The organism is Pseudomonas sp. DE0157 (assembly GCF_007678615.1).
GTDB lineage: Bacteria > Pseudomonadota > Gammaproteobacteria > Pseudomonadales > Pseudomonadaceae > Aquipseudomonas > Aquipseudomonas parafulva_B.
The window spans coordinates 115,170-172,029 of sequence record NZ_VEJN01000009.1; the positions used below are offsets into that span (position 1 = coordinate 115,170).

Below are 56,860 nucleotides of genomic sequence, written 5' to 3' on the forward strand. Positions count from 1 at the left end.
TCAGGCGCTCGGCACCTGGCCAGAAGCTCTGCGCGACGAAGCCACGCACCCGCAGCAGCGTGCCCAGGGCGATCAACAGGATGATCGGAAGCAGGGTGGTCAACAGCACATGCAGCATGGAGACAGATCCGTGGCCGGGTACGTTGCACAGACTACCGGCCGGACACCCGCTTGGCCATGCCCGTCCCACCGGCCTGGCTAACGCCTTTCAACGCCGTCCACGCCCATATGCCTGGCTGATCCGGTCGATGACCATGGCCAGTGCCACGATGGCCAGCCCTGCCTCGACGCCCTGGCCGACGTTCAGCGTCTGGATGCCTGCCAGTACATCTTCACCCAGCCCTCGCGCCCCAATCATCGACGCGACCACGACCATCGACAGGGCCATCATCACCGACTGATTGAGCCCGGCCATGATGCTGGGCAGCGCCAGGGGCAGGGCGATGCGCCTGAGTCGCTGAGCGCGGGTCGCGCCGAGGCCTTGGGCAGCCTTGAGCAACGATGGGTCTATCTGGCTCAACCCAAGCTCGGTGAGCCGCACCAAAGGGGGCAGGGCATAGATCAAGGTCGCGAAAACCGCAGGCACCTTGCCCAGGCCGAAGAGCATCAACACGGGAATCAGGTAGACGAAGGCGGGTAGGGTCTGCATCACGTCGAGCACCGGCATTACCAGGCGTCTTGCCAACGGCCGAGCTGCCAGCACGACGCCCAACGGTATGCCCACCAGCACGCACAGCCCGGTACTGACCAGCACCAGCGCCAGGGTTTGCAGCAGTTTGTCCCACAACCCCAGCATGCCGATGAGTGCCAGCAGCCCTACCAGAACACAACTTCGCAGCAGGCTTCGGCAAGCATGCCAGGCCAGCGCACCGACCACCGCCAGCAGTAGCCACCAGGGCATAAACCTCAATAGGTTTTCCAGGCCAACGAGCACGTGCAGCAACTGGTCGGAGACGCTGCGCAGGTGATCCCCATAGTGGAGTACCAACCAGTCGACCATGCGGTTGACCTGGTCGGCGAAGGAAAACTGCAAAGCCTGGGGAAAACCATTGCTCACAGACCGCCCTCGACCTTGGTGGCCACGTGCTCGGGAAGCCAAGCCTTCCACACTTGCGGGTGCTGGCGCATGAACGCCAAGGCGGCGTCACGGGGAGGGGTCCGTTTTTCGCTCATTTGCGCCAGTGCCTGGTTGAGCGGGTCGATAGGCAGGTCCACCCGCTCGAACACCTGGACCAAGTCCGGGTATTGCTCACGAAAGGCTTTGGACACGCCAACCGAAAGTTTGGCTGGCAGCGAACTGCTGCCTGTTGGAGCTGGGTTGGCAGGGTCGGTCAACGTCGCCCAGGCCTGGGCATCGAATGCAGGTTCCTGTAGCCGCACGAGCTTGTAGCGGCCCATGAGCGGCGTAGGGTTCCAGTAGTAGAAAAGCACGGGTTGGCCCCGGCGAATAGCCGACCCGATCTCGGCATCCATTGCGGCCCCCGACCCTGTGCGCAAGTTCGTGTACAGTTCGTCGAGGCCATAGGCCTTGAGCTTCTGGCTGTTCACGGTTTCGGACGTCCAACCACTGGGGCTGTTAAGGAAACGGCCTTTGTCGGGTGATTCGGGGTCGCGGAACACCGGGGCGTAGCGCTTTAGATCTTCGACGCTGTGCAACTCAGGTGCCAAGGGCTTGAGGTTACGCGACGCATCGCCTTCGATGACATACGCCGGTACCCACCAGCCTTCTTCGGCATGCTTGACCGTGTCGCCCAGTGCAAACACCTGGCCTGCCTGCTCGGCCTTGACCCAGGCAGGGCTGCGGCCCGCCCACTCTTCGGCGATTACCTGCAAGTCGTTACGGGCCAGGGCGACTTCCAGGCTGACCGTGCTCCCAGGCAGTGTTTCGGTGGCGTAGCCGTAGCCACGCTCGACGATCACGCGCAGGAGTTCGGTGGTGAAGGCACCGCTTTCCCAGGTAAGGGCGCCAAAGCGAATGGGCGATTTCTGATCGGCAGCGCCAGCGCTGTCGGCAGTGGCCAGACCCAGGGCGAACAGCACCCCGAACAGCAGCGATGAACCTCGTTTCATGCCTAACCTCGTCGTCTACAGCCCTTCGGGGATGGGGCAAGTGTAGACGACGCGGCGCAGGCGGCAGACTCAGACGCGGAACTGGTCCATCAATGCCTGCTGCTGGTTGGCCAAGGCATTGAGCGACTGACTGACCCTCGCCGATTCGTTGGCCTGGCCGGACAGCGACTCGGTGACATCGCGAATGGTTGCCACGTTGCTGTTGATTTCTTCAGCCACCGCGCTTTGTTCCTCGGCTGCCGAGGCGATCTGCAGGTTCATGTCGGTGATGACCGTCACCGCCTGGCCAATGCGCTGCAAGGCGGTCACGGCCTGGCCCACCTGCTGCACGCCGCTTTGGGCCTGACGATGGCTGTTGTCCATTGCGCCCACCACTTGGCGGGTACCGTCCTGCAAGGCTTCGATGACCTGGCGGGTTTCTTCGACCGATTCCTGGGTGCGTTGGGCCAGGTTGCGGACTTCGTCGGCGACCACCGCAAAGCCGCGCCCGGCCTCACCGGCTCGGGCTGCTTCGATGGCGGCGTTGAGCGCCAGCAAGTTGGTCTGCTCGGCAATCGAGCGGATGACCTCCAGTACGGAGCCAATTTTCTCGCTGTTCTGCGACAGGCCCTGGACCTCGGCCATGGCCGTGCTCATGTCAGCGGCCAGTGAGTCGATGCTGTGGGTGGTGCGATCGATCACCGCCAACCCTTCGCGGGTGGCCTGGTCGGCGTCGCGGGCCGCCTGCGCGGCTTGCGCAGCGCTTCGGGCGACGTCCTGGGCGGTCGCGCTCATCTCATGGGAGGCGGTGGCTACCTGGTCCACCTGGCGGTATTGCTGTTCCATGCCGGCGCTGGTCTGGGTAGCGATGGCCGATGACTGATCGGCCGTTGAGCGGGCGGCCTGTACCGACTGTTTTACCTCGGCGATGGTGGGCTGCAGTTTGTCCAGGAAACGGTTGAACCAGCCCGCCAGTTCGCCCAGTTCATCCTGCTTGTCGTAGGTCAAACGGCGGGTCAGGTCACCTTCGCCACTGGCGATGTCCTTGAGCATGGCCGCCACGCCCAGGATCGGGCGGGTAACGCCACGGGCCATCAGCCACACCATCAGCAGGCCGAAGATGGCTGCTGCCAGGCCAAGGCCCAGTTCGAGGAGGGTACCGCTGGTGTTGAGGGCGTCCAGCTCCTGTTTCAGTGCCTCGGCAGGCCCGGTCAGGGCGTTTTCAGGGACGTCCAGCAACACCCCCCATGGCTTGGCGTCCGGAATCGGACGGAAGGCCGCGAGCACTTTCAGGCGCTGGCGATCATTGATGATGGTCATTTTGCCGTCGGCCATCTTGGCCACCAGCTCTGCACCCTTGGTCGTGTCGATCTGGTCGAAGCGCTGGGAGAGCTTGCTGGCATCTAGACTGTAACCTGCCAGCAAGCCCACCGGGCTCAGAATGCCCACGGTGGTGCGGCCTTCATAAAGGCTGCGGCTGGCCTGTTCGCTCAGTGCCTGCAAGCTGTTGAGGTTGATGTCCACCGACAGCGTGGCGATCGCCTTGCCGTCCACCACCAGCGGGAAGACGATGCTGGTCATCAGCACCTGCTGGCCATCGATGGCATAGAAGTAGGGTTCGACCACGCAGACCTTGCCCGACGTGCGCGGGCATACCCACCAGGTATTGGCAGGTTGGCCGCTAGGCCCGATGGAAGTGTCGGCCATGTCGCGCTCGGGCAGAGCCATTGAGGTCAGCTGGCCCACGTGCGGTTGCGACCAGTACAGGGCGAAGCGGCCGGTTTCGTTGCTGCCAAGCTGTGCCTGGCCGGCGAACAGGCTGTCCTTGCTGTCCAGCGCATTGGGTTCGAACACCAGTGACAGGCCCAGCAGATCGGGGTTGGCCTGAAGCGCGGCACGCACCTGCCGGGTCATGTCCTCGCGCAGGTCGAACGCATCGAGAAAGCGCTTTTCGGCCTGTTCGCGCAGGAACAGTACCTGCCTGGCAAAGCCCGCGCCGTACTGGTAGGCATCCATGAATTGGCGGCGGATGTTCAGGGCCTGCACCTCGCCCTGGGATTCGATGCGCGACTGGGCCGATTCGGTCAGCATCTGCATGCTGCTGGCCTTGACCAGGTCCGAGCTGTGGTCCATCCGGTACAGGGACAACCCGATGAGCAGGGTGACGATGCCGGCCAGGCACAGGCCGGCCAGCAATGTGATTTTCCATTGGATGGAAAGGTGTCGCAGAGGCATGGGTCGGATCCCTTTTTATGACAGGTAAGGGTTAGGGCACGGGCGAGGCGATTTCCAGCCCCAGGTGGGTATCGGCGCCTACAGACTTTTCTTTATTCAAACATTCAATTTAATCCGCCCGGTTGCGGGCAAACCGCCGCTGCGTGGCAGTTTTGACATCTGCCGTGCACTGCGTCAGAGTGCGCGCTTTTTTGTCCCCAGTGAGGTAAGCCCCCCATGAATGCAGTGATTGCCGCGGTTGGCATCATGCTGATACTGAGCCTGTCCCGCGTACATGTGGTCATTGCCCTGATCGTCGGTGCCCTGGCAGGTGGGCTGGTCGGCGGTCTGGGCGTGCAAGGCACGCTTGAGGCCTTCAATGGCGGGCTCGGCGGGGGTGCTACCGTGGCGCTGTCCTACGCGTTGCTGGGTGCCTTTGCCGTGGCCATCGCCAAATCCGGCCTGGCGCATGCCTTGGCCGACCGGGCTTTGGCCATGATCGACCGGCAAGGCCACGACCAGGGTGGCAGGGTGAAATGGTTGATGATCGGCTTGATGCTGGTGGTGGCCGTCTCGTCTCAGAATATTTTGCCCATTCACATCGCCTTCATTCCATTGCTGGTACCGCCGCTGCTCTATGTGCTAACCCGCCTGCGCATCGACCGGCGCCTGATCGCTTGCGTCATTACATTCGGCTTGATCACGCCCTACATTTTCCTGCCAGTGGGTTTCGGCAATATCTTCCTCAATCAGATTCTGCTGGCCAACGTAGCGCGTGCAGGGGTCGATATCACTGGGGTCAACGTCACCCACGCCATGGCCATTCCCGCCGTTGGCATGTTGGTAGGCCTGCTGTTGGCCGTGTTTGTCAGCTACCGGAAAAAACGCGACTACGATCTGGCGCGCATCGAGCAGGTCGAACAGGTGAGCGTGCGCTACAACCCGATGACACTGTTGGTGGCCGGCATTGCGATCGTTGCCGCGTTCGTCGTCCAGCTGCTGGTGGACTCGATGATCATCGGCGCAATGGTCGGCTTTCTGATCTTCTCGCTGTCGGGCATCGTTAAGTGGCGCGACACCGATGACCTGTTCACCGAAGGCATGAAGATGATGGCCATGATTGGTTTCATCATGATCACCGCCTCTGGCTTTGCAGACGTCATGAAAGCCACTGGTGATGTGCAAAGCCTGGTCGAAACGTCGGCGCATTGGATCAACCACAGCAAAGGGGTAGGGGCCTTGCTGATGCTGTTGGTGGGCCTGCTGGTCACCATGGGCATCGGCTCGTCGTTTTCTACCGTACCGATTCTGGCCGCGATTTTCGTACCGCTGTGCGTCCAGCTCGGCTTCGACCCTTTGGCGACCGTGTGTATCGTGGGTACGGCAGGCGCGTTGGGTGACGCAGGCTCGCCAGCCTCGGATTCCACCCTGGGCCCAACTTCCGGGCTCAATGTGGACGGGCAGCACCATCACATTTGGGACACGGTGGTGCCGACATTCATTCACTACAATCTGCCGCTGCTGGCCTTCGGGTGGCTGGCCGCGATGACGCTCTAGCAGCAGGCGGCTCAGCGCTTGGCGGGCGGCGGCGAGATACGGTTGAGCACCGTGCTGCCGTCGTTGCTGCGGGTCAGGTAGATCGGCAGCACCTTGGGCAGGTTGTTGACCAGCTGGCCTACCTCCCGGGTGTTGTAGATGCCGCTGATACGAATCTGACCGGTACCGGAATCGGCAAGCCTGAGCGGCTTGTCGAGGTAGCGGTTTATGGCCGGCAGTGCTTGTTCAAGGGTCAAGTTGTCGAGCACCAGTTTGCCGCTGCGCCAGGCCAGCGCGTCGGCAAAGTTGCTGTTTTCCAGCAGTTGAGGCTCGAAATCGCCCTTGCGGTAGATGGCCTGCATGCCAGGGCCAAGCCGATAGCCCGTCTTGCCCTCGCTGGAGACCAGCACCGATCCCTCGACCAGGGTCACTTTAACCGTGTCCTGGTATTTCCAGACATTGAAGCGGGTACCTGTCACGCGGGTCTGGCCATTGCCGGCGCGCACCACGAAGGGGTGGGTGCTGTCGTGGTGCACCGTGAAGAATGCCTCGCCATGCTTGAGTGTGACACGGCGCTGGTGCTTGAAGTTGAGGTAAGTCAGATCGGTATTCAGGTTGAGCTGCACCGTGCTGCCGTCGCTCAACTGCACGGTCTGCATGTGGTCCGTGGTCTCGAAATGCTGGTAGCGGTTGGGAACCCAGCCTTGCTCCCAGCCGATCCATCCCACCAACGGGAGTGCCGCCAATGCGATGACGGCTGCGTAAGCCTGGGCGCGCCATCTGCGACCGCTGCGCCTGACCGGGCCAGCGTGCCCGATCGCTTGAGCGGGCCGCGGCAGCAGGTCAGCCGTGTGCCAGATAGCCAGCATGGCTTGGTATTCCTCGGCATGACGCGGATCGGCTGCCAGCCACCGGCCAAACGCCTCACGCTCTGCAGTTGTGCAATCGCCTTCATGCAGGCGCATGCACCAGTGCGCAGCGGCATCGGCCATGCTGTCATCGATGTCGATAGTAGGGCGGTCTTGATTCATCGCGGCTCCGGGTTTTGCGCATTCTAACGTTCCACCGATGCGTCGAGGAACACACCAAGCCGCTAATCCCTTTCATTTCCCGGTCTTTACCGGCGAAAGCCTTCAGATTTTTCGCTTTTGAGAACGCTTCGCGCCATGACGCGAAGCCCTCGTGACGCGTACATAGCAAGCTAATTAAGTCTTTGACATTCACTGCCTAGGCAGTAATATTTGCACACACTTGTTCGAGCAATCATTCATGCCCCATTTCTCGCCTGACAATTTCGAGACGTGCGCCATCGGCATGTTGCTGGGCCGTGCGGCGCTTCTGAAGGACAGGATTCTCGACTGGCATCTGGAGTCCGAGGGCGTCACGGCTGCGCAGTTCAAGGTGTTGATCATCGTGACGCAGTACCAGGTCGATACACCCGCTGAGGTCTGCCGCTACCTGGGTCTGGACAGCGGATCGATGACGCGCATGCTCGATCGCCTGGAGCACAAGGATCTGCTTGTACGCACCCGATGCCCCACGGACCGCCGCGTGGTGCGCCTGGCGTTGACCGCCGATGGCCAGCGGCTGGCCGACCGTTTGCCCGAGATCGGCGCTGCCGCCATGAACGAGCTGTGTGGCGCACTGGCAGCCGATGAGCTCCAAGACCTGGAGCGTCTGCTGGCCAAGGTACTGCTTGGCGCTGGCGATCCGCTGACGATCCGTCGTTTCGGTGATCGTTGAACCCCGTTTCCTTTATTCCAAGGTATTGTCATGGACACTTCCTCAGACACCCCTGCACCTACCGAGGCACCTGCCTCCTCGCGCAAGCGCAAGCTCTGGCTGATTGGCCTGCTGGTGCTGCTGATCCTCGGCGGGTTGGGCACCTGGGCCTGGTACAGCCTGGTTGGGCGTTGGTACGAGAGCACCGATGACGCCTACGTCAACGGCAACGTGGTCGAAATCACGCCATTGGTGACCGGGACGGTCACCAGCATTGGCGCCGACGATGGCGACCTGGTACATGCCGGCCAGGTCTTGCTGCAGTTCGACCCGGCCGACAGCCAGGTGGCCCTGCAATCGGCTCAAGCCAACCTTGCGCGTACCGTAAGGCAGGTGCGTGGTCTGTACAGCAACGTCGATTCGCTCAAGGCACAGTTGCAGACGCGCCAAGCCGAACTGCGCAAGGCTCAGCAGGACTTCAACCGGCGCAAGGTGCTGGCCGAAAGCGGCGCCATCGCTGGCGAAGAGCTTTCCCATGCGCGCGATGACCTGAGTGTTGCCCAGGCGGCTGTCAACAGTGCCCGCCAGCAACTGAGTACCAGTGCTGCTTTGGTCGACGATACCGTGGTGGCTTCGCACCCGGAAGTCATGGCCGCGGCGGCCGATCTGCGGCAGGCCTACCTGGCCCATGCGCGCACCACGCTGGTCGCGCCGGTGACCGGCTACGTTGCCAAGCGCAGCGTGCAGCTCGGGCAGCGCCTGCAACCCGGTACTGCCACCATGGCAGTGATCCCGCTCGACCAGGTGTGGATCGACGCCAACTTCAAGGAAACCCAGTTGCGCCAGATGCGCATCGGCCAACCGGTGGAGATCACTGCCGACCTGTATGGCAGCGACGTCACCTACAGCGGCACGGTGGACAGCCTGGGTGCCGGCACCGGTAGCGCCTTCGCCTTGCTGCCTGCGCAGAACGCGACCGGCAACTGGATCAAGATCGTGCAGCGGGTGCCGGTGCGGATTCACCTGAACCCCGACCAGTTGAAGGACCATCCCTTGCGAATCGGCCTGTCCACGGTTGTGGATGTGGACCTGCACGACCAGAGTGGCCCGGCCCTGGCCCAGCAACCGCCGCAACAGGCGAGCTACACCACCGACGTCTACGATCGCCAGTTGGTCGAGGCGGACAAGCTGATCGAGCAACTGATCCGTGACAACAGCGCGTCTGGCAAGACGGCTCAGCGATGAGCAATAACGCCACTGCCCAGTTCACCCCGCCAAGCCTGCTGCTGACCACCATCGGCTTGTCGCTTGCCACGTTCATGCAGGTGCTGGACACCACCATTGCCAACGTGGCCTTGCCGACCATCTCGGGCAACCTGGGGGTCAGTTACGAGCAAGGGACATGGGTCATCACCTCGTTCGCCGTGAGCAATGCCATCGCCTTGCCGCTGACGGGCTGGTTGAGCCGGCGCTTTGGCGAAGTGAAGTTGTTCCTGTGGGCGACCTTGCTGTTCGTGCTGGCATCGTTCTTGTGTGGGATCGCCCAATCGATGCCGGAGCTTGTAGGCTTTCGGGTGTTGCAAGGGGTGGTAGCCGGTCCGTTGTATCCCATGACCCAGACCCTGCTGATTGCGGTCTACCCCCCTGCCAAGCGGGGTATGGCGCTTGCGCTACTGGCCATGGTAACGGTTGTGGCGCCTATTGCCGGGCCCATCCTGGGTGGGTGGATCACGGACAGTTACAGCTGGCCATGGATCTTCTTCATCAACGTGCCTATCGGCCTGTTCGCCGCTGCGGTGGTGCGCCAGCAGATGCGCGATCGTCCAGTGGTCACCAGCCGGCAGCCGATGGACTACATAGGGCTGCTGACCTTGATTGTTGGGGTAGGGGCGTTGCAGGTGGTGCTGGACAAAGGCAATGACCTGGACTGGTTCGAGTCTTCGTTCATCATCATCGGCACGCTGATCTCCGTCGTGTTTTTGGCCGTGTTCGTCATCTGGGAACTCACCGACCGGCACCCGGTGGTAAACCTGCGGTTGTTCGCCCACCGCAATTTCCGCGTGGGGACCATCGTCCTGGTGGGTGGCTATGCAGGGTTCTTCGGCATCAACTTGATCCTGCCGCAGTGGTTGCAGACACAGATGGGCTACACCGCCACCTGGGCGGGCCTGGCGGTGGCGCCTATCGGGATATTGCCGGTAATCATGTCACCATTCGTGGGCAAGTACGCGCATCGCTTCGATTTGCGGATTCTGGCAGGGCTAGCGTTCCTGGCCATCGGCAGCAGCTGCTACATGCGGGCGGGGTTCACCAGCCAGGTGGATTTCCAGCATGTGGCATTGGTGCAGTTGTTCATGGGGATTGGGGTTGCGCTGTTCTTCATGCCCACACTGAGCATCCTGTTGTCGGACCTGCCGCCCCAGCAGATAGCCGACGGATCAGGCTTGGCAACGTTCCTGCGCACATTGGGTGGGAGCTTCGCGGCTTCGTTGACGACGTGGATCTGGATTCGACGGGCTGACCAGCACCATGCCTACTTGAGTGAGCACATCAGTCAGTACGAGCCGGCGACGCGGCACACGCTTGAGCAGATGGGTGGGGCGAACCTGCACAACTATGCGCAGCTGGAGCAGGTGCTCAACGGGCAGGCTTACATGATGTCGACGGTGGACTACTTCATGTTGATGACGTGGGTGTTCGCAGGGTTGATTTTGTTGGTCTGGTTCGCGAAGCCGCCGTTTACGGCCAAGGCGGGGCCGGGGGGCGGGCATTGAGTTTGATTTGGGGTACGCGACCGGTGCCTTTGCTAAGTACTGGGGCTTGTGTAGCGGTCTTGCCGGGGCGCCGGACCGACCGCGATGGGCTGCGCAGCAGCCCCAAGTGAGTTTGATGGGGAACCGTGAATTTCGAGTCCTCGCTGCTGAACATCGCCGCATCAGCGCGGTAACCTTGGAAAGACGTTTGTGCATGCACGTCCCGATCAGGGGCAGATCTTCCTACCCCCACCCCTGGCTTGGCCATCGCGTCGAAGAGGCCCATGTGGCCATCCTCACGGTTGTCACTGGCATCCCTCATCTCATTACGTTGCGTTCGGGTTCGTTCCATGGCAATGGCTCTGTGTCGCCGCTCATCCGTGCAGTGGCGAATGGGTAATCAGGACAGTGTTCCATTTGCCATCTTCTATATTCTCAATTGCTGATGTCATCGCGCAGGGGGGGCCAAATTTTCGTAGGAAGTTTCGTTGTGAAACGCGCTTTCTATGGGTATTCTCGGACTTCGGTGCAGTATTTACCGACAACAAATCACTATCTTAGATAGGGTTTAGTCGATTAATTCACGAACTCACGCCTAACTGAAAGTTTGCTTGTTCAGCCCATCTTGGCGCGCTTAACTGGCAACCGCCTTTCATTTCCTCTATCGTCAAATCACCACCTCAACATCTCCGGCACCTCATGAACCCCGTCATCCTCATCACCGGTGCCAGCCGCGGCATAGGCGCTGCCACCGCCCTGCTCGCCGCCCGGCATGGCTACCATCTGTGCATCAACTACCGCAGCAACGATGAAGCTGCCGATGCCATCCTTAGCCAGGTCCGTACCTTGGGCGCAAAGGCTATCGCCGTGCGCGCCGACGTCAGCAGCGAAGCCGACATCATCGCGATGTTCCAACGTGTAGATGAAGATCTGGGGCCGATCTCGGCCCTGGTGAACAATGCCGCCACCATCGCTCCCCAAACCCGCCTCGAACATATGACCGAGGCGCGATTGCTCAGCATGATGAAGACCAACATCGTCGGCCCCATGCTCTGCGCCAAGCACGCTGTATTGCGCATGGCCGCACGTCACGGGGGGAATGGCGGGGGCATCGTCAACGTCTCATCCCTGGCCGCCCGCCTCGGGTCACCGAACGAGTACATTGATTACGCCGCCTCCAAAGGCGCGCTCGACACGTTCACGGTGGGCCTGGCCAAAGAGCTGGCTGCTGAAGGGGTAAGGGTCAACGGGGTCAGGCCCGGCTACATCCACACCGGCTTTCATGCGCTGTCGGGAGATCCGGATCGCGTCAGCAAACTCGAGCCTGGGTTGCCCATGGGCCGAGGCGGGCGGCCTGAGGAGGTGGCCGAGGCGATCCTCTGGCTGCTGTCTGACAAAGCTTCCTATTCGACAGGTACATTCATCGACCTGAGTGGCGGAAGATGACCAGCTGCTCGCATCATCAACTGCGCCTGTTCGAGTCGGCGGCGGCGCTCGCCAGCAGCAGGCCCACCTGTTCGACCAGCGCGGCCAATGCGAAGGGCTTGCACATCACCGCACCTCTGCGCGACATGGCGATGCCCTGTTGATCAGCGTAGCCAGTGATGTAGAGCAGGGCTGCCGAGTCGGGCAGGGCGGTTTCCAGCTGCTTGCCACTGACTCTCCCTGGCAAACCGATGTCGGTAATCAACAGCGATGGCTGCAGGCCGGCCCTTAACGCTTTCAAGGCCTGCGAGCCCTCGGTGAAGACGCGCACCTCCATCCCTTGATCAATGAGCAGTTCCTCTATCACCAGCCGCAATGTGTCTTCGTCCTCCACCAGCATGACCAGATGCTTGCCCTGCTGGGGAGGGCAGAAGGGCGTTGATACCTTGTCAATGCTCGCAGCGACCTGGCCTGTGTCCTTGGGTAGATAGAGGTCTACGCAGGTTCCTTGCCCCGGCGAGCTGGTGATCTTTACCTGCCCCTCGGATTGACGGATGAAACCGTAGACCATGGGGAGCCCCAGTCCCGATCCCTGGCCGAGCGGCTTGGTGGTGAAAAACGGTTCCATGGCACGTTCTGCCACATCGCTGCTCATTCCTACGCCATTGTCACTGACAGAAATCCTGACGTAATCGCCGACAGGCAAATGCAGTCGTTCGGCCAGTGAAGGGTATACCCGCACGTCACTGTTGCGAATGATCAGCGTGCCGCCTACCGGCATGGCGTCGCGTGCATTGATGCACAGGTTGAGCAATGCGTTTTCCAGCTGGGAAGGGTCTATCTGGACAAGCCAGTGCCCAGACTTGGTGAGGTCCTGGAACTCGATGCTGGCGTGCAACGAGCTTTTGATGAGATCGTGCATGCTGGTCACCAACTCATGGACGTCGACGGTCTGCGGGCTCAGTTTCTGTTGCCGAGCGAACGCCAGCAGTCGTTGCACCAGTGTGGCCGCTCGCTTCGTATCCTGCCTGGCCAACCCCATGAGCCTGGCAGCATCCGGATAGCGACCTTCGGTTTGTCGCTGAGCGGCAACCTCCAGCGCCCCCATTATGCTGCCGAGCAAATTGTTGAAGTCATGGGAGATACCGCCGGTCAGCTGTCCGATAGCCTCCATTTTCTGGGACTGCCTTAGGGTTTCTTCCACTTGCTCAAGGCGCTGTTGTTCAGCGACGCGCTCAGTGATGTCGTAGGCGAACATGAAACCACCCTGCACGACCTGCTCGGCATCGAGCAGCGGGTTGTAGCGCACCTCGTAGTGGCGGACATTTCCTTCCAGGCCAACGGCAACGGTGTCCACGAAAGATTCACCCGTCATGATCCTTGGCCACAGCCCGTTCAGTTGCTTGACGATGTCCGGCTGGTCGGCGATGAAGTCGGGGATGTACTCACCGACCTTGGGCACCAGGCCGCGCCAGCGTTTGAGGGTTTCCTGCGCGGTGCGGTTGATCGCCAGCAGCCTGAAGTTGCAATCGGCCGCGAATACGTTGGCAACGCTGTGATCGACCAGATTGCCCAGCAGCTTGCGACTGGCAAGCTCTCTGTCCACTTGCTGCGCCAGTTCCTGGTTGAGCGCCTGCAACTGATGGATGCCAGCGTTTTCGTCGGGCCTGCCGGTGAACAGAACCAGCAATATCCGCTCGCAGGCGGGCTCGAGGCGGCTAACTTTCAAGGTCAGCCACCGGTTCGAGACTGCCAGCCGCTGCTCGAAGTGCAGGGGCACACCCGTACGCGCCACCTCGGCGAAATGTGGGAGCCATTGGTCCACTTCGTCGGGGATGGTCTGCCTTGCGGTCAAACCTACCTCTTTAAAATGGAGGGTGTGGCGGGCACAAGCCGCGTTGTACATCAGGTAGCGATAGTCATTGAGTTGGCCGTGCTCATCCTCGAGCACTTGCAGGACGCACAGGCCTTCATCGATTTGCTCGACGACGGCGTCATAGGCAGCAGCTTTCAGGCGCAGCTGCTCGTGCTCGGCCTCGAGCTCAAGCAGCCTGGCCTGTAGCGCTGCGCGGTCATCCAGAGGCGTTTGTGATGTCATGCGGGCGATTCGGCTTGGAAATTTCGACAACTATAGCCGTGCGCGCATGAAGGGTTGAACGCAGACCTCAGAAAGAGCGAATTATCCGCCCCAGGGTGGCCATTGCCTGCTCGGCTGCTTCGTTCCAAGGGCTGCCATAGTTGAGCCGGATGCAGTTGCCGAAGCGTCGGGTGGGCGAGAAGATCGGCCCCGGGGCAATGCTGATGCCTTGCGCCAGGGCCATGTGGAACAGCTTCAGCGCGTCCATCTGTTGCGGTAACTCCAGCCAGAGGAAGTACCCCCCTGACGGTTGACTGACCCGTGTCTGTGCCGGGAAGTGACGCCCGATCGCCGCCAGCATATTGGCTTGCTGGCCTTCGAGTGCATAACGCAACTTGCGCAGGTGGCGATCGTAGCCACCGTGCTGGAGGTAGTCGGCGATGGCAGCCTGGGCGGGCATCGAGGCGCAGAGCGAGGTCATGAGCTTCAACCGCTCGACCTTCTGCGCAAACCGCCCTGCGGCGACCCAGCCGATGCGGTAGCCCGGGGCGAGGCTCTTGGCGAAGGAGCCGCAGTGCATGACCAGGCCCTGGGTATCGAATGCCTTCGCAGGCTTGGGTGCCTGCTGGGCGTAGTAGAGCTCGGCGTAGACATCGTCTTCAATAAGGGGCACTTGGTGGCGTGTCACCAGCTCGACCAACGCCTGCTTCTTGGCCTCCGGCATGCTGGCGCCGACCGGGTTCTGGAACGTGGTCATGCACCACACCGCCTTGACCGGGTGCTTTTGCAGCGTTTGGGCCAGCACCTCCAGGTCCATGCCCTCGCGGGGATGCACGGGAATTTCCACGGCTTTGAGTTTGAGCCGCTCCAGTATCTGCAGGCAAGCATAGAACGCGGGCGCTTCGATTGCGACCAGGTCACCTGGCTGGGTGACAGCCTGAAGACAAAGGTTCAGGGCCTCAAGTGCGCCGTTGGTGATCAGCAGCTCTTCCATCGGCAGCATCAGCCCGCCGACCATGTAGCGCAGGGCAATCTGCCGACGCAGTTGCGGGTTGCCGGGCGACAGGTCGGTGACCGCCACACGAGGGTCCATGGCACGGCTGGCGCTGGCCAGTGACCGGGACAGGCGCTGCAGAGGGAATAGCGAGGGACTGGGGAAGGCCGAACCGAAGGGTACCGTGTTGGGGTCCTTGATCGAATCAAGGATGGAAAAAACCAGGGCACTGACGTCCACATCAGTGGACTCGCTGATCGGGTGCAGCGCTTGGGGCTCGCTGAATTGACGAGTGGCGTGGGCATTGACGAAGTAGCCCGAGCGCGGCCGGGCGCGAATCAGTCCACGCCGTTCCAGCAGGTAATACGCCTGGAAAACCGTGGAGGGGCTGACCCCATGGGTCTGGCTGGCGTACCGCACGGAGGGCACGCGTTCACCAGGGCCCAGTACGCCGGAGCGGATGAGTTCGGCGATGTCGTCGGCGAAGCGTTCGTAACGTTTCATTGTGGCCTTCTGTCGAAGCCTGGCAGGCAAGGGAAGAGGAGTGTAGGCGTCATCGGTTCATGGGCGCCACGAAGCGGCTGTGCGCCACGCTGCGCACCGACGCGTCGTCGCGTTCGCTGATTTCGAATGCAAGCGGCACCGAGCTGCTTTCGGGTCGGTCGGCCAGCATCGCCACCGATACCGGAATTTCGCTCATTTCGCCGGCCGATACGGTAAGCGCCGTCTGCCCCTGGAGGGTAAAGCCCTCGGCATCGAGCAACCGCAGCGCGTAGTGTTGAGTGTGCTCGGTCTTGTTGATCACCTTGAGCAGGTAGATGTTCTCGATCTGACCCAGTGCATTTTCGCGGAACAGACCACGGTCCTTGATCACATCCAGCGATACCATCGGCCGCAGGTACAACGCCACGCACAATGCACCGATCATCACCAGCAGTGCTGCGGCGTAACCGAGCAGGCGTGGTCGTAGCCAATGCGTAGTACCCCCTTGCAGGCTGTGTTCTGACTTGTACCCGATCAGCCCACGTCTGTAGCCCACCTTGTCCATCACACCGTCGCAGGCATCGATACAGGCGGCGCAGCCGATGCAGGCCATTTGCAAACCGTCGCGAATGTCGATGCCGGTAGGGCATACCTGAACGCACAACGTGCAGTCGATACAGTCACCCAGGCCCTGGGCGCGGGCGTCGCTGCCTTTCTTGCGCGCGCCACGTGCCTCGCCACGGCGCGGATCGTAAGCCACGGCCAGGGTGTCCTTGTCGAACATCACGCTCTGGAACCGGGCATAGGGGCACATGTGCAGGCAGACCGCTTCGCGCAGCAAGCCGGCATTGAAGTAGGTGGCGGCTGTGAAGAACAACACCCAGAACAGCGCAACGCCGCCCAGTTGAAGTGTGAGCAGTTCGGCTGCCAGCGGACGAATGGGTGTGAAGTAACCAACGAAGGTCACGCCGGTGACCAGGCCTATGGCCAGCCACAGCGAATGCTTGGTGAGGCGTCTGGCGGCCTTGTCGAGACTCCAGGGCGCTGCGGCCAGCTTGATGCGTTGGTTGCGGTCGCCTTCGGTGATTTTTTCGCACCACATGAATAACCAGGTCCAGGTGCTTTGCGGGCAGCTGTAACCGCACCAGACCCGCCCGGCGTAGACTGTGATGGCGAACAAGCCGAACGCACAGATGATCAGCAGCGCCGAGAGCAGAATGAAGTCCTGTGGCCAGAAGGTCGCGCCAAAGATGTGGAACTTGCTGTTGCCCAGGTCCCACAGTACCGCCTGACGACCGTTCCAGTTCAGCCAGGCAGTGCCGAAGAACAGGGCAAACAGGGCCCCGGCGAAACCGATGCGCAGCGTGCGGTACACCCCGCTGAAACTGCGCGTGTGAATGGCGGCGTCGCCGACACGGCGGGAAGAGTTGGCAGGGACAGTGGCAATCACTGAATAAGGCGTTCTGTCGGTCATGGCTCCGTGCTCATCTAGCCTGGATCAGGCATGTGCACTATGGCCGTCAGTCTGCTTTCAGCACAGGCTCAGCCTTGGCGATAAAAACCATATCAGTTGAGGTGCAGGCCGTGCAGCCCCTTATATGATCGAGCCTGGCGCGGTGTTCTTAAGATGCCTGCGGCTATCGACCGCACCGGCCACCGTGAGCGCATCGGCCTCGATTTCGGTGATCGGCGTGTGCATTGCACCCAGTACCGCGACTGACATGCGCAGTCGCTCGTCGGTCACGATTTCGATGTCACAAGCGGCGCCTTCGAGACGCTGCTGGTCGTTGATGAGCGTGCAGCGTTGGGTTTGAGCATCGATTTCGACTGGCATGACACGTCTCCTGATGTGAATTCGAACGGTTGACCGCAGGGTATTGAGCATCGTTGCACCCCCTTGGCCCAACGGCACTTTGCAGAGGCTCTTGGGGTCCATGAAGGTGAAAAGGGAATGCAGGGCCCGGTGGTGTGGGCAGCTGTGCAGCCCATCGCCGGCAACCAGGATCTCGCACAAGGGCCGTGGTGGATGTGTTGGCACTTGGGGCAAGCATGGCCCCACGACCTAGGCACCTGACGTTTGCCAAGCACTCAGCCTTTGGAGAGAACGTACAGGATGGAAACTATCTGGCACGCCATCCAGATCGAATTCGCGGATGTGACCGATGCGCACGAGGTCACACGCATTCTAATTCGCTTGTTGATGGCATCGCTGCTCGGCGCGGTTTTGGGGTTCGAACGCGAACACCGGGGCAAATCCGCCGGGGTGCGCACCCACATGCTGGTGTCGCTCGGTGCTGCCCTGTTCGTGTTGGCGCCCAGCATGGCAGGCGCCGACGAACAGGCCCTTAGCCGCGTGATCCAGGGCATCGTCGCCGGCATCGGTTTTCTCGGAGCAGGCACCATCTTGAAAGGCAACGGACGGGACACCAGCCACGTGAAAGGGTTGACCACCGCCGCTGGCCTTTGGATGACCGCTGCCATAGGCACTGCCGCTGGGATGGGCCGGGAAGCCACTGCATTGATAAGTACGGTGCTCGCGCTGCTGGTATTGGGCACGATGCCGCTGCTGGTGGAGAAGGCCGAGGGCAAGCACGAGGAAAAACAGAAGGAGGAGGGGTAAGCACTAAGGGGAGCCGAAGCTCCCCCCAAAGCGTTGCTGCTTGCTCTTTTTATTCTTGGGGCTGGCCTGTTGTTGTTTTTGTCAGCCTGCCCTGGTGGTGCAAGGCCCCCATGCGGGGCCAAGAGCAAACGTATTTTTTTGAGCGCTGACCGACCTTCATCACGCATGATCCGAGTTGGCTGCTGCTACCTTGAGGTAGTTTTATTGTTCTGTGCCAATTCGCGGGGCTTGCCCCAGGAATGCGGGTCGACTCCAAAAAAATCTGCTTGCTACGCCTCTGCCGTGTTGTTCTTGTTCTGTCAGAGCCGTTCTCTATTATTTTTATTAAGTGACGCTTTGTTGTTCTTGTTATGCAAGAGATATAGCAGGTCCCGTGCCAGTTTTGAAAAACCCTTTTAAATCAATGGCATGAAGAAATTCATGAAAGCAGGGTGTCGGAAAAACCTCACTGGATGTTTCCGGGATACCCGTATCTGGCTTCGTCGCCAAGCGAGCGGTAACACTTCACCCACATTGTTGTGACACCTTGATGACCTAGCGCGCCTGTCGCGCACGTGCAACGCGCGATCCATTGGCCCTTCCCAGCACCGTGCTGATGCGCTGCCCAGCCTCGATCAAGCGCTCCAGGTCGATACCGGTCTCGATGCCCAACCCATCAAGCAGGTAAACGACATCTTCGGTCGCGACGTTACCGGTCGCGCCCTTGGCATAGGGGCAGCCACCCAAACCCGCCACCGAGCTGTCGAAGGTGCTGATGCCTTCAAGAAGGCTCGCATATACGTTGGCCAGGGCTTGGCCATAAGTATCGTGGAAGTGCCCCGCCAATTGCGCGCGGGGAACATGGGCCGCTATCACCTCGAACAAGCGTCGAACGTCACCGGCAGTACCGGTACCGATGGTATCGCCCAGCGACACTTCGTAGCAGCCCATCTGGTGCAGGGCACGCGCCACCGGCAGTACCTGCTCTGCACGGACCGAGCCCTCGTACGGGCAGCCGAGCACACAGGATACGTACCCACGCACCCGCACACCCTGGGCTCGCGCGGCCTCGATGATGGGTTCGAAACGACTCAGGCTTTGCGAGATGGAACAGTTGATATTGCGCTGCGAGAATGCCTCGGACGCGGCGGCGAATACCGCCACCTCCTTGACGCCCGCCGCCGCGGCATCTTCGAAGCCGCGCAGATTGGGCGCCAGCGCTGCGTAGGTGACGCCCGGACGCTGGTCGATACTGGCGAACACCTCGGCCGAACCGGCCATTTGCGGCACCCACTTGGGTGAAACGAAACTGCCCACTTCGATGTAGGCAAGGCCAGCCGCTGTGAGGTCGTCCACCAGCCGCACCTTGTCGGCGACACTGATGGGCTGGGCTTCGTTCTGCAGCCCGTCGCGAGGGCCAACTTCTACCAGACGAACTTTTTCAGGCAAGGACATGATGAGGTTCCTGTAACGGTCAACCGTGGTCTTTATTGGCAAGCGTGCACGCCAGCGCCTGTTCACAGCGCTCCTGGGCAGTGTCCAGCTCAAGCTGCATCTGGTGGATGTCGAGCATTTGCTGTTCCAGTTGGGCGCGCCGCTCGGCGATCTTGGCGAGCATGCTGTTCAGTTGCTTGAGGTTGCCGCCCGAAGGGTCGTACAGCTCGATCAACTCACGGCACTCTGCCAGCGAGAAGCCGATGCGCTTGCCACGCAGGATAAGTTTGAGGCTGACCTTGTCCCGCGCCGAATAGATGCGCTCAAGGCCGCGTCGCTCGGGGCGCAGCAGCCCTTGCTCTTCGTAAAAACGAATGGCGCGCGTGGTGATGTCCAGCTCACGGGACAGGTCGGAAATACTGTAGGTCTGGGTACTCATACCAGGGCTCTGGGCAGGATATGCCGCCATCCTGAAGCGTGCTTTACGTATACGTCAAGGTGGGCGACCGGAATCGAACCGCGCCACAACCGCGTGACCGTTGGTGGTCCCGTGCGTCGCAGTCGCGTTATCCTCGCCCAGCCTGGACGCTCAACAAAAGCGTCAGTGCACTTTTCGATTCGACAGCCTCGCATCTGTGCCAGGCCCAACGCAGGAAGCGGCTGCATGAACCCTCTCTTTCTATCCGTCAGCGCGCTGTGCCTGAGCCTGTCCTGTAACCTGGCCCAGGCCAGGCAAGCGCTGCCCGTAGCACCCGAACTTGGCTCCGGTTATCGCGCAGGCTTGCAGCCGGTGGCAGCCAAGCATCACATGGCCGCTGCCGCCAATCCGCTGGCCAGTCAGGCTGGACAACGCATCCTGCGCGCCGGGGGCAGTGCGCTGGATGCGGCAATTGCGATGCAACTGGTGCTGACACTCGTCGAGCCTCAGTCGAGTGGAATCGGCGGCGGCGCATTCATCCTCCACTGGGACGGGAAAAGGACCCAGGCATTCGATGGCCGGGAAACGGCGCCGTCGCAGGTGACCGAACGCCTGTTCCTCGACGACAAGGGGGCACCCATGCCATTTAGGTCAGCACAGATTGGCGGACGAGCCGTGGGGGTGCCGGGTGTATTGCGGGCCCTGGAATTGGCGCACAAGCAGCACGGCGTGCTGCCCTGGCAAGCGTTGTTTCAACCCGCCATCGAACTGGCCCGCACCGGGTTCCCAGTCTCTGCAAGGCTGCATGCGCTGCTGAAAGCCGACCCCTTCGTGGCTCGCTCGCCCAGTATGGCTGGCTATTTCCTGGACACGACGGGGCGCCCGCTTGCAGTAGGCACACAGCTGCGTAATCCCGAACTTGCCGACACGCTTGAGCAGATCGCGCAACACGGCGCGCAGGCGTTTTACAACGGCGAGGTTGCGCAAGCCATGGTGGCGGCCGTCCAAAACCACACCAACCCAGGTTATCTGTCCGCCGATGACCTGAAGCAGTACCGGGCCAGCGAGCGTGAACCTGTCTGCGGACCCTACAAAGCTTGGCAGATTTGTGGCATGCCCCCTCCTTCATCCGGGGGCGTGGCGGTACTGCAGACCTTGGGAATACTGGAGGCATTGCAACGCAGGTCGGCCAGGGACGATCTGGCGCACCTGGCACCCGTCCCCTCGGCCACTGCTGCCACCCTGGAGGCGCCAGCACGCGCCGTGCACCTGGTCGCCGAGGCCGAGCGACTGGCTTATGCCGATCGCGCCCAGTACCTGGCCGACAGTGACTATGTACCCGTTCCGCTCAAGGGCCTGCTCGACCCGGGCTACCTGGCACAGCGTGCCAGTCAGGTGGGTGAGCGCAGCATGAACAAGGCCATCCCTGGCCATCCGAGCGGTGCGCTGTTGACCCTTGCGCCTGACCGATCGCCACCGCGGATAGCCACCTCCCACCTAAGCGCCATTGATGATCGCGGCAATGCCGTGGCCATGACCACCTCGGTGGAGGGCGCATTCGGCTCGCACCTGATGGTCAAAGGGTTCTTGCTCAATAACCAGCTGACCGATTTTTCGTTCGTGCCCCAGGAGCAGGGCAGGCCAGTGGCCAATCGCGTTCAACCGGGCAAGCGGCCCCTGTCAGCCATGGCGCCTACGCTGGTGTTCTCCCGGGACCATGGGGAATTGGTAGCCAGCCTTGGCTCACCCGGCGGCTCGCAGATCATCGGTTACGTCAACAAGGCGCTCATCGCGTTGCTGGACTGGCGGCTGGACCCCCAGCAAGCCGCCGGGCTGCCCAATTTTGGCAGCCGCAACGGTGCAACCGAGGTGGAATCAGGGCTGACCAGCGCTGCACTGATTCGCAAGCTCAAGGCGTGGGGCCACACCGTGACGCCGATGGATATGACCAGCGGCCTGCAAGTCATTCAGCGGGACGGGACAGGCTGGTTGGGCGGGGCGGACCCACGCCGTGAAGGTGTAGCACTGGGAGATTGAAGCCAGCGTTGCGAGCTGCCCAGGTGCGTGCTAGAAAACGGTCCTCCCATTCATTTGTCGAATACTCGCATGTCTCATAACGTTAAATCGAATAGGGCCTTGTTCGACCTGGACCTTCTGCGTGCCATCGTCGTGGTGGCCGACTGCGGCAGTTTCACCACGGCTGCCGCGCGCTTGCATTCGACCCAGTCCACCATCAGCCAGAAAGTCCGGCGCCTGGAAGACATGGTAGGGCACCGTCTACTGGTACGTGGCAACCGCGACGTGCTCCCGACCGACGCCGGGCAGACGCTGCTCGGGTACGCCCGGCATATGCTGGCCCTGAATGATCAGATGCTCGAAGCCTTGGCCGGTGCCATGGTCGGCTTCACGGTGCGCCTGGGTGTACCCGAGGACTTTGTGGGTGGATCGACCACCCATGCCCTGTCGGCATTTAGTCGGCTCAATCCGCAGGTAAAGCTGGAGGTCACCAGCGGGCTGTGCCGGGACCTGAGCCAGGCCTACGACAATGGCGAGCTGGACCTGGTATTGCTCAAACAACGGCGCAACAGCCGCGAAGGGGTCGCCTGTTGGCCCGAGCGGCTGCAATGGATCGACAGCGCGCGCCTGCCTGCCTTTGAACTGGACCCGGTGCCATTGGTGACCTTTCCGCCGCGGGGCTTGTACCGCGAAGACATGATCACGGCCATCGAGCGCAGTGGCAGGCGCTGGCGCATCAGTTTCACCAGTTCGAGCTTGAGCGGCATCCAGGCCGCTGTCGCCGATGGCATGGGCATCAGCCTGCTACCGCCGCGCGCGGCCACTGCAGAGCATCGCGTACTGGGCGCCGAGCAGGGGCTGGGCGAAATCGACAGCTATGAGATCGTCATCGTGCACCGTCCAACCGCCGATCCGACGGTCAAGGCCCTGGCAGAGGTGCTCAAGCAACTGTTGGCCGGTGGCAGTCTTTAAGTGTTTCAGGCTGTGGCACAAGGGAATGACTGCGCGATGATGCAGTCCCATGCACAACGCGGGTATGACGTCCGCCTTCACCACGCCATGGAGAACCTTATGAAAGCAGTTGTAATCGCTGCGCTGCTGGCCACTACCGGCCTGGCCCAAGCCGCCCAGACCGTCGAGCTCAAGCTGGCAGGCCCCGATGGCCCAGGCAAGTCGATCGGCACCATCAGCATCGAGCAGAACAAGTACGGAACGCTGCTTACCCCGGACCTCAAGGACCTGCCGCCCGGTGTGCACGGCTTCCACCTGCACCAGAATCCGTCCTGCGCTCCTGCGCAGGATGCGGGCAAAGCCGTGCCAGCAGGCGGGGCGGGGGGGCACTGGGACCCGCAATCGACCAACGCGCATAAAGGCCCTTACGATGACAGCGGCCACCGCGGCGACCTGCCGGCGCTGTATGTAGGTGCCGATGGCAAGGCGACGTATCCGGTACTGGCACCGCGCCTGAAGGCTGAAGACTTCAAAGGCCACGCACTGATGGTGCACGCAGGCGGCGATAACCACAGCGATCACCCCGAGAAGTTGGGTGGCGGTGGCGCTCGCATGGCGTGTGGGGTGGTTGAGTAACAGCGATTTGGCGCACCCTGGCGGGTGCGCCTTGGAGACCGGCGAGCAGTCTTCTGTGCTCAGCGCTTGGGGTTGAGCGTCAAGTGCACGTGACGGTTCACGTCTTTGTACAGCAGGTAACTGAAGTTGCCAGGGCCGCCGGCATAGCAGGCCTGTGGGCAGAAGGCCCGCAGCCACATGAAATCACCGGCCTCGACTTCGACCCAGTCCTGATTCAGGCGGTAGACCGCCTTGCCTTCCAGCACATAAAGCCCGTGCTCCATGACATGGGTTTCAGCAAACGGTATGACCCCACCTGGCTGGAAAGTGACGATATTGACGTGCATGTCATGGCGCATGTCAGCCATGTCGACGAAGCGGGTGGTTTTCCAGCGGCCTTCGGTGCCTGGCATTTCGATCACGGTAGCGTTGTCGCGGTGGGTCACGAACGAAGACGGTACGTCCAGCCCTTCGACCTTCTGGTAGTGCTTGCGCAGCCAGTGGAAGGTGACATTGGCCTGGCTGTTGTTGCGCAGGCTCCATTCGGCGCCAGGCGCGAGAAACGCATAACCCCCTGGCACCAGTGTGTGGTGCTGACCCTCGACGGTAATGTCCAGCTCGCCTTCGACGATAAACAGCACGGCTTCGGCGTTGGGGTCCAGTTCAGGCCGTTCGCTCCCGCCTTCGGGCGCCACCTCGACGATGTACTGGGAGAACGTTTCGGCGAACCCTGTCAGCGGCCGGGCGATGACCCACATGCGCATCTTGTCCCAGAAGGGCAAGTGACTGGTGACGATGTCACGCATCACGCCCTTGGGAATGACCGCGTAGGCTTCGGTGAACATGGCACGGTCGGTCAGCAGCTCGGTTTGAGCCGGGTGGCCGCCGTGGGGCGCGAAATAGGCGTGGTTCGACATGAATGCTCTCGACTTGTTGTTCTATCCCCATGCCGTGGGCCGCACCGGCCGGTGCGGTGCAGGGGACGTGGGCACAGGATAGGGTGGCGCGCCGAACATCTACAAATTAAATGTTGGAATACCCAGTATTTGGTTGCTGAATGCTCACGCGGCTGCCGACATGGTGCGCCGTTAGCCGGTTTCCTTTGCCGAACAACTTGTGGCGCAAGGTGCCATCGACGTACCCGCGGGGATAGCGGCCACGGCGCTGCAGTTCGGGAACCAGCAACTCCACGACATGGGCCAGGTCGTCAGGTTGGACGGCATACGTGAGGTTGAACCCATCGATACCGGTTTGATCGACCCACGCCTCCAACTGGTCGGCGACTTCACTTGGCGTACCGATCAGGACGGGGCCGCGTCCTCCTAGCCCGATGAATTGCGCCGCCTCGCGCACGGTCCATTGACGGCTAGGGTCCGCCGCCGTGAAGGCTGCCAAGGCTGCACGGCCCGCATCGTTTTCCACGTACTGGATTGGCGCGTCAGGGTCCAGGCCATCCAGGTCGATTCCGGTCCAACCTGACAGCAGTGTCAGGGCTGCTTCGATGTCGACGAAACTGCGGTATTGGTCAAAGCGTGCCTGAGCCTGCTCGTGAGTGGGCGCGACGATCAGCAACGCCTGGGCATAGATCAGCACCTCGTCACGTGCGCGTCCCGCCGCTTCGCTGGCCTGACGCACGCCATCGGCGTAGCGCCGCAGAACCGTGGGTGTCGGCCCGCTGATGAACACGCATTCGGCATGCTTGGCGGCGAACTGCTGACCGCGCGCCGACGCGCCTGCCTGAAACAGCACGGGTGTGCGTTGCGGCGATGGCTGGCAGAGGTGCATGCCGGGTACCTGGAAGTGCGCGCCGGCGTGGCCGATGGGGTGCACACGGGTTGGCTCGACGTAGCGGCCCGTTTCACGGTCCAGCACCAGGGCATCGTCGTCCCAGCTCTTTTCCCAGAGTTTGTAGAGCACCTGCAGATACTCCTCGGCCAAGTCATAGCGCAGGTCATGCCCCAGTTGTCGGTCGAGCCCCAGGTTACGCGCGGCACTGTCCAGGTAGCCGGTGACGATATTCCAGCCCACGCGCCCGTCACTGAGGTGGTCGAGTGTGGACATGCGCCGTGCAAAGGGATAGGGGTGCTCGTAGGTCAGCGAGAAGGTGACCCCGAAGCCCAGGTGCTCGGTCACAGCGGCCATGGCGGGGACCAACAGCATCGGATCGTTCACCGGCACCTGGACGCCGCCGCGCAAGGCCGGGTGCGGGCTGCCTTGATAGACGTCATAGATGCCCATGACATCGGCAATGAACAGTGCGTCGAACAAACCGCGTTCGAGTCGCCTGGCCAGGTCGGTCCAGTAAGCCAGGCGGTTGAAATCGGTGCTGGTGTTGCGCGGGTGGCGCCACAAGCCAGGCGATTGGTGGCTGGCAGCGTTCATGCTGAAGGCGTTGAAGCGTATAGGGCGGGGCATGTTGAGTTGGCCTCAGGGCAGCACGGAAGCAGGGTAAACCGCTTCGGCTACGTTCAGTTTGCGGGGGATCAGGCCAAGCCCTTGGAAGGTGTCGGCCAGCTTCTGTTGTTCGGCAACGATCTCTGGGGTCACTGGCACAGCGTTGTAGTTGCGTCGTTGACTTGCTACTTCCAGAACATCGGCGTTGATGCCAAGCTGCGGCGCCAGCAAGGCGGCGACGTCGCCGGGTTTGTCATTGGCCCACTGGCTGGCTTTGGCCAGTTCGCTGAAGAATATTCTGAGCAACGCCTTATGGCTGTCCGCGAAGCGGGCGGTGGACAGGTAGAAGGTGCGGTTGTTGGTCAAGCCGGTCCCGTCACGCAGGTTTTTCAGCCCTGGCTGCCGCTCGGCTGCAGCCAGGAATGGGTCCCACAGTGTGGCGGCCTGAACGCTGCCTGACTGCAGCGCGGCTATCGCGTCGGCTGCGTTATTGACGTAGGCCGGGATGATGTCCTGGTAACTCAGGCCTGCCTGTTGCAAGGCGACGGCCAGCAAGTACTGGGCATTCCATCCCCGGCCAGTGGCCACGCGCTTGCCCTTCAGATCCTGCACATCGTTCAGAGGGTCCTGCTGGCGCACCACCAGGCCGATCCCACGCGGATAAGGCTGTTCAGCGGCCAGGTAGACCACGGGTTTGCCGGCCGCCTGGGCGAACACCGAAGGCGCATCGGCCGCGTGTCCCACGTCGATGGCACCGGTACTCAGGGCCTCGAGCAACTGTGGGCCGGCGGCAAACTCATGCCAGCTGACCCTCACCCCTTGCGGGGCAAGGGCTTTTTCCAGTGCGCCGCTGCCTTTGAGGATGTTGAGGCTGTTGAATTTCTGGTATCCGATGCGCAGGGTGCTGTTTTCTTGCGCCTGCGCCGCTGCGGCTATCAGCAGGGCCCCGGCAAGCGAGACCAGTAGTGCTCCCAGTGCTCGCCGGCGTAGTGATGAAAAGAGAGAGTGGGGCATGGCGCGATCCTTGATATGCGATGAGTGGGAGCACCAGAACATAAGCACCTGACCGCGCTGCTTCAATTTCTTTATTACTAATTATTAGACTTTTTAGTTATTTTTATATCCTTTTGTTTTGTAATCAGGTGTCTGCTTCCGACATTTTTTTCACATCCCCTTGCTAGCATTCCTTGCAGAATCAAGGAGTTCTCCATGCCCACCTTTCTGCGTAAACCCATCACCCGCATCGTGCTCACCGCTACCACCGGCCTTGTAATGGCAACGCTCGGATTTTTCGCCTGGCAAAGCTTCTACCCCGTGCAGGCCGCTTCGGGTTGGCAGGTGGAGGTCGCGCACCGCAACGTGGACAAGGCTGCGTCGCTGCTTCCCCAGGCCGACGGCAGTCTGCTGGTAAGCCAGGAGCTGGACGATGGTCGGGGCAGTATTCTCAAGATTGCACCCGACGGTGAGCGCGAAGTGCTCGTGGACCAGCTGTCCAAGCCCGACGGCATGGTGGCGGCCAGAGGTGGCTGGGTCTTCAGCCAAGAAGGTGGCCTGGCGCCGGTGAGTCTGGCTGTCGATGGCCACGTCACACCGCTTTTCGACGGTATTGCGGTGCAGGGCCTTTGGAACGAGGGCAACCACCTTTATGCCATCGAAGACCGCAAGGGTGATGGCCGCTTGCTGCGCTATGACTGGCGCAGCGGCCAGGTGGACGTGCTGCGTTCGGGCCTGACCGAAGCTGAAGGGTTGACCCGATGCGGGGATGGCCGGCTGCTGTACACCGAGAAAGCCGACGGGCAGATACGGGCGTTGTCCAAGGATGGCAAGGACCCTGTGGTGTTCGATAGCCTCAGGAACCCCACATTCCTGTTTTGTGACCAGCATGGTCTTTGGATCAGTGAGGACAACACGCACCGGGCACGGCTGCTGCGCATAAAGCCCGATGGGACTCGCCAGACCGTGCTGTCGTTTCTCAAGGCGCCGCAGTCCATCGTGGCCGATGGCAGCGGCGGTTATTGGCTTGCAGAAGGCGGGCGGGATCGCGTGCTGCACTTGACCCCTCCTTCGAAGCAGCCCGCTGCTGCGTCAGACTGACGCCACAAAAGCGCGAGCAGGTTCAATCCCCCAAGCGCTGCTCGCGCGATGGGGGATAACCGAAATAGGCGGCGTAGCATTTACTGAAGTGCGACACCGAGACGAAGCCGCACGCCAGCGCCACCTCCATCACCGAGAGATCGGAGTACTGCAGCAGGCGGCGACTTTTGGTGATGCGAAGTTCCATGTAGTAGCGCCGTGGAGAGGTGCCCAGCTGCGCCTGGAACAGGCGGTCTATCTGGCGGCGAGAGCGGCCGCTGTAAGCCGCCAACTGGTCCAGGCTGAGGGTTTCCTCAAGGTTGTTTTCCATCAGCTCGACGATGGTGCGCAGGTGCAGACTCATCGACTTCTTGGCCCCGGGGCCCACTTGCCGATAGCGAGCGCCCGAGAATGACAGAATCTCCTCGACGCCCTCTGCCAGACCGTCACCGTACAGCCGTCGTACCAGTCCCAGCATCAATTCCATCGCCCCGTTCGGGCTGGCGGCGCTCAGTCGGTCCCGGTCGAGGGTGAAGCTTGCGGGCGTGATACGCGTCTGCGGGCTGCGCTCGGCGAGGCTGGCACGTTGTTCGGGGTGAACGCTGCAGCCGTAGTCATCCAGCGCTCCGGCGCGGCCAAGAAACCATGCGCCATTCCACAGGCCGCCCAAGGCCATGCCGTGAGATGCGCAGTCCTGAAGCAAGCGGTCGAGCTCAGGATATTTGAGCGGCGTACGCAAACCGCCGCAGACCACGAGCAAGTCCAAGTGCTTGAGGGCGGTTGCCGAAAGCTCGGTCGTGATCAACTCTAGCCCCAGGTCACTGAGCACACGGTCACCGGCAAGCGACAAGGGCGTGAATTGGAAGCTGTCCGCGCGCAGAAGATTAGCCGTGACCAGCACGTCCATGGCCACGGTGAAGCTGGCCATGGAGAAGTGTTCGAGCAAAACGAAGTCGACCCGATAGGGCGCCTCTACGCTGGCACTGCTGGTCTTTAATCGCAGCATGTTGCTGGTGCTGCTCTTTTTGCTGAACTGACGGGGTGTGGACACGCTGGACTCCGCTTCCTGGCTTCGCACCAAAGTGTGGCCGGTGCCCCTACGAAAGACAATCGGCAGGGTGGCTGGCGCCAATGTGCAGGTCGTGTTCAGGCATGCGCTGGGCGTCGGCCTGGGGCAGGCGGGTTCGATAGACGCTGGCGCCGTTTAAATCGAACGGAACCCTGGGCGTCTTCGGTGAATCAATAGGGTAAGTGCCAATGGGAGGAAGCTCATGGAAATCGGAACGATTTGGTTCGTCGTGGCAATCATCTTGATTTTGCTGGAGATCTGGGCGATCTGGCACATCATGGGCAGCGATCGGCGCGCCGAGCGCAAGATGCTGTGGATTGTGTTCGTCGTGTGGGCACCGTTCCCTGGCCTGCCGATCTGGGCGTGGCGCGGGCCGCGTGCAGTCAAGGGCAAGGCAGTACTGGAAGAGAAGTGATTGCGCGCCAGGCGCCGGGGGCGTCTGGCAGCCTCGCGGGTGTAGCCGCATAAATCATGTCCTGGGGCCACTTCCGGCCCTTGACCTCAGGTTTGCTTGAGGTTGGATACTCGGCGCTCATTCCATGAACCGAGCGTCCAAACCATGCACACCACCGCTTTTGAACTGAGCAACCCTCAATCTCTGTATGACCCCAGTGGCAACGGATACTCCCATGTGGCCGACGTGCGTTCAGGGAGCAGGCTGCTTTTCATCGCGGGTCAGGGTGGGGAGCAGGCCAGTGGGGCTCTATCCCCTGTTTTCGCCGATCAGGCGCGCCAGGCCCTTGCCAACCTGGAGCTGGCCTTGTCCAGCAAAGGGGCGGGCCTTGAGCATGTCTGCAAGCTCACCCTACTGATCGTCGACCATAGCCAGGCGCGGCTCCAGCAATGGGTGGAAGCTGTGGACCACGCGTGGGGCCAGGCCCTCAAGCCTACCTGTACGCTCATACCGGTCCCGAGCCTGGCCCTGGACGGGATGCTCATCGAGGTGGATGCCGTGGCGGCGCTGCCTGTCTCCTCCCAAGGTAGGTAGCGCCATCGACTGGCTGTGTAGTAAATCTCTGCTCAGGTTTGCGCCTTCCTGCGCGATAAGCACAGCGGTTCTCAGAGGTGACCACACCATGAGCACGACCTCATCTCCGATCGAACGGCCGTTGCTGAGCGCCTGGTTCTGGCCGGCCATGTTCAGCTTGATGGCCTTCGCTGCCAACTCGGTTTTTTGCCGGCTGGCGCTCAAGGATGGCGCCGTCGACGCTATCAGCTTCACCGCGCTGCGCCTGGGCAGCGGCGCCTTGTGCCTGTGGTGGCTGGTACGGCTGCGCAGTCCCTGCTCAGGCGCTGCCGGCAGTTGGCGAGGTGGCTTGGCGTTATTTTGCTACGCCTTTCTGTTCTCCGTCGCCTACCTTGATTTGAATGCAGGGGTAGGGGCATTGCTCTTGTTTGGCGCTGTGCAGCTGACCATGTTCGGCATGGCGTTGCTGCGTGGGGAACGGATCAGCCTGCGCACGTTGTCAGGCATGTTGATGGCTTTTTCAGGCCTGATCGTGTTGCTGCTGCCTGGCAGCCACGCACCTACACTGACGAGCGCCTTGCTGATGGTAGTCGCGGGTATAGCGTGGGGGATCTACACCTTGCTGGGGCAGGGATCACCTCGGCCGCTGGCCGACACGGCGGGCAACTTCATTCGCAGCGTGCCCTTCCTAGCAGTGTGTGCGCCGCTGATGGTTCTCGGTGCCGAGCTGCGGTTCTCGATGGCCGGCGTGTTCTTTGCAGTGTGCTCTGGGGTTTTGGCATCGGCGGCAGGTTACGCCGTCTGGTACAGCGTGGTGCGGCGCATCAGCGCGCAACAAGCCGCCACGTTGCAACTGAGCGTGCCGGTGATCGCCGCGTTGGGTGGAATGCTCGTGATCGGCGAGGCATTGTCGCTACGTGCCATGGCTGCCTGCGCGATTGTCCTGGGCGGGGTGGCCATCGCTGTCACTGCCCCCCGTCCACGGGCGCCGACACAGGCTTGAGGTGGCAGTGGCCGGCAAAGGCTGAGCGTGAGCAGGCTTGCCTAGAAGAAACTGCGCTGGGCCTTGAGGGTTACCACGCTCTCGCAATAGGTGTTGATCCCCGAATAAGCATCGCAGCCGCCACCGGTCAGGTTCGAGTCGCTGTAGATCAGGTTCAGGTCCAGGCCTAACCAGGGGCGCGACAGCTGCATGGACCAGTCGGAGAAACCGTTGACCTGGCTGCCGTCGCCGATCGTGAATGGGGTGCCGAGCCGATGATGGGCCAGCTTGACCGTCAGGTCGGCGTTGAGCAGGGGGACCTGCCCGAAATCGGCATACAGGGTGCCGATCCGGTTGCTTGGGTTGTCTCGCAAGGCCCCGCCGAATCGGCTGCCCATTATGGAAATACCCCCATACAGTGCATGGCTCTCTGCACCTGCGATGTTGGGTTGGCTGTAGTGGATCACGCCGATCTCGTAACCCAGGGTACTGTCGAAGTGATGCTTGTAGCCGACGTAGTTGTCGACCCGCAGGGTGGACCCTGGCGCCACGCCCATGCTGGGTGTGTATTGCCCCACGTACCAACCACTGGTGTGACTGAAATCCAGGCCGCCGTGAAAGGCGCCGGTAGCGGCTGGGGAAATAAGCCCCTGGGCCATGCTGCGAGTAGGCGTCGTACTGAGGGTGAAGTCAAAGTCGCCCACTTCACGTTTGATCTGCTGGGCCAGGAGCGTGGGGCTCAACAGCAGGGCTGCGCTCAGCACTAGAAGGGGCCTGATCATGGTCGGCTTCCTGAAGGACTTTCAGTAGAGCCTTGAAGGATACCGGGCCTGGCGCGCGGAGGAAACCTTGTTGCCTGCTCGGGCACGCAATGGCCTGTTTCGACGTGCAAAAAAAGGCGCGCCCCCTGAGGAGCGCGCCTTCGAGATCATGCAGTGTGAGTGATCAGGCCACTTTGACGATCCAGCCTGCCGGAGCCTCGATGTCGCCGCTCTGAATGCCGGTCAATTCGTTGTAGAGCTTCTGGGTAACGGGGCCGACCTTCTCCAGGTCATGGAAAACATGCAGCTTGCCGTTGTACTCGATGCCGCCGATGGGAGTGATCACCGCCGCAGTGCCGCAGGCACCTGCCTCGACGAAGCGATCCAGCTGGCTGATTTCCACATCCCCTTCGATAACGGTCAGGCCCAGGCGAGACTGCGCCAGCTCCATCAGGGACAGGCGGGTAATACCCGGCAGCACCGAAGCCGACTTGGGCGTTACGAACTCGTTATTGGCCGTGATGCCGAAGAAGTTGGCCGAACCTACTTCCTCGATCTTGGAATGGGTCAACGGGTCCAGATAGATGGCATCGGCGAAGTTGGCCTTTTTCGCCTCATAGCCTGGTTGCAGGCTGGCGGCATAGTTACCACCCACCTTGGCAGCGCCGGTCCCTTGCGGAGCCGCGCGGTCGAAGCTGGAGATCTGGAAGTTGTGAGGCTTCATGCCGCCTTTGAAGTACGAGCCTACCGGGATGGCGAAGACGGAAAAGATGAACTCCGGCGCAGTGCGCACGCCAATGTTGTCACCCGTGCCGATGACGAATGGGCGCAAGTACAGGGCGCCTTTGCCGTGGGGGGGCACGAAGCGCTCGTTGGCCTTGACGACCTGCTTGCAGGCTTCGATGAACACGTCGGTGGGCACGTGGGGCATGAGCAGGCGCGCACAGCTGCGCTGCATGCGGGCGGCATTCTGGTCAGGGCGGAACAGGTTGATCGAGCCATCCTTGCAACGGTAGGCCTTCAGACCTTCGAAGCACTGCTGGCCGTAATGCAGGGCCGTGGAGCCTTCGCTGATATGCAGCACGTTGTCTTCGGTCAGGGTGCCTTCATCCCACGCGCCATCGCGCCAGACAGACAGATAGCGTTTATCGGTCTTGATGTAGTCGAAGCCGAGCTTGTCCCAGTTAATGCTTTCGTTGCTCATGACACCCTCGTTGTCTTGCAAGTGCCCACGTTCGGGCTGCTGTTATATGCGCACACGCCACCTTAATACATCTTCGCCGGATCGGAAATGTCCTATCACCACTTGATGCTCGGCCCTTCAAGGCGTAAGGCGCAGTCGAGCCTCAGCGCATCGAGCAGCACCTGGTCATGGGAAGCAATCATCAGCGCACCGGTGAACCGCTCCAGCATCTTTTGCAGGGCCTTGAGCGATGGCAGGTCGAGGTGGTTGCCAGGTTCGTCCAGTAGCAGCAGCTCCACCGGTCGCCTGCGGTACAGGATCGCCGCCAGGGCCGCCTTCATGCGCTCGCCTCCACTGAGTAGGCTGCTGGGCAGCGCGACACGTGCAGCGTCCAGGCCCAGCTGAGCCAGCAGCATGCGTACATGGCTCTGATCCAGTGCCGGGTTGGCCTGTTGTACGTGTTCCAGCGCGCTTACGTCGGCCGACAACACGCTGCAGTGCTGGTCGAGCAGCGCCGTTTGGTCTGTGACCTTGAGGTGGCCTGCAGGCGCTGGCAACTGGCCGGCGATCATTTTCAGCAGTGTGCTCTTGCCGCTGCCATTGACGCCCGTCAGGGCACAACGTTGGCCCTGGCGCAGGCTGAGGTCGATGGGTACTTGTGTGCCATGCGGCAGGCGCAAGGCTTGCAGCAGTACCACCTGCCGCTGGACATTGGGCTCAAGCGTTGGCGTGTGCACGGTAATTTCGCAGGCTCTTTCGACCGCTTGCGCAGCGTCCCGCACCCTGTCGATCAGCTGTTGCCCGGCCGCCCGATGGCGTCGGCGCTGCTTGCCAAGCGTCGCCTGGCCGCCTTGCTGCTGGTGATCGAGCAGGATCTTGGCTTGGTTCACGCCCTTGGCCTTGCGCCCCGCCCGGGCCTGGGCTTTGTCCAGTGCCTGGCGTTGCTGTAGCTGGGCTCTGGCTTGCTGCTGCTGGGAGCGCTTGAGGTGTGCCAACTGCTGCACAGCTTGCGTGGTCTCGCAGCGCTTTCGTGCCTGATAGTGGCTGAAGTTGCCGCCATAGGCTTTCAGGCCCAGGCTTGACAGTTCGAGGATACAGTCCATGTGCTCGAGTAGAGAACGGTCATGGCTTATCACGAGCAAGCCGCGGTTCCAGGTTTGCATCATCGCCAGCCACTGCGTGCGACCGTGGTCGTCCAGGTGGTTGGTAGGTTCATCGAGTATGAGAAAGTCGGCCTCGCTCAACCAGGCGCCAATCAGCGCCACGCCCATGGCCTGCCCGCCGCTCAGGGTATGGACAGGGCGTTGCAGGTCCAGGTGGCCCAGGCCATGGCGGTGCAGCTGGGCGCGCAGGCGCTCGGGCGCATCCCAGCGCTCGCCGACGGTGTCGAAGTCAGCCGCCTCCACGCTGCCGAGTGCGATCCGTTCGAGCGCTGCGATCAAGGGCCCCATCTGGGCCAGATCGGCCACGGTCTTGCTGGTGTCGATCACCTGTTGATCGACAAGATGGACACGGCCCAAGCGCTGGCACGTGCCGCTGCTGGGTGAACGCCGGCCAGCGAGCAGTTGGCCAAGCAGGGTCTTGCCCACGCCGTTGCGGCCTACCAGGCCGGTCCGGGTAGTGTCGAAGGTCTGGGTGAGATCGGTGAACAGTGGCCTGCCATCTGGCAAGACCAGGGTGACGCTGTCCAGCGTCAGGATAGACGTAGTCGTCATGTGCAACTCCACAAATGCCGCGACATTTCCGGTGGCGACCGGAAAGTGAAGACTGGCCGTCTAGCAGACGGCGGCATCAATGGCGCATTGGACGAATACCTCATGAAGGGGAAGTGGGAAGGGTAGAGCAGGATGGTCAGCGCGTAAAGCGGGCAGGCGATGAAGAGAAAGGGTAACTGCCTTGCACTTTATTCGTGGGTGGCGAGGGCGAGGGCGGGACGAAGGTCGCCGTCTGGCAGCAGTGCGGCTCCCCACAGCCTCGACAACGGTTGACCACCCGACAGCCACTGCGTAGCCTTGGCCGTTCGAGGTTCTCCGGCCAGGCCGGAGCTAAGACGGGAACGCGGTTCAAGCCGCGGCTGCCCCCGCAACTGTAGGCACCATTGATGGGTCGACACTGCCACTGCGCCAAGCGCGGGAAGGCGTCTTCCCCCAAGCCCGGTCCTGATGACCGTGCCTGGCGCAGGTGCAAGCCAGGAGACCTGCCTCGCAACGTTTTCGACTTTAAACCGGGCGGGGTGATCCGGTGGCGAACATGCCTGGCCTGTCTGGTCGGCGGCGCTCGTCCTGCATGCCCGCGCCATTCTGCCAAGGGCACTGCAACATGAAAACACTGGCCAAGCTCCCCGTTACCATCGTCACCGGCTTCCTGGGCTCGGGCAAGACTACCCTGTTGCGCCACATGCTCGACAACGCACAGGGTCGGCGCATCGCCGTGATCGTCAACGAATTCGGCGAGCTGGGCATTGATGGCGACATCCTCAAGCAGTGCAGCATCGGCTGCACCGAGGAAGAGGCCAATGGCCGGGTGTACGAACTGGCCAACGGTTGCCTGTGCTGCACCGTCCAGGAAGAGTTCTTCCCGGTGATGCGCGAACTGGTGGCGCGCCGCGGCGACCTGGACCATATCCTGATCGAAACCAGCGGCCTGGCGTTGCCCAAGCCGCTGGTACAAGCCTTCCAATGGCCTGAGATCCGCACCGCCTGCACCGTCGATGCGGTGATCACCGTGGTCGACAGCCCCGCCGTTGCCGCAGGCACTTTCGCCGCCTACCCGGACCAGGTCGACGCCCAGCGCAAGCTGGACCCGAACCTGGACCACGAGTCCCCCCTGCACGAGCTGTTCGCTGACCAACTGGCCAGCGCCGACCTGGTTGTGTTGAACAAAGCCGACCTGATCGATGCCGATGGCCTGGCCAAGGTGCGTGCCGAGGTCGCCGAAGAGCTGCCAGCGGCTGTCAAAGTCATCGAAGCCAGCAGTGGCAAGTTGCCGCTGGAGGTGTTGCTGGGCCTGGGCGCCGAGTCCGAGCAGCACATCGACGCCCGCCCGACCCACCACGATGCCCATCACGACGGCGATGACCATGACGACCATGACCATGATGCCTTCGATTCCATCTCCATCGACCTCCCCGAATCCGATGAGCGGGTGCTGATCGAGGCGCTCAACCAACTGGTGGTCGAGTACGGCATCCTGCGCGTCAAAGGCTTCGCCGCCATCGCTGGCAAGCCGATGCGCTTGCTCATCCAGGGGGTAGGTACGCGCTTCGACAAGCACTTCGACCGCGCCTGGCGCGCCGAAGAGCCGCGCGTCACGCGCCTGGTGCTGATCGGTCAGGACCTTGACCCCGCCCAGCTCGAAGCGCGTCTGCGCCACGCTCTGGGCGCCTGACCCATGCACCTGCTGCGGACCCAGCCCGGCGGCTTCGTGCCCGACGACAGCATTGCCGACCTCGGCCAGACGCCAGCCGAACTGGTCATCCTCTGCAGCGGGGATTCGCACCTGGCCTTGCTCGCCGACAGCGCCGAGCAGCTGCCCGGCGACTATCCCAGCTTGCGCCTGGCCAACCCCATGCAGGTGCAGAACCACGCTTCGGTCGACCTTTATGTCGATCAGGTCTTGCAGCACGCCAAGGTCATCCTGGTGTCGCTGCACGGCGGCGTGGGGTACTGGCGCTACGGTGTGGAACAGTTGGTTACGCTCGCCGAGCGCGGCGTGCACGTGATTCTGGTGCCCGGCGACGACCGTCCCGACCCGGAACTGACCGGGCTTGGGTCCGTGCAGGGGGCGCAAGCCGAGCAGTTGTGGCACTACCTTCGCCAGGGTGGCAAGGCCAACGCACTCAATCTGTTCTACTACCTTGCCAGTCAGTGGCTGGACCGTGACTATCCCTGGGCCGAGCCGCGGGCGTTGCTTCGCACGACGGTTTACCACCCTCAGGTGGGCAGTGGGGCGCTGGAGGACTGGTACCCGCACTGGCATGCCGATCATCCGGTGGCGCCGATACTGTTCTATCGCTCGCACCTGCAAGCAGCGAACACGGCTTTCATCGATGTGTTCTGCCAGCGCCTGCAGGCAGCAGGTTTGAACCCGTTGCCGATTGCGGTGGCCAGCCTGAAGGAAAGCGCCTGCCTGGAACAGGTCGAAGCATGGCTCGACATGGTCGGCGCCGAGGTTGTGCTCAACACCACGGGTTTCGCCCTGTCCAGCCCGGAGCGTCCTAACCTGCGCCCCCTAAGACGAGACATACCCGTGTTGCAGGCCATTTGCGCGCAGGACAACCAACCGGGTTGGGAGGCCAGCGAGCAGGGCCTCGGCGCACGTGACCTGGCCATGCACATCGTGCTACCGGAACTGGACGGCCGCATCATCACCCGGCCGGTCAGCTTCAAGGACATGGCCTGGCACAGCGAACGCAGCCAATCGGATGTGGTGTGCTACCGCGCCCACCCCGAGCGCATGGATTTTGTGGCCGAGCTGGCACGGCGCTGGGTGACCCTGGCGCGCCAGCCCAATGCGCACAAGCGCGTGGCGTTGATCCTGGCAAACTACCCCACGCGCGATGGGCGCATCGGCAATGGCGTGGGCCTGGACACGCCGGCTGCGGCGCTCAATATCTTGCGTGCGCTGCGCACTGAAGGCTATCCGGTCAGCGAGCTGCCCGAGAGCGGTACCCAGTTGATCCATCAATTGCTGGGCGGTGTGACCAACGACCTCGACCAGATCGACCAGCGGCCCTGTGCCCAGAGCATGAGCCTGGTCGATTACCAGGCGGCATTCGACCGCCTGCCGGACGCCAACCGCCAGGCGGTACTGGAGCGCTGGGGGCTACCGGAGCAGGACCCGATGTTCCGCCAGGGCCGTTTGATGGTGGCAGGGGTGCGCATGGGGATGACCTTCGTCGGCATCCAGCCTGCTCGCGGCTATCAGGTAGACCCCAGCGCCGTTTATCACGATCCGGACCTGGTGCCACCCCATGGCTACCTGGCGTTCTATTTCTGGCTGAGGCATGTGTATGCGGCCGACGCTGTCATCCATGTCGGCAAGCACGGCAACCTGGAATGGCTCCCGGGCAAGGGGGTAGGGCTGTCCGATACGTGCTGGCCGGATGCGCTGCTCGGGCCGCTGCCCAACATCTATCCGTTCATCGTCAACGACCCAGGTGAGGGCGCGCAGGCCAAGCGACGCACGCAAGCCGTGATCATCGATCACCTGATGCCGCCGCTGACCCGCGCCGAGACCTACGGCCCGCTACGCCACCTGGAGCAATTGGCCGACGAATTCTACGAAGCACAACTGCTCGACCCGCGCCGCGCCCGTGAGTTGCAACGCGACATCCTCGAACTGGTCAGGACCCACCACATCGACCGGGAATTGCAACTCGAAGGGCAGCTTGACGATGCAACCGTCTGGTTGCCACGCCTTGACACCTACCTGTGCGACCTCAAGGAATCGCAGATCCGCGATGGCTTGCATGTATTCGGCCAGTCGCCCGAGGGTCGGTTGCGCCTGGACACGCTGCTGGCACTGCTGCGGGTTGAGCGGGGCGATGGGCGTGGCGGCAATGCGAGTGTGTTGCGCGCGCTGGCCAAGGCACTGGTCCCTGGCTTCGATCCGCTGGACTGTGACCTGGGGCAACCCTGGCAAGGCCCACGGCCCACGCTACTGCTGAACATCAGCGACCAGGCCTGGCGTACGGCTGGCGATACCCGCGAGCGCCTCGAACTGCTGGCATTGCAGGTTATCGAGGGTGCGCTCGACGGCACGCTGCCAGCGCTGGAGGCGGAACTTGGCCAGCCCGTTCAGGCCGTTGTCGATCACCTGCGCGATACCGTGGCGCCGAGCCTGGACGCCTGTGGCGCCGCCGAGATGAACGGGCTGCTTGCAGCGCTCGCTGGGCGCTTCGTGCCTGCAGGGCCTAGTGGCGCGCCCAGCCGTGGTCGGCTTGACGTACTGCCCACAGGCCGCAATTTCTACACCGTCGATGTGCGCAACTTGCCGACCACCACAGCGTGGCGGCTAGGCTTCGCGTCGGCCAACCTGATACTCGAGCGTCATTTGCAAGACCATGGCGACCACTTGCGCCAGCTCGGGCTGTCGGTGTGGGGGACCGCGACCATGCGCACCGGTGGTGACGACATTGCCCAGGCCATGGCACTGATGGGTGTGCGGCCCGTTTGGGCCACCGGCAGCCAGCGGGTCGACGATTTCGAGATACTGCCCCTGAGCCTGCTGGACCGCCCGCGGGTGGACGTGACGCTGCGGGTGTCGGGTTTCTTCCGGGACGCCTTTGGCAGCCTCATCCGCCTGTTCGATGCTGCCGTTCAGGCCGTGGCCGGTCTTGATGAACCCGATGATCTGAACCCGTTGGCTGCGCGCGTGCGCAGCGAGCGTACGACTTTGCAGCAGCAGGGTGTAGACGCTGAGCAGGCGGCTCGCCAGGCCGGTTGGCGTGTCTTTGGCGCCAAGCCAGGTGCCTACGGGGCTGGCGTTCAGAATGCGATCGATGGGCGCCTGTGGCAAACCCGTGAAGACCTGGCCGAGGTCTACCTGAACCATGGCAGCTACGCCTATGGCGGGCAGGACGAGGGCACGCCGGCCAGGGCACAGTTCGTCGAGCGCCTGAGCAAGGTGCAGGCGGTGCTGCAAAACCAGGACAATCACGAACATGACGTGCTCGACTCCAACGACTACTACCAGTTCCAGGGCGGCATGCTGGCGGCCACTGAAACGCTGGCAGGCGCGTCCGTGGCCAGCTACCACGGTGATCACAGCCAGGTGGACCGACCGCGCATCCGCACGTTGAAGGAAGAGCTCAACCGCGTGATCCGCGCGCGTGCGCTGAACCCCAAGTGGATCGACGGCGTCAAACGCCACGGCTACAAAGGGGCGTTCGAGATGGCGGCGACGGTCGACAACCTGTTCGCCTTCGACGCCACGACGCACCTGATCGACGATCATCATTACCAGTCGCTGGCCGATGCCTATGTGCTGGACCCGGCGACCCGCGAATTCATGCGCGAGCACAACCCGCAGGCGCTGCGCGACCTCACCGAACGGCTGATCGAGGCGCAGCAACGCGGCCTCTGGCAGTCCCCCGGCGAGTACCGCGATGCCCTGGAAGAACAGCTGCTCGATGGCGAGGAACAGGCTTGAAATGAACGACGCTGCACAATTTCCCCTGGCCGCCGTGGTGGGGGCCGACGACTTGAAGTTGGCGCTGTGCCTGACGGCCATCGACCCCAGGATCGGCGGGGTGCTCATCGAAGGTCCGCGCGGCATGGCCAAGAGCACCCTGGCCCGCGGCTTGGCTGACCTGCTGGGCGATGGGCCTTTCGTGACCTTGCCGCTGGGCGCCAGTGAAGAGCGCCTGGTGGGCACACTCGACCTGGATGCGGCACTCGGGCAAGGCAAGGCGCAGTTCTCCCCCGGTGTGCTGGCTCAGGCCAATGGCGGCGTACTTTATGTGGATGAAGTCAACCTGCTGCCGGACACCTTGGTTGACTTGCTGCTCGATGTCGCCGCCAGTGGCACCAACCGTATCGAACGCGACGGCATCTCCCATCGTCACGATGCGCGCTTCGTCTTGATCGGCACCATGAACCCCGAAGAGGGCGAGTTGCGTCCCCAACTGCTCGACCGCTTCGGTCTGAATGTGGCGCTCGACGGTCTACCCGCACCTGATGCACGGCAACAGATCATCCGGCGTCGGCTGGCCTTCGACCATGACCCCCTGGCGTTCCGCGCCGAGTGGGCATCGGCCCAGGAGGGCTTGCGCAAGCGCTGTCATGCAGCGCGCCAGGCGCTGGACGACATCGCGCTGGATGACCGGACCTTGGCCAGTATCACCGAGCGCTGTTACGCCGCCGGAGTGGATGGGCTGCGGGCAGACCTGGTGTGGTTGCGCGCCGCCCGCGCTCACTGCGCATGGCGCGGGGCGGCGGCCATCGAGGTGTCTGACATCGACGCGGTGGAAGATTTCGCCTTGCGCCATCGTAGGCAGTCGCCTGCCCAGGCTACACCGCCCGCAGCCCCCGAACAGCCCCAGGCACAGACCGGCAGCAGCTCGGCCGAGAAAGGCGGGCAGGGGGATTGGGGTGCTTTGGCCCCACAGCCTGTGGCAAGCGGGCCAAGGCGTGAGGTGCCGAGCTGGGCAAAAAAGCCCTGAGCATCCGTCAGCCGGCCAAGACGACGGGTGCGCAAGCAGGCAAGGGTGCGCGCGCAGGTGCAAGCCGCGGTCGGGCCCAGGCTGCCAGTGCTGGCCAGGTCGCCTGGCTGCCGAGCCTGTTGAAGGGCCGGCCTCGGCACCGCGACGACTTGTGCTGGCACACCCGCAGAGGCGCACCGGCTCAGTTATGGCTGATCATCGTCGACGCCTCCGCCTCGACGCGTCGCCATCAGGCGCTCGCGCACACCAAAGGGCTGTTGGCGACATTGTTCGACCATGCCTACCGCCAGCGCGCACGGCTGGCTTTGTTGACGGCAAGTGGCAGTGCACCGCAATGGCAGCGCCATGGGCTCAAGGCTTCGGCCGCGCTGCAACCTTGGTTACAGGCGCTTGGGGCGGGAGGGGGCACTCCGTTGCTGCCGGCGCTGGAGCAAGCCAGGCAGTGGCTGGGCAATCGGCGCAAGGCCTATCCGAACGAGGAAGTACGCTGCCTGGTGTTTACGGACGGTCGTCTGCAGCAATGGGACCCTGTCGAGCCCTTGCCGTGCCCCACCTTGCTGGTTGACATGGAGCTGGCCCCGGTCCGGCTGGGCCGTGCTCGCCGGCTGGCGCAGCAACTGGCAGCAGACTATCAACACCTGCTTAGTTTCGAAGCGATGAAGTGATAACGGCGGGGTGCGGCAACAAGTCGCACGTTAGCAGGATGAAATATGCAGGGCCGCAAGTACATGTGCGTGGCAGAGCACGCACATGTCAACGCTGTTCATTTACTTGGGCATCGACCACGGCTGCAGGTGGTAGCCTTTTTCACAAAGTTCTGCGCGTACTTCCTCAATCAGGTTAAGCCACTGAGCTTTGTCGGAATAAGTTTGCGAGTTTACCTGTTTGCTGCCGATGCGGGTGCTGGTACGGTCGATGACCGCCAGGCTCAGGTCGCCAGTGCCGTTGGGGGCGTCCCAGGCCACGCAGTGGAAGGGTTCGAAGGCGTGGTCGGCGATCAGCAGTGCTTCGTTGACACGGAGCGGGGCATTCATGGTTCGGTCTCTCTGTGGTCCCAAACATTCAAGTGACGTCCGCGTTGCTTCAAGGTCGCCTCATGTATCGCGAAATGCAGCGCGGGGTTATGTGTACTGATGCTCGATAGTCGGCATTAAGTCACATGGGTGCAGCAAAATAATCAACGATTATTCATTTTTGTTTCAACGCGCCCCATGTGAGGACGTTAACCATCGAAAATTCCCTGGCGAAATTAGGAAAAGCAGTGTTGGCAGACAGACGGTCATAGGCACCGTCAACTTAATTGCTACTGTTATTCGGGCGCCACAACTTACTGTTTTATTTCAAGAAACCAATACTTGGCGCCAAGGATCGGTCATGCAACAAACCGCAGTGCAACGCCGCCTGCTCATCGTCGATCCTTGTGACGATTGCCACCGCCTGACGCCAGGCTTGGTTCAGGCCGGGTGGGAGGTCGCCAGCTGCGCTTTGGCGCAGGCGCTGGAGCATCGTTGCGATGTAGGTGTACTGCGCCTGGATGAAGCGCACCTCAAGCACCCTGACGTGGTCAAGGACATGATCAAGCGCAGCAACACCGAGTGGATTGCGGTGCTGAGTGCCGAACAACTGCGCTGCCCGGCCGTCGGCGATTTCGTCTGTGAATGGTTCTTTGATTTCCATACATTACCCTTCGACGAATCGCGGGTGCAGGTCACTCTGGGCCGGGCCTTCGGCATGGCGCGGCTGCGTGGCAAGGGCACGGTCAAGGCATTCGACACCCAGGATGAGCTACTGGGTGAGAGCCGGCCGATTCGAGAATTGCGCAAGCTGCTGGGTAAGCTGGCACCGACCGAGTCGCCTGTGCTGATACGCGGTGAAAGCGGCACGGGGAAGGAACTGGTGGCGCGTACGCTGCACCGCCAGTCCCAGCGCAGCGGGCAGCCTTTCGTGGCGATCAACTGCGGGGCCATTCCCGAGCACCTGATTCAGTCCGAACTGTTCGGGCACGAAAAGGGCGCGTTCACAGGCGCCCACCAACGCAAGATCGGTCGCATCGAAGCCGCTAACGGCGGCACGCTGTTTCTCGATGAAATCGGCGACCTGCCACTGGAACTGCAGGCCAATCTGCTGCGCTTTCTCCAGGAAAAGCACATCGAGCGAGTGGGAGGCAGCCAGCCAGTACCGGTGGATGTACGGGTGTTGGCCGCCACCCACGTCGATTTGGAAAAGGCCATCGAGCAGGGCCGCTTCCGGGAAGACCTGTACTACCGTTTAAACGTCCTGCAGGTGGTCACCGCCCCGTTACGTGACCGCCATGGCGATCTGTCGATGCTGGCCAATCATTTTGCCCATTTCTACAGCCTGGAAACCGGCAGGCGGCCACGCTCTTTCAGTGAGCACGCGCTGATGGCCATGGGCCGGCACGATTGGCCGGGTAACGTGCGTGAGCTGGCCAATCGGGTGCGGCGTGGGCTGGTGCTTGCCGAAGGGCGCCAGATCGAGGCCAAGGACCTGGGTTTGCAGCCGTTTGCACAACAGCCGCCGCTGGGCACGCTGGAGGAGTACAAGCACAAGGCCGAGCGCCAGGCGTTGTGCGATGTGCTGGACCGTCACAGCGACAACCTCAGCGTTGCAGCCAAGGTGCTGGGCATCTCGCGGCCGACCTTCTACCGTTTGTTGCACAAGCACCAGATACGCTGAAACGCGCCTCAGTGAGGCGCGCGGACGATGGTCTTGAGCAGGTCTTCCGGGCTGATGTGGCCTACGACCTGGGCCACGGCGCTGCCAGGGGTGGGCAGGTCGATGATGTGGTTCTTCATCTTGCCGATCACGTGCATCTCGCAGGGTTTGCAGTCGAACTTCAGGGTCAGTACTTCATCCCCTTGGACCAGCTGCATCGGCGCCACCTTGGTACGCACCCCGGTCACCCCTTTGGCCTGCTTGGGGCACAGGTTGAAGGAGAAGCGCAGGCAGTGCTTGGTGATCATCACCGGCACCTCACCGTGTTCTTCGTGGGCTTCATAGGCCGCGTCGATCAACTGCACACCATGACGGTGGTAGAAATCCCGGGCTTTCTGATTGTAGACGTTGGCCAGGAACGACAGGTGCGACTCGGGATAGACCGGTGGTGGCGAGGTTTCCGGCTTGCGCCGGCCGTGGGGGTGCGCCTGTATGCGTTGCTCGGTCAGCGTCTCGATGGCCTGCCGGCGCAGGGCCTTGAGCTGCGAATTGGGAATGAAGAACGCCTGCGGGGCGTCCAGTTCGATGCTGTCGGCGTGGTAGAGCGTGGTGCCGAGCTGGCCAAGCAGGTCGTGCAGTTGGTCCAGCGCCTGCTCGGGCTTGTTCGCCGGGCCGAATGGGCCATCCAGGGCGACCTGCACTTGCACGCCTTCCTCGCTGGTCACGTTCAGGGTCAAGCGCTCCTGGCGCAGCACCGCCTGCCAGCTTACACCGATGCGGCGTTCGGCCGACGTACGCTGCAGGGCCTGCTGCCAATTGTGGTCCAGGTTACGCGAAAGCGGATGGTTTGGCCTTAGCTTGTGCAGCCCGGCAGGCATCTCGTTCGATTCCACCCGGTAGCGGAAGCGCTTTTGGCCGTCTTCTTCGAATTCGCCGCGTGCCTCGGCAATGTTGGCCCTGAAACCTACCACTTCACGCTTGACCAGCACATTGAGGCCATCCCCGTTGGTCAACGGCACGTCGGTGACGACCTGCAGGTCGCGCTTGCCAACTTTCTCCACCACACCCACTGGCAGGCCGGTGAAGGTAGGGGAGTCGAAAGCGCCGATATCGACCTTGCGGTCAGTCACGAAGTAATCGGTGCTGCCGCGGTGGAACGTCTTGTCCGGGTCCGGTACGAAGAAGTGTGCGGTACGACCGCTCGAGGCGCGGGCCAAGCCAGGACGGTCTTCCAGGATGGCGTCGAGCTCCTTGCGGTAATGGGCCGTGATGTTCTTCACGTAGCCCATGTCCTTGTAGCGCCCTTCGATCTTGAACGAGCGCACACCGGCATCGACCAGGTCGCGCAGATTGGCGGTCTGGTTGTTGTCCTTCATCGACAGCAGGTGCTTTTCGAACGCCACCACCCGGCCTTGGTCGTCCTTGAGCGTGTAGGGCAGACGGCACGCCTGGGAGCAGTCGCCCCGGTTGGCGCTGCGACCGGTCTGGGCGTGGGAGATGTTGCATTGCCCGGAGAACGCCACGCACAACGCGCCATGGATGAAGAACTCGATGGCGGCGTCCGTTTCGGCTGCGATGGCCCGGATTTGCTGCAGGTTCAGCTCGCGTGCAAGTACCAGCTGAGAAAAGCCAGCCTGGTCGAGAAACTTGGCCCGCTCCAGGGTACGAATGTCGGTCTGGGTACTGGCATGCAGCTCAATGGGTGGGATGTCGAGCTCCATGACCCCCAGGTCCTGCACGATCAGCGCATCGACGCCAGCGTCGTACAGCTGGTGAATCAGCGCGCGCGCCGGCTCCAGCTCGTTGTCGTGCAAGATGGTATTGATGGTGGTGAACACGCGCGCATGGTAGCGATGGGCGAACTCGACCAGCGCGGCGATATCGCCCACCTCGTTGCAGGCATTATGGCGTGCGCCAAAGCTAGGGCCGCCGATATAGATGGCATCGGCGCCATGCAGGATAGCCTCGCGGGCAATGGCCACGTCGCGGGCAGGGCTGAGCAGTTCCAGGTGATGCTTGGGAAGGGACATGTCGTTATGGTTTCGGCTGTCACGGTATAGCCGGGCATTGTACCGACGATTGTGCTGGGCGACACCCTCAGGCTGTGCTGGCCGGATGGCCGGGGCGGCTGCGCAGCCTATCGCAGCCGGTCCCACGCCCAGGCCGCATGCCCAAGGTTCTGGCCTTGAAAACAGCGGGCGCAGGTCTGGATCATGCCAGTCAAGGCCCGCAACGGCCTCCGGTCCTGTTCAGTCAGCCTTTGGCCGCCATCGCCGTCACTTCCACGCGCATGCCCTCGAACGCGAGCGCCGCCACGCCTACGGCGGCGCGCACTGGCCCGGGTTTGGCGAAGAAACGCTGGTACACCTGGTTGAAGGCGGCGCGGTCGGCCATGTCGGTCAGGTAGATGGTCAGGTGCAGCACCCGGTCCATACCGCTGCCGGCTTTCTCCAGAGCATCCTTCAAGGCCTGCAGCGTGCATTCGCTTTGCTCGACGATATCTCCCAACGCGAGGCTACCGTCAGGGTGCACCGGGACCTGAGTGGTTACCAGCATCCCGTTGTATTCGGCGACATCGGAGGAAATGGATTCTGGGTCGCTGTCTGGGGTGTAGACGATATCAGCATGTGCCATGGGGTCTGCCTTGCACGGTGGAAAAGCCTCAAGCCTACGCGAGCGGCCTGCGCCGGTCGAGAGGCCGGTTTTTTGCAAAGCGCGGCATTCACGGTCAGAATCGCCGCCATTGCAGAGAGGCTTACCGTGAACGAACACACCTTGTCCATGCGCCTGGAGCGTGTGGCCACCCATGTGCCCCAGGGCGCGCGTCTGGCTGATATTGGTTCTGATCATGGCTACTTGCCCGTAGCGTTGATGCTCCGCGAGCGCATCGAGTACGCAGTGGCCGGGGAGGTGGCCAGCCCCCCTCATGCGGCCGCTCAGCGCAACGTGGGCAAGCAGGGGCTCGAGTCGCGCATCGCCGTGCGCCTGGCCGATGGTTTGGCGGCCATCGTCCCTGAGGACCGCATCACGGCCGTGAGCCTGTGCGGCATGGGCGGCGAGACCCTGTGCGAGATTCTCGAAGCGGGCAGAGCTCGTTTGGCGGGTGTCGAGCGCCTGGTACTGCAACCCAATGGCGCCGAGCCGCAGGTGCGACAGTGGCTGATGAGCAACGGCTACCGTATCGTCGCTGAAGAGGTGCTGCGCGAGCACCGCTTCGACTACGAAATCATCGTGGCAGAACCCGGTCATGCGGCCTACAGTCCTCAGCAGCTGTATTTCGGCCCCCTGTTGATGCGGGACCATGGCCAGGCATTTCACGTGAAGTGGCAGCGCATGCTCGGGCAAAAAAAGCAGACCCTTGCCAATTTCGCCCAGGCCCGCGTCGCAGTGCCGCCTGCCAAGGTCGCCGACTTCGAACAACAGGTTGACTGGATCACCCGCCTGCTGGCCGAACGCCCCCACCTCGAGGACTAGCTTTCATGGACATGTTGCAGGCCATGCGTACCTTCGTCCGGGTGGTGGAGTGCGGCAGCTTCGCCGCGGCGGCCAACGCGCTGGACATCTCCGCCGCGCAGGTCTCGCGCATCGTGGCGGAGCTGGAGAATCAGCTGCAAACCCGATTGCTGCACCGCACCACCCGACGCTTGCGCATGAGCGAGGCGGGGGAGCGTTTTCTCGAGCGCGCACGGCAGATACTGCTATTGACCGACGAGGCAGTGGGGGAGGCACGTGGTGCTCACCTCACGCCCCGTGGCCGGCTGCGTGTGCATTGTCCCCATGGGCTTGGGTTGTTGTTGATGCCATTGGTGGCAGGCTACAACGCGCTTTGTCCCGAAGTGGTCATCGAGCTCACGCTTTCCCAGCGCAACCCCGACCCGCTTGCTGAAGGGCATGATGTGGTCATCACCGTCGACCAGGCATTGCCGGACTCACAGCTGATTGCCGTCCCCTTGGGCGCGATTTTCAGCATTGCCTGTGCCGCGCCCGGTTATCTGCATGAAAAAGGCGTACCTGCACGGCCCGACGACCTGCACCAGCATCGCTGCCTGCGCATGGCCTACCCGCTGTACGAGGGTGACTGGGTGTTCCCGCAGGCAGGTGGCGATTGCGTCATCGCACCCCAGGACAGCTTCATGACCAACGTGGCGGACGCCATGCTGGTCGCCAGCGAGTTGGGCATGGGTATCGGCCTGTTGCCGTTCTACACCGCCAGCCTGGCCATGGAGCAAGGGCGCCTGTGCCGGGTGCTGGCGGACTACCGGCTGCGGGAAAATGCCTTGTATGCGATTTACCCCTCACGGCATTACCTGGATGCCAAGGTCCGAACCTGGATCGACTACCTCAAGGAGCGGCTGCCGCCGATTTTCGCTGCCCACGCCCAGGTGGTCGAAGACCCCCGTTATTGCCGCTGACGGCAGCGGGGCACAAGCCCCGCCGCCCGTCCGAGCCTGGCCAGGAAGGCCGGGCCTTACAGCGCGTAGTGTTTAAGCTCACGTGCGATCAACATCCGTTGGATTTCGCTCGACCCTTCATAGATCTGGGTGATGCGCGCATCGCGGTAATGCCGCTCGACCGGATAATCCTCAAGGTAGCCGTAGCCACCATGGACCTGTATGGCCATCGAGCACACCCGCTCGGCCATTTCCGAGGCAAACAGCTTGGCCTGTGACGCTTCGGACAGGCACGGTCTGCCAGCGCTGCGCAGGCGCGCGGCGTGCAGGATGAGCAAGCGCGCCGCATTGATCTGCACCTGCATGTCGGCCAGCAGGTTGGCGATGCTCTGATGTTCGTGGATTGGCTTGCCGAACTGAATACGTTCCCGGGCGTAGCCCAGCGCTGCTTCGAAGGCAGCCCTGGCGATGCCCAGTGCCTGGGCCGCAATGCCGATTCGCCCGCCTTCGAGATTGGACAAGGCGATCGCCAGGCCTTTGCCGCGCTCGCCCAGCAGGTTGGCAGCCGGAATGCGGCATTGCTCGAGCGTCACCGCGCAGGTATCGGAGGCGCGAATACCCATTTTGTGTTCGGTGCGATCGACCTTGAAGCCGGGGTTGTCGGTAGGTACGAGAAACGCCGACAGCCCTTTCTTGCCAAGCTCCGGATCGGTCACGGCGAACACGACGGCCAGCCCGGCGCGACGGGCATTGCTGACGAACTGCTTGCTGCCGTTGATCACCCATTGCCCGTCGACCAGTTCGGCGCGCGTGCGCAGGTTATGGGCTTCGGATCCCGCCTGGGGCTCGGTCAGGCAGAAGCAGCCAATCACCTCGCCACTGGCCAGCCGCGGCAACCAGTGCTGCTGCTGTTCAGGGGTACCGTAGGCCAGCAACGGGCCGCACCCTACCGAGTTGTGGATGCTCATCAAGGCCCCGGTGGAGCCACACCCGACTGAAATCTCTTCGACCGCCAGCGCATAGGCCACGTAGTCGGTATAGCTGCCGCCGAAGTCCTCGGGGACCACCATGCCCAGCAAGCCAAGTTCACCCATGCTGCGCACGACGGCGTCATCAATCCAGCCAGCCTTTTCCCACGCCTGGGCGTGGGGCGCGATCTCGCCGCGGGCGAAGTCGCGGGCCATGTCGCGGATCATGATCTGCTCTTCGCTCAGTTCCACGTCTTGCATCTGCTGCTCCCAGGCTCAAAGGCCTTCGAAGAATTGGTCGATCCGCTGGCGCTCCAGGCCCTGCAAGGTAGGGGGATTCCACCGCGGTTGCTTGTCCTTGTCGATGATCAAGGCGCGCACGCCCTCGATGATGTCGCCGTGCTGGAACCACTGGCGATCCAGATGCAACTCCATTGCGAAGCAGTCTTCCAGGCTTAACTGTCGACCGCGGCGCAACATCTGCAACGTCACGGCCATGGCCAGGGGGGATCGGGTTTCCAACAGATCAGCAGTGGCCACGGCCCAGGCATGGCTATCGCCGATGCTGACGGCGCGCAACTGCTCGACGATGGCTGAGATATCGGGCAAGGCGAAGAAATGATCGATCGCTGGACGGAGCGCGGCCAGTGGCGGACCTTCCAGCGTCTGGGTGCCCAGGCGCGCCAACAGGTTCTGCAAGTCCTTGAGCGGATTGTCACTCAGGGATAACTGGTCCAGCTCCCGATCAAGGGCCTCGATCTTGTCGCTCGTCACATACCAGTTGGCCAGGCCGCAATACAGGGCATCGGCCGCCTGGACTTGTGTACCGGTTACGCCTAAGTAGGTCCCCAGCTCGCCCGGCAGGCGTGACAGGAAGTAGCTGCCCCCTACGTCGGGGAAATAGCCGATGCCTACCTCTGGCATGCCCAGGCGGCTGCGCTCGGTGACCACGCGCAGGTCGCAGCCCTGTGCCAGGCCCATGCCACCGCCGAGGGTGAAGCCGTCCATGAGCACCACAATAGGCTTGCGGTAGCGGTGTATCAGCAAGTCCAGGGCATATTCTTCGGCGAAGAAAGCCTCGTGCAGGTCGTCGCCGGCTTTGTAGCTGTCATGCAGCGAGCGGATGTCGCCACCGGCGCAGAAGCCCTTCGGGCCCTCGCCGCGCAAGACGATGGCGCGTACGTTCGGGTCGTTAGCCCAGGCGTCCAGGTGCTTGCGCAAGCTGCGCACCATGTCCAAAGTCAGGGCGTTCAATCCGGCGGGGCGGTTGAGACGCAGGTGGCCGATCTGGTTGCGAACTTCGCTCAGGATGTGTTCGGTAACCGGCGTTTGAATAAGCGCTGTCATTGCGGTCTCCCTGCTTGTTATTGATTTTCCATGTGAAATCTGGAGTTCGCTGGAGGATCGCTGGATCCTGGCATGCGAATTTGCCTCGTACAATCGACAATTGTGCAGGGGCATCGTGCATTTTTGCGCCGGGGCCCGTGGTGCTGTGAGTCCGCGTCGGTTGGAACCAGCCTTGAGGCTTCATAGCCGTTCACTGTAGCTGCGAATCAGGCGCCAAGGGTGCGTTATCGGCGCCACGCTATGGCTATTACAAGTGTTACAAGCGGGGCACTTGGCTTGAAAGCACCGTGGGAGGGTTAGTCTTCGCGGGCTGTTGTAAATCCAGCAGCCGGGTTTGGTCACCCGCAATCATCAAGGCGCATCAGCGCCGCTCAGCGAATCAGTCGGCGTTTTTTTGTGCGCGGCTGTCTCGTGTCATGGCGGCTGTGCGTGGGGCGCCTCCGTGCGCGCCGGTTTCCTTGATTCCCGGTTGACCAACCCGCGTACAGTCGCCACCCATTCGTTTGGTCACGTTGCGTGGCGGCTCCTGATGAATCAAGGAGAACACCATGACAAAAGGGTTACCTGATCCTCCTGCCAGTCTCACAACCGCGCCCACCTCATTCTCTACCTGTGAAAGTAGCCATCCGCCTTTGTTTTCGGTACGTCCGGGCGTCGATCTTGAAGATGCGCTCGTGCACCTGTCCACGCTGTTGCGTGGCGCCTATGCCGCCAATCTGAAGGCCACGGAGTTGGCCAGTGTAACTTGCTGCGACCTGTTGCTGGGTAATGACTATGGGCTGAAATCGGCCACCGCGGTGGTAGAGGCTTTGTTGAATGGGTTGGAGGCTCAGCGGCGGGTACCTGACCGCTAGTTGACGACAGCGGGGTGCCTCTAGCGAGTGGCGGAGTCAATTGCCTCGCTCCGCCCTTGGTTGTTAGCAAACTCCCAGGGTTAAAGCGGTCATGGTCGATATAAGGAGCAGCCTGGTGCCACCGCAGAGGTTGCCAGCCTTGCATGGGCTTACTTGACCAAACCCGCAAGAGGACAATGCAACACCAACTTCGCCCCGCCTAACCGACTTTCACCAATCTCCAACCCAAACCCATGCAAGTCCACGATCGCCGCCACGATGGACAAACCCAGGCCGAAGCCCGCATGCCGATGCCCCTCGTCACTGCGATAGAACCGCTTGAGCACCGCAGTACGCTCCTGTTCGGCAATGCCAGGTCCCGTGTCCTCCACCGCCAGGTGCACGCCAGTGTCATCTTGGGAAGCTGTGATCTGCACCTGCCCACCTTCGGGCGTAAACTTGATGGCGTTGCCCACCAGGTTGGCCAGTGCTTCGAACAACAATTCGCGGTCGCCATGCAGCGGCGCCAGTTGCCCTGGTTGGTGCAAGGTCAACTGGATGCCACCGTCCTCCGCCAGTGGCAGGTAGAAATCGTGCAGTTCCACCAACAGGTCATGTGGGTCCAGCTGCGTGAACCCTGCGCGGCGCTGGCGATCTTCCAGCTCGCTGATCCGCAACAGCCCGCGAAAGCGTGCCATCAGCGTATCGGTTTCACCAATGGCTTGATCCAGTGCCTCGGCCTGGGCGGTATCGGCATCGCTTTGCTGGCGTATGCGGTACAGCTGGGCGCGCAGCCGCGTCAGCGGCGTGCGCAGGTCATGGGCGATGTTGTCGCACACACCTTTTACCTCATGCATCAGGCGCTCGATGCGGTCGAGCATGGCGTTGACGATGTCCGCCAGCATGTCCAACTCATCGCGCCGTGCCGACAGCGGCAAGCGATGGGTAAGGTCGCCCGCCACGATCAACTCGGCCTGAGCCTGTACCGCGCGGATGCGCTTGAGTGGCCGGCGCCTGAGCAGGTACCAACCTGCAAACCCCGGGATCAGCGTCAACGAAATGCCCCATAGCAAGGCGTCGAGGATGATACGCGTGACAACGAACAACGAGCCGTTGTCCCGGAACAACACCAACCAGCGGCCATCCTGCACCTTGATCGCCACCGCATCGCAGCTATGGCGCGGCATGTTCGGGTCGTCGGCGTTCAGGCAGCGCTTGAGCTCGTGGATCTTGCCGTCCAGCGCCAGCCCAGTGGGCAGGGCACGTACGCTGCCGCCCAGCGGGTTGAGTTGCGCGTCGAACAGGCCATAGGCATCGAAGCTGCGTTCTTCGAAGGCTTGGCTCGCAATCAGGGCGTCGTCCAGTTGCTTGCCGCTCATGTGCGCGAACAGGTGTTGGCGCTGCAGCATCGAATGACGGGTGAGTTTGTTCAGGTAGCTGGAAACCTCGAAGTACAGCACCCCCATGAGGATGCTGCTCCAGGCCACGAACAGGAAGCTGTAGAGCGCCAGCAGCCGGCTCGTGGAAGAACTCCAGCCCTTAGACGGGTTCAGCAATGGCATAACCGGAGCCCCGTACGGTACGGATCAACGGCGACTGGCCAGGCAGGTCGATCTTCTTGCGCAGGCGGCCGATGTGCACGTCAATGAGGTTGGTGCCTGGATCGAAGTGATACCCCCAGACCTCCTCGAAGATCATCATCCGGGTAATCACCTGACCGCTGTGCCGCATCAGGTATTCCAGCAGTTTGTACTCGGTGGGCAGCAAATTGAGCGTGTGCTCGCCGCGTCGGGCTTCATGGGTGATGAGGTCCAGCTCCAGGTCGGCCACCTGCAGGCGAGTCTGCGTCATGGGCACACTGTTACGGCGTAGCAAGACTTCGACGCGCGCTGCCATCTCGTCCGAGGCGAACGGTTTGGTCAGGTAGTCGTCGCCGCCTGCACGCAGGCCTCGGACCCGTTCATCCACGTCTGACAGCGCACTGATCATCAGGATCGGCGTGGCGATCTTGAGATTGCGTAAAGTAGTAACAATGGTCAGCCCGTCCACCTCCGGCAGCATGCGATCAAGGGTAATCAGGTCATAGCCGCCGGCGATAGCCTTGGCCAGGCCCTCGCGACCATTGTCGGCCCAGTCAACGTCCAAGCCATGGCTGTTGAGTTCAGCGACGATTTCCTGGCCGGTGACGGCGTCGTCTTCGATGGTGAGTACGCGAGGCATGCGGGATCCCGAACATCCAGATGAAAGCCTGATTGTGCCAAAGAACGGCCAGCAGGCGATTTAAGAATAATTCATCTGGCGCCTGTTGCATGGCCTTGCTTGTTTATCGGCATGGGCAGCACATGGGCAAGCAAGTGCGACTCGGCTGTGAGAGGATAGGCCGCATCACAGCCAGGACCCGAACACAGCCTGATGAAGACACCCAAGAGAATCGAACCCCTGATCGAGGATGGCCTGGTCGACGAGGTACTGAGGCCGTTGATGAGTGGCAAGGAGGCCGCCGTGTACGTGGTGCGCTGTGGCAACCAGGTGCGCTGCGCCAAAGTGTACAAGGAAGCCAACAAGCGCAGTTTCCGCCAGGCGGCCGAGTATCAGGAAGGGCGCAAGGTGCGTAACAGCCGTCAGGCCCGGGCCATGGCCAAGGGCAGCAAGTACGGGCGCAAGGAAGCCGAGGATGCCTGGCAGAACGCCGAGGTGGCCGCGTTGTTCCGGCTGGCTGGGGCAGGCGTCAGGGTACCCAAGCCCTACGACTTCCAGGATGGCGTGCTGCTCATGGAGCTGGTAACCGATGCCGATGGCAATGCTGCGCCCCGGCTGAACGATGTTCACCTCGAGGCGGGCCAGGCGCGGGATTATCACGGGTTCGTGATCAGCCAGATCGTACTGATGCTCTGCTCAGGGCTCGTCCATGGCGACCTCTCGGAGTTCAACGTACTCCTGGGTCCGGACGGGCCGGTGATCATCGACTTGCCCCAGGCAGTGGACGCTGCGGCCAACAACCATGCGTTCAGCATGCTGCAGCGCGATGTGTCGAACATGGCGCATTATTTTGGACGCTTTGCCCCTGAGCTGAAAGCCACCCGTTACGCGCAGGAAATGTGGGCCCTCTACGAAGCCGGCGAATTGCGCCCCGACAGCCCACTCACGGGGTTGTTCGCTGAAGATGAGCAGGCAGCGGACGTGGCCGGCGTCATGCGCGAGATCGACGCCGCCCGGCTGGACGATGCCCGCCGCCGCGAAGCGCGAGCCGAGGCCGAGCAAGGGCAACCGCAGGCTGAAGAGCCGACCCCGCCCTGGCTGCGCTGACACAGCCAACCTACCGGTGCGCCCACCCCATACATCAGGCCGCGCCGGCCAGGTTTCGGCCTGCGCGACGGTCATTGCCTTTGACGCAAGACAATATCTCGTCATTTGGTCTTTCCAGTGTCGCGGCTCGGGCTTAAGGTATACGCCGTTCATCTTTCTGGAGCTGTCATGTCCACTCTTTTTCCGTCCGTCCGTCCCCGCCGTCTGCGCAAGAGCCAAGCGCTGCGCAGCGTCTTTCAGGAGACCGAGTTCCGCCTCGATGATCTGATCCTGCCGATCTTCGTGGAGGAGGGTATCGATGACTTCGTGCCGATCAAGAGCATGCCTGGCGTCAATCGCATTCCCGAGAAGCTGTTGGCGCGGGAAATCGAGCGGTACGCCCGTGCCGGCATCCGTTCGGTGATGACCTTTGGGGTCTCCCACCACCTGGACGCCGTGGGCAGCGACACCTGGAATGAAAACGGCCTGGTCGCTCGCATGTCGCGGATCTGCAAGGATGCAGTGCCGGAAATGGTCGTGATGTCCGACACCTGCTTCTGCGAATACACCAGCCACGGCCACTGCGGCGTGCTGCATGACCACGGCGTGGACAACGACGCCACCTTGGCCAACCTCGGCAAGCAGGCCGTGATCGCCGCAGCGGCAGGTGCGGATTTCATCGCGCCTTCGGCGGCCATGGACGGGCAGGTTCAGGCGATACGCAGCGCGTTGGACGGCGCGGGCTTCCATGACACGGCGATCATGGCCTATTCCACCAAGTTCGCCTCTTCGTTGTATGGGCCTTTCCGCGAAGCGGGCGGTACGGCGCTCAAGGGCGACCGCAAGAGCTACCAGATGAACCCCATGAACCGCCGCGAGGCGGTGCGCGAATCACTGCTCGATGAGCAGGAAGGCGCCGACGTGCTCATGGTCAAGCCGGCCGGTGCCTATCTGGACGTGATTGCCGACATCCGTAACGCCTCGCGCCTGCCATTGGCGGCCTACCAGGTCAGCGGCGAGTACGCCATGATCAAGTTCGGTGGACTGGCTGGCGCCATCGATGAGGGCCGCGTCATGCGCGAGAGCATCGGGGCGATCAAGCGTGCGGGCGCCGACTTGATCCTGACCTACTTCGCCATGGACCTGGCGCTGGAAGGTATTTGAAAACGCGGTCGCTGGGGCTGCGCAGCCGCCCCAGCAACCCAGTGCCTCAAGGCTCGCATCCCGCCTTGTGCCTGCTTTCACAAAAAAACGCTAAGCGCTGAATTATTTAGTGTCCCTTTGTATCTGATCCCTTAGAGCAGTCACCGTCAGGGATAAATAAATGAAATCTCGCAAAAAAAGGGTTCAGCCGATTGGCCTGAAGGACATCACCATCGTCGACGACGCCAAGATGCGCAAGGCCATTACCGCCGCTGCGCTGGGCAACGCGATGGAGTGGTTCGACTTCGGCGTCTATGGCTTCGTCGCCTATGCCCTGGGCAAAGTGTTCTTCCCCAATGCCGACCCCAGCGTTCAAATGATTGCCGCGCTGGCCACCTTCTCCGTGCCGTTCCTGATCCGACCACTGGGTGGGTTGTTCTTCGGCGCGCTCGGCGACCGCTTCGGGCGACAGAAGATTCTCGCCGCCACCATCGTCATCATGTCCTTGAGCACATTCGCCATTGGCCTGATACCGTCCTATGACAGTATCGGCATATGGGCACCGATCCTGCTGTTGCTGGCCAAGATGGCCCAGGGCTTCTCGGTAGGCGGTGAGTACACCGGCGCGTCGATCTTCGTGGCCGAGTATGCACCTGATCGCAAGCGTGGTTTCCTGGGCAGCTGGTTGGACTTTGGCTCCATCGCCGGCTTCGTCCTGGGCGCCGGCGTGGTGGTGATGATCTCCACCGTGATGGGTGAAGAGAAATTCCTTGAATGGGGCTGGCGCCTGCCGTTCTTCCTGGCTTTGCCGCTGGGTATGATTGGTCTGTACTTGCGTCACGCGCTGGAGGAGACCCCAGCCTTCCAGCAGCATGTGGACAAACTGGAGCAAGGTGACCGTGAAGGCCTGGCTTCCGGGCCGAAGGTGTCGTTCAAGGAAGTGGCGACCAAGCACTGGCGTAGCCTGATCACCTGCATCGGCGTGGTGATCGCGACCAACGTCACGTACTACATGCTGCTCACCTACATGCCCAGCTACCTGTCCCACAACCTGCATTACAGCGAAGATCATGGTGTACTGATCATCATCGCGATCATGGTGGGCATGCTGTTCGTGCAGCCGATAATCGGTCTTCTGAGCGACAAGTTCGGCCGTCGCCCCTTCATCATCCTGGGTAGCGTCGGCCTTTTTGCGGCGGCAATTCCTGCCTTCATGCTGATCAACAGCGGTGTGCTGGGCTTGATCTTCGCCGGCCTGCTGCTGATGGCCGTGCTGCTGAACTTCTTCATTGGCGTGATGGCATCGACCCTGCCAGCGATGTTCCCGACGCATATCCG

The 56,860-nt window shown here is 62.2% G+C and carries 49 protein-coding genes, 1 pseudogene and 1 riboswitch (2 of these 51 only partly in view); of the genes and pseudogenes, 24 read left to right on the top strand and 26 right to left on the bottom strand.

All coding sequences use genetic code 11. The annotated features are described in order from the left end of the window. The 5 genes and pseudogenes from FS777_RS13355 to FS777_RS21935 form a co-directional block, all read right to left on the bottom strand. On the bottom strand, positions 1 to 118 hold the beginning of the coding sequence (locus FS777_RS13355; protein WP_058638321.1) for an AEC family transporter. Its footprint begins 800 nt before the window's first position; only the first 118 of its 918 coding nucleotides appear in the window; its start codon is at positions 116 to 118; its stop codon lies off the left edge, out of view. Between the two features lie 90 nt (positions 119 to 208). After that, positions 209 to 1,057, bottom strand: coding sequence for a proline/glycine betaine ABC transporter permease (locus tag FS777_RS13360; RefSeq protein WP_058638320.1), 849 nt, complete (start codon positions 1,055 to 1,057; stop codon positions 209 to 211). Further along, a complete protein-coding gene (locus FS777_RS13365) occupies positions 1,054 to 2,070 on the bottom strand; it encodes an ABC transporter substrate-binding protein (protein WP_058638319.1) in 1,017 nt (338 codons plus the stop codon). Before FS777_RS13365 ends, FS777_RS13360 begins: the two co-directional genes overlap by 4 nt. A gap of 69 nt (positions 2,071 to 2,139) precedes the next feature. Beyond that, positions 2,140 to 2,895 carry a methyl-accepting chemotaxis protein gene (locus FS777_RS21930; RefSeq protein ID WP_372239219.1) on the bottom strand — a complete coding sequence of 252 codons (756 nt, stop codon included), beginning with the start codon at positions 2,893 to 2,895 and terminating at the stop codon, positions 2,140 to 2,142. Positions 2,896 to 2,997: 102 nt separating this feature from the next. Further along, positions 2,998 to 4,284: pseudogene (locus FS777_RS21935) on the bottom strand (HAMP domain-containing protein); the annotation flags it as partial. 216 nt (positions 4,285 to 4,500) lie between these two features. On the opposite strand from FS777_RS21935, the gene FS777_RS13375 reads away from it, so the two are divergent. Next, positions 4,501 to 5,820 carry a Na+/H+ antiporter family protein gene (locus FS777_RS13375; RefSeq protein WP_058638317.1) on the top strand — a complete coding sequence of 440 codons (1,320 nt, stop codon included), beginning with the start codon at positions 4,501 to 4,503 and terminating at the stop codon, positions 5,818 to 5,820. Positions 5,821 to 5,831: 11 nt separating this feature from the next. Here the strand turns inward: FS777_RS13375 and FS777_RS13380 are convergent, their stop codons facing one another. Beyond that, entirely contained in the window at positions 5,832 to 6,830 is a 999-nt protein-coding gene (locus FS777_RS13380) for a FecR family protein (RefSeq protein ID WP_058638316.1), read from the bottom strand. A gap of 238 nt (positions 6,831 to 7,068) precedes the next feature. Between FS777_RS13380 and FS777_RS13385 the strand changes: the two genes are divergently transcribed. The 4 genes from FS777_RS13385 (at position 7,069) to FS777_RS13400 (ending at position 11,720) form a co-directional block, all read left to right on the top strand. Further along, the gene (locus FS777_RS13385) at positions 7,069 to 7,542 is read left to right on the top strand and encodes a MarR family winged helix-turn-helix transcriptional regulator (RefSeq protein ID WP_058638315.1); all 474 of its coding nucleotides are present in this window, start codon (positions 7,069 to 7,071) and stop codon (positions 7,540 to 7,542) included. A 30-nt stretch (positions 7,543 to 7,572) separates the two neighbouring features. Beyond that, complete coding sequence (locus FS777_RS13390) at positions 7,573 to 8,766, top strand: efflux RND transporter periplasmic adaptor subunit (RefSeq protein ID WP_058638314.1); 1,194 nt, start codon at positions 7,573 to 7,575, stop codon at positions 8,764 to 8,766. Further along, on the top strand, positions 8,763 to 10,295 hold the full coding sequence (locus FS777_RS13395) for a DHA2 family efflux MFS transporter permease subunit (protein WP_058638313.1): 1,533 nt from the start codon (positions 8,763 to 8,765) through the stop codon (positions 10,293 to 10,295). The genes FS777_RS13390 and FS777_RS13395 overlap by 4 nt, the downstream gene beginning before the upstream one ends. Positions 10,296 to 10,973: 678 nt before the next feature. Then, positions 10,974 to 11,720, top strand: coding sequence for an SDR family oxidoreductase (locus FS777_RS13400; protein ID WP_058638312.1), 747 nt, complete (start codon positions 10,974 to 10,976; stop codon positions 11,718 to 11,720). Positions 11,721 to 11,736: 16 nt separating this feature from the next. On the opposite strand, the gene FS777_RS13405 is transcribed toward FS777_RS13400, so the two are convergent. The 4 genes from FS777_RS13405 to FS777_RS13420 all read right to left on the bottom strand — a co-directional run bounded on the left by FS777_RS13405 (position 11,737) and on the right by FS777_RS13420 (position 17,087). After that, positions 11,737 to 13,380 (bottom strand): ATP-binding protein, encoded by a 1,644-nt coding sequence (locus tag FS777_RS13405; protein WP_372239220.1) that lies wholly within the window; start codon positions 13,378 to 13,380, stop codon positions 11,737 to 11,739. Positions 13,381 to 13,864: 484 nt separating this feature from the next. Further along, positions 13,865 to 15,274 carry a GntR family transcriptional regulator MpaR gene (mapR, locus tag FS777_RS13410; RefSeq protein WP_058605418.1) on the bottom strand — a complete coding sequence of 470 codons (1,410 nt, stop codon included), beginning with the start codon at positions 15,272 to 15,274 and terminating at the stop codon, positions 13,865 to 13,867. Positions 15,275 to 15,323: 49 nt separating this feature from the next. Next, positions 15,324 to 16,727, bottom strand: coding sequence for a cytochrome c oxidase accessory protein CcoG (gene ccoG, locus FS777_RS13415; protein ID WP_145255967.1), 1,404 nt, complete (start codon positions 16,725 to 16,727; stop codon positions 15,324 to 15,326). Between the two features lie 120 nt (positions 16,728 to 16,847). Then, entirely contained in the window at positions 16,848 to 17,087 is a 240-nt protein-coding gene (locus FS777_RS13420; RefSeq protein ID WP_058638310.1) for a DUF3203 family protein, read from the bottom strand. A 279-nt stretch (positions 17,088 to 17,366) separates the two neighbouring features. Between FS777_RS13420 and FS777_RS13425 the strand changes: the two genes are divergently transcribed. After that, positions 17,367 to 17,873: an MgtC/SapB family protein gene (locus FS777_RS13425; protein WP_058638309.1), complete on the top strand. Its 507-nt coding sequence runs from the start codon at positions 17,367 to 17,369 to the stop codon at positions 17,871 to 17,873. Between the two features lie 534 nt (positions 17,874 to 18,407). Here FS777_RS13425 and FS777_RS13430 read toward each other — a convergent pair. Together FS777_RS13430 and FS777_RS13435 are read right to left on the bottom strand one after the other, a co-directional pair. Further along, positions 18,408 to 19,307 (bottom strand): hydroxymethylglutaryl-CoA lyase, encoded by a 900-nt coding sequence (locus FS777_RS13430; RefSeq protein ID WP_145255970.1) that lies wholly within the window; start codon positions 19,305 to 19,307, stop codon positions 18,408 to 18,410. Between the two features lie 19 nt (positions 19,308 to 19,326). Further along, positions 19,327 to 19,725, bottom strand: coding sequence for a MerR family DNA-binding transcriptional regulator (locus FS777_RS13435; RefSeq protein ID WP_028687491.1), 399 nt, complete (start codon positions 19,723 to 19,725; stop codon positions 19,327 to 19,329). A gap of 225 nt (positions 19,726 to 19,950) precedes the next feature. Between FS777_RS13435 and ggt the strand changes: the two genes are divergently transcribed. From ggt to sodC, 3 genes are all read left to right on the top strand, one after another. Beyond that, positions 19,951 to 21,741, top strand: a complete 1,791-nt coding sequence (gene ggt, locus FS777_RS13440) for a gamma-glutamyltransferase (RefSeq protein ID WP_058638307.1) — start codon at positions 19,951 to 19,953, stop codon at positions 21,739 to 21,741. Between the two features lie 69 nt (positions 21,742 to 21,810). After that, a complete protein-coding gene (locus tag FS777_RS13445; protein WP_058638306.1) occupies positions 21,811 to 22,692 on the top strand; it encodes a LysR substrate-binding domain-containing protein in 882 nt (293 codons plus the stop codon). A 99-nt stretch (positions 22,693 to 22,791) separates the two neighbouring features. Continuing rightward, positions 22,792 to 23,307, top strand: coding sequence for a superoxide dismutase family protein (gene sodC / locus FS777_RS13450; protein ID WP_078478550.1), 516 nt, complete (start codon positions 22,792 to 22,794; stop codon positions 23,305 to 23,307). 59 nt (positions 23,308 to 23,366) lie between these two features. Here the strand turns inward: sodC and FS777_RS13455 are convergent, their stop codons facing one another. The 3 genes from FS777_RS13455 to FS777_RS13465 form a co-directional block, all read right to left on the bottom strand. Then, positions 23,367 to 24,203, bottom strand: coding sequence for a bifunctional allantoicase/(S)-ureidoglycine aminohydrolase (locus tag FS777_RS13455; RefSeq protein WP_058605425.1), 837 nt, complete (start codon positions 24,201 to 24,203; stop codon positions 23,367 to 23,369). Between the two features lie 106 nt (positions 24,204 to 24,309). After that, positions 24,310 to 25,701, bottom strand: a complete 1,392-nt coding sequence (locus FS777_RS13460) for an LLM class flavin-dependent oxidoreductase (protein ID WP_078478551.1) — start codon at positions 25,699 to 25,701, stop codon at positions 24,310 to 24,312. A gap of 12 nt (positions 25,702 to 25,713) precedes the next feature. Then, the gene (locus FS777_RS13465) at positions 25,714 to 26,694 is read right to left on the bottom strand and encodes an aliphatic sulfonate ABC transporter substrate-binding protein (protein WP_145255973.1); all 981 of its coding nucleotides are present in this window, start codon (positions 26,692 to 26,694) and stop codon (positions 25,714 to 25,716) included. Positions 26,695 to 26,889: 195 nt separating this feature from the next. On the opposite strand from FS777_RS13465, the gene FS777_RS13470 reads away from it, so the two are divergent. Next, the gene (locus FS777_RS13470) at positions 26,890 to 27,774 is read left to right on the top strand and encodes a hypothetical protein (protein ID WP_145255976.1); all 885 of its coding nucleotides are present in this window, start codon (positions 26,890 to 26,892) and stop codon (positions 27,772 to 27,774) included. A gap of 22 nt (positions 27,775 to 27,796) precedes the next feature. Here FS777_RS13470 and FS777_RS13475 read toward each other — a convergent pair whose 3' ends face one another. Beyond that, on the bottom strand, positions 27,797 to 28,804 hold the full coding sequence (locus FS777_RS13475; RefSeq protein WP_058638302.1) for a GlxA family transcriptional regulator: 1,008 nt from the start codon (positions 28,802 to 28,804) through the stop codon (positions 27,797 to 27,799). A 220-nt stretch (positions 28,805 to 29,024) separates the two neighbouring features. On the opposite strand from FS777_RS13475, the gene FS777_RS13480 reads away from it, so the two are divergent. From FS777_RS13480 to FS777_RS13490, 3 genes are all read left to right on the top strand, one after another. Beyond that, positions 29,025 to 29,237 carry a PLDc N-terminal domain-containing protein gene (locus FS777_RS13480; protein ID WP_023535666.1) on the top strand — a complete coding sequence of 71 codons (213 nt, stop codon included), beginning with the start codon at positions 29,025 to 29,027 and terminating at the stop codon, positions 29,235 to 29,237. Between the two features lie 144 nt (positions 29,238 to 29,381). After that, positions 29,382 to 29,810, top strand: coding sequence for a RidA family protein (locus FS777_RS13485; protein ID WP_145255980.1), 429 nt, complete (start codon positions 29,382 to 29,384; stop codon positions 29,808 to 29,810). Positions 29,811 to 29,898: 88 nt separating this feature from the next. Continuing rightward, positions 29,899 to 30,792 (top strand): DMT family transporter, encoded by an 894-nt coding sequence (locus FS777_RS13490; protein ID WP_058638300.1) that lies wholly within the window; start codon positions 29,899 to 29,901, stop codon positions 30,790 to 30,792. Positions 30,793 to 30,833: 41 nt separating this feature from the next. Here FS777_RS13490 and FS777_RS13495 read toward each other — a convergent pair whose 3' ends face one another. The 3 genes from FS777_RS13495 to FS777_RS13505 all read right to left on the bottom strand — a co-directional run bounded on the left by FS777_RS13495 (position 30,834) and on the right by FS777_RS13505 (position 34,430). Then, positions 30,834 to 31,553, bottom strand: coding sequence for a TorF family putative porin (locus FS777_RS13495; RefSeq protein ID WP_058638299.1), 720 nt, complete (start codon positions 31,551 to 31,553; stop codon positions 30,834 to 30,836). A 163-nt stretch (positions 31,554 to 31,716) separates the two neighbouring features. Beyond that, positions 31,717 to 32,757, bottom strand: a complete 1,041-nt coding sequence (locus FS777_RS13500; RefSeq protein ID WP_256674249.1) for a branched-chain amino acid aminotransferase — start codon at positions 32,755 to 32,757, stop codon at positions 31,717 to 31,719. A gap of 74 nt (positions 32,758 to 32,831) precedes the next feature. Beyond that, positions 32,832 to 34,430 carry an ATP-binding cassette domain-containing protein gene (locus FS777_RS13505; protein ID WP_145255982.1) on the bottom strand — a complete coding sequence of 533 codons (1,599 nt, stop codon included), beginning with the start codon at positions 34,428 to 34,430 and terminating at the stop codon, positions 32,832 to 32,834. Between the two features lie 291 nt (positions 34,431 to 34,721). Continuing rightward, positions 34,722 to 34,935, top strand: a riboswitch (cobalamin riboswitch). 99 nt (positions 34,936 to 35,034) lie between these two features. Between FS777_RS13505 and cobW the strand changes: the two genes are divergently transcribed. The 4 genes from cobW to FS777_RS13525 all read left to right on the top strand — a co-directional run bounded on the left by cobW (position 35,035) and on the right by FS777_RS13525 (position 41,544). Next, positions 35,035 to 36,102 (top strand): cobalamin biosynthesis protein CobW, encoded by a 1,068-nt coding sequence (gene cobW / locus FS777_RS13510; RefSeq protein ID WP_058638297.1) that lies wholly within the window; start codon positions 35,035 to 35,037, stop codon positions 36,100 to 36,102. Positions 36,103 to 36,105: 3 nt separating this feature from the next. Further along, positions 36,106 to 39,867, top strand: coding sequence for a cobaltochelatase subunit CobN (gene cobN / locus FS777_RS13515; RefSeq protein WP_058638296.1), 3,762 nt, complete (start codon positions 36,106 to 36,108; stop codon positions 39,865 to 39,867). 1 nt (position 39,868) lies between these two features. After that, the gene (locus FS777_RS13520; RefSeq protein WP_078478555.1) at positions 39,869 to 40,879 is read left to right on the top strand and encodes an ATP-binding protein; all 1,011 of its coding nucleotides are present in this window, start codon (positions 39,869 to 39,871) and stop codon (positions 40,877 to 40,879) included. Positions 40,880 to 40,998: 119 nt separating this feature from the next. Beyond that, positions 40,999 to 41,544, top strand: a complete 546-nt coding sequence (locus tag FS777_RS13525) for a VWA domain-containing protein (RefSeq protein WP_371921581.1) — start codon at positions 40,999 to 41,001, stop codon at positions 41,542 to 41,544. 102 nt (positions 41,545 to 41,646) lie between these two features. Here the strand turns inward: FS777_RS13525 and FS777_RS13530 are convergent, their stop codons facing one another. Next, positions 41,647 to 41,913: a hypothetical protein gene (locus FS777_RS13530; RefSeq protein WP_058638293.1), complete on the bottom strand. Its 267-nt coding sequence runs from the start codon at positions 41,911 to 41,913 to the stop codon at positions 41,647 to 41,649. A 340-nt stretch (positions 41,914 to 42,253) separates the two neighbouring features. On the opposite strand from FS777_RS13530, the gene FS777_RS13535 reads away from it, so the two are divergent. Further along, the gene (locus FS777_RS13535) at positions 42,254 to 43,576 is read left to right on the top strand and encodes a sigma-54 dependent transcriptional regulator (RefSeq protein ID WP_078478557.1); all 1,323 of its coding nucleotides are present in this window, start codon (positions 42,254 to 42,256) and stop codon (positions 43,574 to 43,576) included. 8 nt (positions 43,577 to 43,584) lie between these two features. Here FS777_RS13535 and FS777_RS13540 read toward each other — a convergent pair whose 3' ends face one another. Then, complete coding sequence (locus tag FS777_RS13540) at positions 43,585 to 45,585, bottom strand: U32 family peptidase (RefSeq protein ID WP_145255986.1); 2,001 nt, start codon at positions 45,583 to 45,585, stop codon at positions 43,585 to 43,587. A gap of 223 nt (positions 45,586 to 45,808) precedes the next feature. Beyond that, positions 45,809 to 46,189: a RidA family protein gene (locus FS777_RS13545; protein ID WP_145255988.1), complete on the bottom strand. Its 381-nt coding sequence runs from the start codon at positions 46,187 to 46,189 to the stop codon at positions 45,809 to 45,811. A 126-nt stretch (positions 46,190 to 46,315) separates the two neighbouring features. On the opposite strand from FS777_RS13545, the gene FS777_RS13550 reads away from it, so the two are divergent. Further along, the gene (locus tag FS777_RS13550; RefSeq protein WP_145255991.1) at positions 46,316 to 47,029 is read left to right on the top strand and encodes a class I SAM-dependent methyltransferase; all 714 of its coding nucleotides are present in this window, start codon (positions 46,316 to 46,318) and stop codon (positions 47,027 to 47,029) included. Positions 47,030 to 47,034: 5 nt separating this feature from the next. Continuing rightward, positions 47,035 to 47,967 carry a LysR family transcriptional regulator gene (locus FS777_RS13555; RefSeq protein WP_058638288.1) on the top strand — a complete coding sequence of 311 codons (933 nt, stop codon included), beginning with the start codon at positions 47,035 to 47,037 and terminating at the stop codon, positions 47,965 to 47,967. A 56-nt stretch (positions 47,968 to 48,023) separates the two neighbouring features. Here the strand turns inward: FS777_RS13555 and FS777_RS13560 are convergent, their stop codons facing one another. Both FS777_RS13560 and FS777_RS13565 read right to left on the bottom strand, forming a co-directional pair. Then, on the bottom strand, positions 48,024 to 49,175 hold the full coding sequence (locus FS777_RS13560; protein ID WP_058638287.1) for an acyl-CoA dehydrogenase family protein: 1,152 nt from the start codon (positions 49,173 to 49,175) through the stop codon (positions 48,024 to 48,026). 15 nt (positions 49,176 to 49,190) lie between these two features. Then, a complete protein-coding gene (locus FS777_RS13565) occupies positions 49,191 to 50,261 on the bottom strand; it encodes an enoyl-CoA hydratase/isomerase family protein (RefSeq protein WP_058638286.1) in 1,071 nt (356 codons plus the stop codon). Positions 50,262 to 50,809: 548 nt separating this feature from the next. Between FS777_RS13565 and FS777_RS13570 the strand changes: the two genes are divergently transcribed. After that, positions 50,810 to 51,115: a DUF3077 domain-containing protein gene (locus tag FS777_RS13570; protein ID WP_145255993.1), complete on the top strand. Its 306-nt coding sequence runs from the start codon at positions 50,810 to 50,812 to the stop codon at positions 51,113 to 51,115. A gap of 149 nt (positions 51,116 to 51,264) precedes the next feature. On the opposite strand, the gene FS777_RS13575 is transcribed toward FS777_RS13570, so the two are convergent. Continuing rightward, complete coding sequence (locus tag FS777_RS13575) at positions 51,265 to 52,656, bottom strand: HAMP domain-containing sensor histidine kinase (RefSeq protein ID WP_145255995.1); 1,392 nt, start codon at positions 52,654 to 52,656, stop codon at positions 51,265 to 51,267. Further along, a complete protein-coding gene (locus tag FS777_RS13580; RefSeq protein WP_058605448.1) occupies positions 52,634 to 53,314 on the bottom strand; it encodes a response regulator transcription factor in 681 nt (226 codons plus the stop codon). The genes FS777_RS13575 and FS777_RS13580 overlap by 23 nt, the downstream gene beginning before the upstream one ends. 192 nt (positions 53,315 to 53,506) lie before the next feature. Between FS777_RS13580 and FS777_RS13585 the strand changes: the two genes are divergently transcribed. From FS777_RS13585 to proP, 3 genes are all read left to right on the top strand, one after another. Next, positions 53,507 to 54,400 (top strand): PA4780 family RIO1-like protein kinase, encoded by an 894-nt coding sequence (locus tag FS777_RS13585; RefSeq protein ID WP_145255998.1) that lies wholly within the window; start codon positions 53,507 to 53,509, stop codon positions 54,398 to 54,400. 168 nt (positions 54,401 to 54,568) lie between these two features. After that, positions 54,569 to 55,543, top strand: coding sequence for a porphobilinogen synthase (gene hemB / locus FS777_RS13590; protein WP_058638282.1), 975 nt, complete (start codon positions 54,569 to 54,571; stop codon positions 55,541 to 55,543). A 160-nt stretch (positions 55,544 to 55,703) separates the two neighbouring features. Further along, positions 55,704 to 56,860, top strand: the 5' portion of a protein-coding gene (gene proP, locus FS777_RS13595; protein WP_058638281.1) for a glycine betaine/L-proline transporter ProP. It continues 346 nt past the right edge of the window; the window shows 1,157 of its 1,503 coding nt (coding positions 1-1,157); the start codon lies at positions 55,704 to 55,706; its stop codon lies off the right edge, out of view.

What these genes read in the sequence shown, in the direction of transcription:
- FS777_RS13365 (WP_058638319.1), bottom strand. Translation starts at nt 2,070, where the DNA reads ATGAAACGAGGTTCATCGCTGCTGTTCGGGGTGCTGTTCGCCCTGGGT.
- FS777_RS21930 (WP_372239219.1), bottom strand. Translation starts at nt 2,895, where the DNA reads ATGGAACAGCAATACCGCCAGGTGGACCAGGTAGCCACCGCCTCCCAT.
- FS777_RS13375 (WP_058638317.1), top strand. Translation starts at nt 4,501, where the DNA reads ATGAATGCAGTGATTGCCGCGGTTGGCATCATGCTGATACTGAGCCTG.
- FS777_RS13380 (WP_058638316.1), bottom strand. Translation starts at nt 6,830, where the DNA reads ATGAATCAAGACCGCCCTACTATCGACATCGATGACAGCATGGCCGAT.
- FS777_RS13385 (WP_058638315.1), top strand. Translation starts at nt 7,069, where the DNA reads ATGCCCCATTTCTCGCCTGACAATTTCGAGACGTGCGCCATCGGCATG.
- FS777_RS13390 (WP_058638314.1), top strand. Translation starts at nt 7,573, where the DNA reads ATGGACACTTCCTCAGACACCCCTGCACCTACCGAGGCACCTGCCTCC.
- FS777_RS13395 (WP_058638313.1), top strand. Translation starts at nt 8,763, where the DNA reads ATGAGCAATAACGCCACTGCCCAGTTCACCCCGCCAAGCCTGCTGCTG.
- FS777_RS13400 (WP_058638312.1), top strand. Translation starts at nt 10,974, where the DNA reads ATGAACCCCGTCATCCTCATCACCGGTGCCAGCCGCGGCATAGGCGCT.
- mapR (WP_058605418.1), bottom strand. Translation starts at nt 15,274, where the DNA reads ATGAAACGTTACGAACGCTTCGCCGACGACATCGCCGAACTCATCCGC.
- ccoG (WP_145255967.1), bottom strand. Translation starts at nt 16,727, where the DNA reads ATGACCGACAGAACGCCTTATTCAGTGATTGCCACTGTCCCTGCCAAC.
- FS777_RS13420 (WP_058638310.1), bottom strand. Translation starts at nt 17,087, where the DNA reads ATGCCAGTCGAAATCGATGCTCAAACCCAACGCTGCACGCTCATCAAC.
- FS777_RS13425 (WP_058638309.1), top strand. Translation starts at nt 17,367, where the DNA reads ATGGAAACTATCTGGCACGCCATCCAGATCGAATTCGCGGATGTGACC.
- FS777_RS13430 (WP_145255970.1), bottom strand. Translation starts at nt 19,307, where the DNA reads ATGTCCTTGCCTGAAAAAGTTCGTCTGGTAGAAGTTGGCCCTCGCGAC.
- FS777_RS13435 (WP_028687491.1), bottom strand. Translation starts at nt 19,725, where the DNA reads ATGAGTACCCAGACCTACAGTATTTCCGACCTGTCCCGTGAGCTGGAC.
- ggt (WP_058638307.1), top strand. Translation starts at nt 19,951, where the DNA reads ATGAACCCTCTCTTTCTATCCGTCAGCGCGCTGTGCCTGAGCCTGTCC.
- FS777_RS13445 (WP_058638306.1), top strand. Translation starts at nt 21,811, where the DNA reads ATGTCTCATAACGTTAAATCGAATAGGGCCTTGTTCGACCTGGACCTT.
- sodC (WP_078478550.1), top strand. Translation starts at nt 22,792, where the DNA reads ATGAAAGCAGTTGTAATCGCTGCGCTGCTGGCCACTACCGGCCTGGCC.
- FS777_RS13455 (WP_058605425.1), bottom strand. Translation starts at nt 24,203, where the DNA reads ATGTCGAACCACGCCTATTTCGCGCCCCACGGCGGCCACCCGGCTCAA.
- FS777_RS13460 (WP_078478551.1), bottom strand. Translation starts at nt 25,701, where the DNA reads ATGCCCCGCCCTATACGCTTCAACGCCTTCAGCATGAACGCTGCCAGC.
- FS777_RS13465 (WP_145255973.1), bottom strand. Translation starts at nt 26,694, where the DNA reads ATGCCCCACTCTCTCTTTTCATCACTACGCCGGCGAGCACTGGGAGCA.
- FS777_RS13470 (WP_145255976.1), top strand. Translation starts at nt 26,890, where the DNA reads ATGCCCACCTTTCTGCGTAAACCCATCACCCGCATCGTGCTCACCGCT.
- FS777_RS13480 (WP_023535666.1), top strand. Translation starts at nt 29,025, where the DNA reads ATGGAAATCGGAACGATTTGGTTCGTCGTGGCAATCATCTTGATTTTG.
- FS777_RS13485 (WP_145255980.1), top strand. Translation starts at nt 29,382, where the DNA reads ATGCACACCACCGCTTTTGAACTGAGCAACCCTCAATCTCTGTATGAC.
- FS777_RS13490 (WP_058638300.1), top strand. Translation starts at nt 29,899, where the DNA reads ATGAGCACGACCTCATCTCCGATCGAACGGCCGTTGCTGAGCGCCTGG.
- FS777_RS13495 (WP_058638299.1), bottom strand. Translation starts at nt 31,553, where the DNA reads ATGATCAGGCCCCTTCTAGTGCTGAGCGCAGCCCTGCTGTTGAGCCCC.
- FS777_RS13505 (WP_145255982.1), bottom strand. Translation starts at nt 34,430, where the DNA reads ATGACGACTACGTCTATCCTGACGCTGGACAGCGTCACCCTGGTCTTG.
- cobW (WP_058638297.1), top strand. Translation starts at nt 35,035, where the DNA reads ATGAAAACACTGGCCAAGCTCCCCGTTACCATCGTCACCGGCTTCCTG.
- cobN (WP_058638296.1), top strand. Translation starts at nt 36,106, where the DNA reads ATGCACCTGCTGCGGACCCAGCCCGGCGGCTTCGTGCCCGACGACAGC.
- FS777_RS13520 (WP_078478555.1), top strand. Translation starts at nt 39,869, where the DNA reads ATGAACGACGCTGCACAATTTCCCCTGGCCGCCGTGGTGGGGGCCGAC.
- FS777_RS13530 (WP_058638293.1), bottom strand. Translation starts at nt 41,913, where the DNA reads ATGAATGCCCCGCTCCGTGTCAACGAAGCACTGCTGATCGCCGACCAC.
- FS777_RS13535 (WP_078478557.1), top strand. Translation starts at nt 42,254, where the DNA reads ATGCAACAAACCGCAGTGCAACGCCGCCTGCTCATCGTCGATCCTTGT.
- FS777_RS13540 (WP_145255986.1), bottom strand. Translation starts at nt 45,585, where the DNA reads ATGTCCCTTCCCAAGCATCACCTGGAACTGCTCAGCCCTGCCCGCGAC.
- FS777_RS13545 (WP_145255988.1), bottom strand. Translation starts at nt 46,189, where the DNA reads ATGGCACATGCTGATATCGTCTACACCCCAGACAGCGACCCAGAATCC.
- FS777_RS13555 (WP_058638288.1), top strand. Translation starts at nt 47,035, where the DNA reads ATGGACATGTTGCAGGCCATGCGTACCTTCGTCCGGGTGGTGGAGTGC.
- FS777_RS13560 (WP_058638287.1), bottom strand. Translation starts at nt 49,175, where the DNA reads ATGCAAGACGTGGAACTGAGCGAAGAGCAGATCATGATCCGCGACATG.
- FS777_RS13565 (WP_058638286.1), bottom strand. Translation starts at nt 50,261, where the DNA reads ATGACAGCGCTTATTCAAACGCCGGTTACCGAACACATCCTGAGCGAA.
- FS777_RS13570 (WP_145255993.1), top strand. Translation starts at nt 50,810, where the DNA reads ATGACAAAAGGGTTACCTGATCCTCCTGCCAGTCTCACAACCGCGCCC.
- FS777_RS13575 (WP_145255995.1), bottom strand. Translation starts at nt 52,656, where the DNA reads ATGCCATTGCTGAACCCGTCTAAGGGCTGGAGTTCTTCCACGAGCCGG.
- FS777_RS13580 (WP_058605448.1), bottom strand. Translation starts at nt 53,314, where the DNA reads ATGCCTCGCGTACTCACCATCGAAGACGACGCCGTCACCGGCCAGGAA.
- FS777_RS13585 (WP_145255998.1), top strand. Translation starts at nt 53,507, where the DNA reads ATGAAGACACCCAAGAGAATCGAACCCCTGATCGAGGATGGCCTGGTC.
- hemB (WP_058638282.1), top strand. Translation starts at nt 54,569, where the DNA reads ATGTCCACTCTTTTTCCGTCCGTCCGTCCCCGCCGTCTGCGCAAGAGC.